The sequence below is a fragment of the Stenotrophomonas sp. 3(2025) genome (genome assembly GCF_052665395.1).
In genome coordinates, this window is record NZ_JBQOIF010000032.1 from 1 (window position 1) to 44,084 (window position 44,084).

At 65.4% G+C, this 44,084-nt stretch carries 33 protein-coding genes; 9 read left to right on the forward strand and 24 right to left on the reverse strand.

Annotated features, from left to right (window positions below; translation table 11 throughout):
• Window positions 1–339: 339 nt before the first annotated feature.
• The 3 genes from ACUXVE_RS18550 to gap all read right to left on the reverse strand — a co-directional run bounded on the left by ACUXVE_RS18550 (window position 340) and on the right by gap (window position 5,529).
• Window positions 340–1,716, reverse strand: a complete 1,377-nt coding sequence (locus tag ACUXVE_RS18550; RefSeq protein ID WP_445514923.1) for a DUF3999 domain-containing protein — start codon at window positions 1,714–1,716, stop codon at window positions 340–342.
• Complete coding sequence (locus ACUXVE_RS18555; RefSeq protein ID WP_445514924.1) at window positions 1,713–4,397, reverse strand: DUF2339 domain-containing protein; 2,685 nt, start codon at window positions 4,395–4,397, stop codon at window positions 1,713–1,715. The genes ACUXVE_RS18550 and ACUXVE_RS18555 overlap by 4 nt, the downstream gene beginning before the upstream one ends.
• Window positions 4,398–4,524: 127 nt before the next feature.
• Window positions 4,525–5,529: a type I glyceraldehyde-3-phosphate dehydrogenase gene (gene gap, locus ACUXVE_RS18560; protein ID WP_025874252.1), complete on the reverse strand. Its 1,005-nt coding sequence runs from the start codon at window positions 5,527–5,529 to the stop codon at window positions 4,525–4,527.
• Window positions 5,530–5,722: 193 nt separating this feature from the next.
• Here gap and ACUXVE_RS18565 point away from each other — a divergent pair, with 193 nt between their 5' ends.
• The 3 genes from ACUXVE_RS18565 (at window position 5,723) to ACUXVE_RS18575 (ending at window position 8,527) form a co-directional block, all read left to right on the forward strand.
• On the forward strand, window positions 5,723–6,352 hold the full coding sequence (locus tag ACUXVE_RS18565) for an OmpW/AlkL family protein (protein ID WP_093817890.1): 630 nt from the start codon (window positions 5,723–5,725) through the stop codon (window positions 6,350–6,352).
• 545 nt (window positions 6,353–6,897) lie between these two features.
• Complete coding sequence (locus ACUXVE_RS18570; protein WP_445514925.1) at window positions 6,898–7,716, forward strand: S1/P1 nuclease; 819 nt, start codon at window positions 6,898–6,900, stop codon at window positions 7,714–7,716.
• 10 nt (window positions 7,717–7,726) lie between these two features.
• On the forward strand, window positions 7,727–8,527 hold the full coding sequence (locus ACUXVE_RS18575) for an MBL fold metallo-hydrolase (RefSeq protein WP_312786498.1): 801 nt from the start codon (window positions 7,727–7,729) through the stop codon (window positions 8,525–8,527).
• A 61-nt stretch (window positions 8,528–8,588) separates the two neighbouring features.
• Here the strand turns inward: ACUXVE_RS18575 and ACUXVE_RS18580 are convergent, their stop codons facing one another.
• The 6 genes from ACUXVE_RS18580 to ACUXVE_RS18605 form a co-directional block, all read right to left on the reverse strand.
• Window positions 8,589–9,044: a hypothetical protein gene (locus ACUXVE_RS18580; RefSeq protein ID WP_222388456.1), complete on the reverse strand. Its 456-nt coding sequence runs from the start codon at window positions 9,042–9,044 to the stop codon at window positions 8,589–8,591.
• Complete coding sequence (locus tag ACUXVE_RS18585) at window positions 9,041–12,904, reverse strand: RHS repeat domain-containing protein (protein ID WP_445514926.1); 3,864 nt, start codon at window positions 12,902–12,904, stop codon at window positions 9,041–9,043. The genes ACUXVE_RS18580 and ACUXVE_RS18585 overlap by 4 nt, the downstream gene beginning before the upstream one ends.
• On the reverse strand, window positions 12,901–14,949 hold the full coding sequence (locus ACUXVE_RS18590) for a DUF6531 domain-containing protein (protein ID WP_222388454.1): 2,049 nt from the start codon (window positions 14,947–14,949) through the stop codon (window positions 12,901–12,903). The genes ACUXVE_RS18585 and ACUXVE_RS18590 overlap by 4 nt, the downstream gene beginning before the upstream one ends.
• 269 nt (window positions 14,950–15,218) lie before the next feature.
• Window positions 15,219–15,779 (reverse strand): hypothetical protein, encoded by a 561-nt coding sequence (locus ACUXVE_RS18595; RefSeq protein ID WP_222388453.1) that lies wholly within the window; start codon window positions 15,777–15,779, stop codon window positions 15,219–15,221.
• Window positions 15,779–16,993, reverse strand: coding sequence for a M56 family metallopeptidase (locus ACUXVE_RS18600; protein ID WP_222388452.1), 1,215 nt, complete (start codon window positions 16,991–16,993; stop codon window positions 15,779–15,781). Before ACUXVE_RS18600 ends, ACUXVE_RS18595 begins: the two co-directional genes overlap by 1 nt.
• Complete coding sequence (locus ACUXVE_RS18605; RefSeq protein WP_222388451.1) at window positions 16,986–17,351, reverse strand: BlaI/MecI/CopY family transcriptional regulator; 366 nt, start codon at window positions 17,349–17,351, stop codon at window positions 16,986–16,988. The genes ACUXVE_RS18600 and ACUXVE_RS18605 overlap by 8 nt, the downstream gene beginning before the upstream one ends.
• A 116-nt stretch (window positions 17,352–17,467) precedes the next feature.
• Between ACUXVE_RS18605 and ACUXVE_RS18610 the strand changes: the two genes are divergently transcribed.
• The 3 genes from ACUXVE_RS18610 (at window position 17,468) to ACUXVE_RS18620 (ending at window position 20,658) form a co-directional block, all read left to right on the forward strand.
• A complete protein-coding gene (locus ACUXVE_RS18610; RefSeq protein ID WP_093817895.1) occupies window positions 17,468–18,025 on the forward strand; it encodes a flavin reductase family protein in 558 nt (185 codons plus the stop codon).
• Between the two features lie 32 nt (window positions 18,026–18,057).
• Entirely contained in the window at window positions 18,058–20,010 is a 1,953-nt protein-coding gene (locus ACUXVE_RS18615; protein ID WP_222388450.1) for an acetyl-CoA hydrolase/transferase C-terminal domain-containing protein, read from the forward strand.
• Window positions 20,011–20,109: 99 nt separating this feature from the next.
• Window positions 20,110–20,658, forward strand: a complete 549-nt coding sequence (locus ACUXVE_RS18620) for an NADAR family protein (protein ID WP_445514927.1) — start codon at window positions 20,110–20,112, stop codon at window positions 20,656–20,658.
• Window positions 20,659–20,768: 110 nt separating this feature from the next.
• Here ACUXVE_RS18620 and tkt read toward each other — a convergent pair whose 3' ends face one another.
• The 13 genes from tkt to ACUXVE_RS18685 form a co-directional block, all read right to left on the reverse strand.
• Entirely contained in the window at window positions 20,769–22,766 is a 1,998-nt protein-coding gene (tkt, locus tag ACUXVE_RS18625; protein ID WP_445514928.1) for a transketolase, read from the reverse strand.
• A 202-nt stretch (window positions 22,767–22,968) separates the two neighbouring features.
• A complete protein-coding gene (locus ACUXVE_RS18630; protein WP_033831880.1) occupies window positions 22,969–24,303 on the reverse strand; it encodes a dicarboxylate/amino acid:cation symporter in 1,335 nt (444 codons plus the stop codon).
• A gap of 57 nt (window positions 24,304–24,360) precedes the next feature.
• On the reverse strand, window positions 24,361–26,061 hold the full coding sequence (locus tag ACUXVE_RS18635; protein ID WP_445514929.1) for a BatD family protein: 1,701 nt from the start codon (window positions 26,059–26,061) through the stop codon (window positions 24,361–24,363).
• The gene (locus ACUXVE_RS18640; RefSeq protein ID WP_445514930.1) at window positions 26,058–27,920 is read right to left on the reverse strand and encodes a tetratricopeptide repeat protein; all 1,863 of its coding nucleotides are present in this window, start codon (window positions 27,918–27,920) and stop codon (window positions 26,058–26,060) included. Before ACUXVE_RS18640 ends, ACUXVE_RS18635 begins: the two co-directional genes overlap by 4 nt.
• Window positions 27,917–28,921, reverse strand: coding sequence for a vWA domain-containing protein (locus ACUXVE_RS18645; RefSeq protein WP_445514931.1), 1,005 nt, complete (start codon window positions 28,919–28,921; stop codon window positions 27,917–27,919). Before ACUXVE_RS18645 ends, ACUXVE_RS18640 begins: the two co-directional genes overlap by 4 nt.
• Window positions 28,918–29,367: a DUF4381 family protein gene (locus ACUXVE_RS18650; RefSeq protein ID WP_445514932.1), complete on the reverse strand. Its 450-nt coding sequence runs from the start codon at window positions 29,365–29,367 to the stop codon at window positions 28,918–28,920. Before ACUXVE_RS18650 ends, ACUXVE_RS18645 begins: the two co-directional genes overlap by 4 nt.
• A complete protein-coding gene (locus ACUXVE_RS18655) occupies window positions 29,364–30,293 on the reverse strand; it encodes a DUF58 domain-containing protein (protein WP_445514933.1) in 930 nt (309 codons plus the stop codon). The genes ACUXVE_RS18650 and ACUXVE_RS18655 overlap by 4 nt, the downstream gene beginning before the upstream one ends.
• A gap of 8 nt (window positions 30,294–30,301) precedes the next feature.
• A complete protein-coding gene (locus tag ACUXVE_RS18660) occupies window positions 30,302–31,327 on the reverse strand; it encodes an AAA family ATPase (protein WP_445514934.1) in 1,026 nt (341 codons plus the stop codon).
• A gap of 276 nt (window positions 31,328–31,603) precedes the next feature.
• On the reverse strand, window positions 31,604–33,583 hold the full coding sequence (locus ACUXVE_RS18665) for a type IV pilus secretin PilQ (protein WP_140227851.1): 1,980 nt from the start codon (window positions 33,581–33,583) through the stop codon (window positions 31,604–31,606).
• Window positions 33,584–33,604: 21 nt separating this feature from the next.
• On the reverse strand, window positions 33,605–34,111 hold the full coding sequence (locus ACUXVE_RS18670) for a pilus assembly protein PilP (protein ID WP_093818210.1): 507 nt from the start codon (window positions 34,109–34,111) through the stop codon (window positions 33,605–33,607).
• 26 nt (window positions 34,112–34,137) lie between these two features.
• Window positions 34,138–34,794 (reverse strand): type IV pilus inner membrane component PilO, encoded by a 657-nt coding sequence (locus tag ACUXVE_RS18675; RefSeq protein WP_093817904.1) that lies wholly within the window; start codon window positions 34,792–34,794, stop codon window positions 34,138–34,140.
• Window positions 34,791–35,687, reverse strand: a complete 897-nt coding sequence (locus ACUXVE_RS18680; protein WP_093817905.1) for a PilN domain-containing protein — start codon at window positions 35,685–35,687, stop codon at window positions 34,791–34,793. Before ACUXVE_RS18680 ends, ACUXVE_RS18675 begins: the two co-directional genes overlap by 4 nt.
• Entirely contained in the window at window positions 35,687–36,745 is a 1,059-nt protein-coding gene (locus ACUXVE_RS18685) for a pilus assembly protein PilM (protein WP_032951624.1), read from the reverse strand. The genes ACUXVE_RS18680 and ACUXVE_RS18685 overlap by 1 nt, the downstream gene beginning before the upstream one ends.
• A gap of 217 nt (window positions 36,746–36,962) precedes the next feature.
• On the opposite strand from ACUXVE_RS18685, the gene ACUXVE_RS18690 reads away from it, so the two are divergent.
• Both ACUXVE_RS18690 and ACUXVE_RS18695 read left to right on the forward strand, forming a co-directional pair.
• Window positions 36,963–39,389 (forward strand): penicillin-binding protein 1A, encoded by a 2,427-nt coding sequence (locus ACUXVE_RS18690; RefSeq protein WP_445514935.1) that lies wholly within the window; start codon window positions 36,963–36,965, stop codon window positions 39,387–39,389.
• A gap of 206 nt (window positions 39,390–39,595) precedes the next feature.
• Entirely contained in the window at window positions 39,596–40,240 is a 645-nt protein-coding gene (locus ACUXVE_RS18695; RefSeq protein WP_033831892.1) for a hypothetical protein, read from the forward strand.
• 61 nt (window positions 40,241–40,301) lie between these two features.
• Here ACUXVE_RS18695 and ACUXVE_RS18700 read toward each other — a convergent pair whose 3' ends face one another.
• Window positions 40,302–41,039 carry a hypothetical protein gene (locus ACUXVE_RS18700; protein ID WP_445514936.1) on the reverse strand — a complete coding sequence of 246 codons (738 nt, stop codon included), beginning with the start codon at window positions 41,037–41,039 and terminating at the stop codon, window positions 40,302–40,304.
• A gap of 69 nt (window positions 41,040–41,108) precedes the next feature.
• Window positions 41,109–43,874 (reverse strand): YadA-like family protein, encoded by a 2,766-nt coding sequence (locus ACUXVE_RS18705; protein WP_445514937.1) that lies wholly within the window; start codon window positions 43,872–43,874, stop codon window positions 41,109–41,111.
• Between ACUXVE_RS18705 and ACUXVE_RS18710 the strand changes: the two genes are divergently transcribed.
• Window positions 43,873–44,084, forward strand: a 212-nt coding sequence (locus tag ACUXVE_RS18710) for a hypothetical protein (protein ID WP_445514938.1), incomplete at its 3' end; no start/stop codon positions are given. The two genes, ACUXVE_RS18705 and ACUXVE_RS18710, sit on opposite strands and share 2 nt — an antisense overlap.

Below are 44,084 nucleotides of genomic sequence, written 5' to 3' on the forward strand. Positions count from 1 at the left end.
CCCCCCCCCCGGGGTTTGGGGGGGGGGGCCCAAAAAAAACCACGCGGGGGCGCCCCCTTCTCCCCCCCCACACCCCCCCCCCCCCCCGACGGCCGTGGAGCGAAGCGACCCGCTTTGGCTCCTGCTCTTCTTTTTTTCTCTTCCGTGGGTGGACGCACACGGAAACTGTCAGAGGCCGGGCGGGTGGGCTGGGCAGGGGTGTCAGCCGCATGGATGCGGCTGCCAAGCCTACAAGGACGTACTTGCGGCGTCCCCTGCACAGTCCACCCGCCCGGCCAGACCACGGCTTCTGCTCTCAACGACTGCCCACCCACGAGGGGCTGCGCCGTTCGCCGCAAACTACGCCGAAGGCGACGGCTTCTGCTTCAGCAGGCTCAACGCCAGTCCACCCACAACCAGCACGCCCAGCCCCAGCAACGCCCACAGCAACCACGCCTTCCAGTCGTGCTGCGGCTTCAGCGCTGCGTCACCGGCGAGCGTCTCCGGACTGCCCTCCAAGCGTGCCAGCGTCGGCTGCCACGACGGATCATTGCGCTGCCGCAGTTCCTCGATCAGCACCGCGATCGGCGCCTCCGCGCGGCGCGCGGTGCTGCTGCCCACGGCCAGCGCGTAGGGTGCTGCGCCCTGGCTGAGGAACACCATCACTTCCGGTTGATAGCCCAAGCGCAGGGTCGGGGCGCTGGTGGTCTCCAACGGGCTCGCGACCAGCTTCCAGTAGCGGTCGCGGTACATGCCGCCCAACGGCTGTGCCGCCGATTGCTGGCGCTGGCCCGGCGCCCCCTGCTGCAGCTGATAGGCGATCCAGGGCGCGCTGCGGCGCTGCCATTCGGCGCTTTCGTCGTCGCGGCTGAACAGGGTCCACTGCACCAGGCTGTTGTCGGTGCTGGCCACGTCGGCCCGGGTCACCGGGAATCGACCATCCAGTTCAAAGGTGAATTCCCCCTTGCCCTGCGCGGTCGGTGTCAGCGACAGCCACTCCCAGGGCACCGTTGCCGGCGCCGGCGGCAGTTCGGCCAATACACTGCGCAGCTCCGGCAGTCGCGCCTCGCCCTGCGGCAGGATCCGCAGGTAGCGCACATTGCTGTCGACCTGCAGGCGTCGCTGCAGCAGGCGCTTGCCCGCACGCTGCAGGTCCACCAGGGGGACATCACGGGCGATCGACTGCCAGCGCTGCAGATCATCGCTGGCATCAAGCTGTACCTGCGCCTGCAGCGGCTGGCCACTTTCGGCCCAGTCCAGCACCAGCGCTGCCAGCGGCTGCTGGCCAAGCACGCTGGCATCGATCAACCAGCCGCCCTGCCCGTTCGCCACCGCACCACCACCAAGCCTGGCCTCGACCCGGCGCACACGGCCGTCGGTATCGCGCTCGGTCAGCAGCTGCAGGTCGTTGCGCTGGGCCTCGGCCAGTGGTGGCAGCGCGAACCACGGCAGTTCGCGCTGCACCGGCGGCTGCGCCAACGGCTGGTCCGGCGCCAGCAGCGCCGATGGCAATGCCTGGCCGGCAGCGTTGAACACCTGCAGATCGCCCAGATCAGCGGCGCCGGCGCGGCGGTAGATCGCCGGCTCCAGCACCACCCGATAGGCACCGGACTGCGCGCTGGACAGGCTCAGCGGCCACTGTTCGGCGTACTGCGCGCGGTAGTCGGTGGCCTGCGCGGCAACCGCACCGGCCACGCCGAACAGGACCGGCAGCAACGCTCGGCTCCACTTACTCATTGGTTTTCCTCCACGGTTGGCGGCGCGCTCGGCGGCGCGGGCGCCAGGTAGCCCACGACGGTGCACAGCAGGCCGTAGGCAATGAACGATGCGATTCCCAGCAGGTTGCCCAGATGCTGGCGGTCGATCAGCACCAGCTTGGCCAGCACCACGGCCATCAGCACGGCACCAACCATCCACAGCACACGCTGGCCGCGACGCGAGCCCCACACCCAGGCGATCACGCCCAGTACGCTCCACAACACGGTCAGGCTGGTCTGGGCCAGGCTGAAGCGGGCCATCGTCGGATTCCAGGCGACACCGCCCCAATGATGCACGCCATGCAGCACGGTGCTGGTCAACGCGATGAAACCGGCCACGGCCAGCACCGGCACACGCAACCGCTGCAGCTGCGCCGGTCCCTGCGGGTCATACAGCCAGCGCGCGATCAGCAGCAGGCTGACCCACTGTGCCAGTTCGGCAGGATTGAGCAGCGGCAACCACGGCAACGGCGTGGCATCGCCCGCCAGGGTCAGGCCGAACAACCAGGCCAGCGCCAGCACCGCAAAAATCACGCACTGCAGCGGCAGGCGCACCGGGTCAAACGCAGCACCCAGCGGCCAGCGCAGCACGTTCCAGCGCCACAGCGACAGCGCTGCCAGCAGCAACCACGGCAGGGTGACCAGCAACGCGGTCCAGCCCTGCGCCAGGCGCGCGTCGCCGCCGCCCCACAGGGCCAGCAGCGAAAGCAGCGACGGCCACAGCAGCCACCACAGGAACTGCGCGATACGGGCCACGCCACCACTGCCCTGCCGCAGGCACAGCAGGCTGCGCACGCCGAGCACGGCGAACACTGCCCATGCCAATGCGCCATAGCCGGCAAACGGCTGCTGGTGTGCATCGCTCTGCAGCAGCGCCAACGGGAAGCCCGCTGCCAGCATCACCAGCGCGGTCACGCCCAGCGCACGCGCCGGCATGCGGCGTTGCACCTCCGAGGTCAGCCAGGCGGTGACGGCGGCCAGCACCAACACCGCGTCGGCCTGCGCCGAATGCTGGAAGAAGCGGCCGATTTCATGCACCAGACCGCCCAACCACCACAGCAGGGCCCACAGGTAGTACGCCAGGGCGATGTCATGGCGCTGCCTGCGCTGATAGCTCCACGCCGCCGCGAAACCCGCCACGGCCAGCAGCAGTGCGCCGATCGCGGTCGGGTTGAGCAGGAAACGCTGGTCCTGGTGCCAATGGTCGGCGCCCACCACGAATGCGAACGCGGCGGCGAGCTGCAGCAGCGCACCGGTCACCTGCGGCAACCAGCGCTTCTGGCGCAACCCCAGCCACGCCAGGCCGGCGCCTTCCAGCGCGAACACCGCACCGGTGGCCCGCGCCGAGAATGCCAACGGCACCGCCAGCGTCGCAAAGCCCACCGCCAGTACCGCATGCGACTGCGCCAGCACCGTATACGATGCACGCGCGATCAGGGCCCGTGCCAGCAGCGCATAGATCGCTGCCAGGCCCAGCGCACACAGTGCCAGCGTCATCGGCTGTTCGTGCAGCATGCCGGCCTGCAACGAGAAGGCGATCAGCGGCGTGCCGAACACCAGGCTGCCGTCGACCAGATCGCGACGCCCGGCCGGCTGCCGGCGCGCATACAACAACGGAATCAGCAGATAGAAAACGAAGAACAGCAGCAGGAACGGCTCGGTACTGGCGAACTTGGCCGCGTCATACTGCAGCACGCCCCAGAAGGTGCCGATGCCGAAGGTGAACGCGAAACCCAGCAGGTTCAGCACACGCCACGGGCGATACCAGGCAATGGCGAAAATGCCCGCGTTGAGCACGGCGTAGTAGCTGAACAGCCCGACGTGGTTGCCACTGCCGGTGGACAGCCACAGCGGCGCCATGAAGCCGGCCAGGATGCCCAGCACCGCCAATGTGCGCGAGTTCTGCACGACCGCCAGCACGCACAGCCCCGCCACCAGCGCGATCGAGCTGGCAAAGGCGAAGCCGGGCGCGAGTAGATCGAAACGCTTGAAGGCAGCGAAGATGGTCAGCAGCAGTACGCCGATGGCGCCCCCCTGCAGGGCCAGCGCGAACATCCGCCGGCGCTCGCGCTGCTGCCAGCCGAAGGCCAGCAGGCCCAGCGCACCGACGGTGATGCCCGCCAGCCGCAGCTCGACCGGCACCACCAGCCAGCCCTGGTCGCTGACGTACTTGAGCAGCGCAGCAACGCCGGCCAACAGCACCAGCATGCCGATCTTGACCGGCACGTTGCCCTGGGTGAACCAGTGTTTGACCGCACCGATCGCGCGCTCGACCAGGTTCGGCAGGGCCGGTTCCGCTGGCAAGGGCGGCACTGCGGGCTCAGGTGGCAACGGCGGTGGCGGCGACGCACGCGCGGGCTGGGCCGGCGGCGCCAGCTCCTCGCGGGCGGCAACCGGCGGCGGGGCCGTGGCCGCCGTGGGCCGCAGGAACGGGGGCTCGCTGCCGGGCTCGCGCGATGTCGAAGGCACGCGCGGCGGCGCGGCCACGGCCGAGGGCGCACGGCCAAGTGTCTCTGCCGAAGTGGGCGCGACCTGCACGCTCTGTGCGGCCTCCAGCGCGGCGACCCGCCGGCGCAGGCCGGCAATCATCACCAGCGCCACCACCAGCAGCAGCGGTATCGCCAGCAGGACCAGTACTGCCAGGACCAAGAGTGCTTCCATTCCTCGCCTTCCAATGCGATCCCGCGCCACGATGGCGGCGGTCGACGGGCCCATGCTACGTCAGGCCGGGCCCCTTAAACGACGAACCCCGGCCAGGCCGGGGTTCGCGCGACGATCTTCGCAGGCCTTACTTGGCTGCGACGACCTTGGCCATTTCCAGGCACTTGTTGGAATAGCCCCACTCGTTGTCGTACCACGACACGAGCTTGACGAAGGTGCCGTCCAGCGCGATGCCGGCGTCTGCGTCGAACACCGAGGTGTGGGTTTCACCGCGGAAATCGGTGGCCACCACCTTGTCTTCGGTGTAGCCCAGGATGCCCTTCAGCGCGCCTTCGCTCTGTGCCTTCACTTCGGCGCAGATCTCGGCGTAGGTGGCTTCCTTTTCCAGCTCGACCGTCAGGTCGACCACCGACACGTCCGAGGTCGGGACGCGGAAGCTCATGCCGGTCAGCTTCTTGTTCAGCTCCGGGATGACCACGCCGACGGCCTTGGCGGCACCGGTGGAGGACGGAATGATGTTCTCCAGGATGCCGCGGCCGCCGCGCCAGTCCTTGTTGGACGGGCCATCGACGGTCTTCTGCGTGGCGGTGGCCGCATGCACGGTGGTCATCAGGCCGCGCTTGATGCCCCACTTGTCATTGATGACCTTGGCCAGCGGTGCCAGGCAGTTGGTGGTGCACGAGGCGTTGGAGATGATCGCCTGGCCAGCGTAGGTCTTGTCGTTCACGCCGAACACGAACATCGGCGTGTCGTCCTTCGACGGTGCCGACAGGATGACCTTCTTGGCGCCGGCATCGATGTGCTTCTGCGCACTGACCTTGTCCAGGAACAGGCCGGTGGCTTCGAGCACGACGTCAACGCCGACTTCGTCCCACTTCAGGTTGGACGGATCGCGTTCCTGGGTCAGGCGGATCTTCTTGCCGTTGACCAGCAGATCCTTGCCATCGACGGCTACGTCGGCCTTGAAACGGCCGTGCACGGAGTCGTACTTGAGCATGTAGGCCAGGTAATCCGGCTCCAGCAGATCGTTGATGGCCACGATTTCGATGTCGTCGCCGAAGTTCAGCACCGCCGAGCGCAGGACGTTACGCCCGATGCGACCGAAACCGTTGATACCAACCTTGATTGCCATGTTCTCAAGCTCCTGCAGCCGCGACAGGTGCGGCGGGGTGGATAGGGCCCACAAGTCTAGCAGGCCGGCCTTGACCACCGCCGGCCAAGCCCGCCGCCGGGACGGGGGCCGGACAGGATTTGATCCGGATCAAAGCGTTAGCGCGGCGTGAGGCCGAGACTGGCCACATCCACCCCGCAACGAGATCACCCCCATGCGCAAGACCTCCCCCCTGATCGTGGCCAGCCTGGCCGCCGCCCTGTCGCTGGCCGCCGCCCCGGCCATGGCCCAGTCCAAGGGCGACTGGACCGTTTCGGCTGGCGTGCACCAGGTCGCCCCGAAGTCGAACAACGGCTGGCTGGCCGGCGGCACGCTGAAGGTCGACGTCGACAACGACGTCAAGCCGACCATCACCGGTGAGTACTTCATCGCCGACAACCTGGGCATCGAAGTGCTCGCGGCGCTGCCGTTCAAGCACGACATCAACATCAACGGCCTGGGCCGAGTGGGCAGCACCAAGCAGCTGCCGCCGGTGGTCACCCTGCAGTACCACTTCAACAGCAAGGGCAAGGTGTCGCCGTTCGTGGGCGCCGGCCTGAACTACACGACCTTCTTCAGCGAAGACACCACCGGTGCGCTGGCGGGCAGCAAGCTGAAGCTGCAGGATTCGTGGGGCCTGGCCGCACATGCGGGCATCGACTTTGCGATTGGCGAGAAGGGCGCCCTGCGCGTGGACATGCGCTGGATCGACATCGACAGCAAGGTGAAGCTGGATGGCGAAAAGATCGGTACGGTCAACATCGATCCGCTGGTCTACGGCGCGTCCTACGTCTTCAAGTTCTAAGGGGTTGATTGGCGGGGGCTGCGCCCCCGCTCCCCCGCGACAGGCAAAACCCTCGCAGCATGTTGCCCCGGTATGTGTGTGCCGGGGCTTTTTTGTTGGTGCAGAGCGTGGATCTGCGTTTGGGCGGGGCAAGTGAATTGCTCAGGACACGCCGTAAATACGTCCATGTAGGCTCGATCGCCGCATCCATGCGGCGAACGGTCCTGAGCAATTCACTTGCCCCACCCCTTCCATTTTCCGCGCGCGCGCAGGCGCAAGCAGAAGCCGGCACCCGCATGACCCCAGTTGCCATCGGCCGGATGCGATCCTGCATTTGACTGTGATTCTGCTTTTGTCGTTTGCATCCGCCAACGCGGCCATGTTGGATGGTGGCTGCAGGGGCAGGCGCTGCGGGACCGTCCGCGGCATGAATGCCGCGGCCGAGCCTACAGGGACGTACTTGCGGCGTGTCCCGCAGCGCCTGCCCCTGCAGCCACCTGCCCAGCGAACAGGAACGCGCCGCTTTCCATCAACCACCCACCTTCCCCGCTGGCTAGAATGAGCGGATGAAAGCACTGCACTCCCTGTTCCTCGCCGCCGCCCTCGCGCCGGCCCTGCTGACCCTGTCCGCCCCCGCCCATGCCTGGGGCGCGCAAGGCCACCGCCTGGTCGCCGAAGTCGCCGACAGCCGCCTCAACCCGACCACGCGCGCTGAAGTCGACCGATTGCTGGCCACCGAACCCGGCGCCACCCTTGCCAGCATCGCGCCCTGGGCCGACCAGCTGCGCGCCAAGGACCCGGGCCTGGGCCGTCGCTCGGCCGGTTGGCACTACGTCAACATCGCCGAAGATGGCTGCCACTACGAGGCGCCGAAGCACTGCAAGAGCGGCAACTGCATCGTCGAAGCGCTGAAGGCGCAGAGCGCGATCCTCGGCGACCGCAGCCTGACCGATGGCGAGCGCCTGCAGGCACTGAAGTTCGTCGTGCATCTGGTCGGTGACATCCACCAGCCGATGCACGCCGGCTACGGCCACGACAAGGGCGGCAACGATTTCCAGCTGCAGTTCGGCAACCGCGGTACCAACTTGCACTCGCTGTGGGACAGCGGCATGCTCAATACCCGCAAGGTCGACGATGCCGGTTACCTGCCGGTGCTGCGCGCACTGCCGGCGCCGAAGCTGGCACGCCAGTCCAACCCGCAGCGCGATCCGGTCAGCTGGGCTGAAGCCAGCTGCCGCATTTCGGTGCAACCTGGCGTTTACCCTGCCTCGCGTAAGATCGGCGACGACTACACCGCGCGCTACCGGCCGGTGGCCGAAGCGCAGCTGCGACTGGCCGGTGAAAACCTGGCGCAGTTGCTGAACCGCGTGCTCGCCACACGCTGAGGAGTGCCCGATGTCGGTCCAGGTGCAATCGTTCTTCCACCGTGACAGCAACACCTTCAGCTACCTGGTCAGCGACCCGGCCAGCAGCGAGGCCGCGCTGATCGACCCGGTACTGGATTACGACCCGGATACCGACGCCAGCAGCGAATCGCCGGTGCGCGCGATGCTCGATGCCATCGCGCAACAGCAGCTGCACGTGCGCTGGCTGCTGGAAACCCACGCCCATGCCGACCACGTGTCGGCGGGGCGTCGACTGAAGCAACGGTTCCCGCAGGCGACGCTGGCCATCGGCGAAGGCATCCGTGCGGTGCAGGCCACGTTTGCACCGCGCTATGGCCTGCAGCTGCCCGAGGAACATGCCGTCTTCGATCACCTGTTCGCTGATGGCGAGACCTTCGCACTGGGTGAACTGCAGGGGCGCATCATCGCCGTACCCGGCCACACCAGCGACAGCATCGCCTATCTGATCGACGATGCGCTGTTCACCGGCGATTCGTTGTTCATGCCCGATGGCGGCACCGCACGCTGCGATTTCCCCGGCGGCGATGCTGCGCAGCTGTACCGCTCGATCCAGCGCCTGCTGGCCCTGCCCGATGCCACCCGCGTATTCGTCTGCCACGACTACGGCCCGGGCGGACGCGATTTCGCCAACGAAACCACCATTGGTGAACAGCGCGCGCACAACATCCACGTGCATGACGGCGTGGCCGAAGCCGAGTTCGTCAGCGTGCGCCAGGCCCGTGACGCGACGCTGGCCGAACCGGCGCTGATGCAGCCGGCGGTGAAGGCGAACATCCAGGGCGGGGCGTGAGGAATGCCAACAAGACGCTCAGGAGGCGAGCTCTGCTTGCCTCCTGAGCGATCACACGCGACTACCGACACACAGTTCCTGGTGTTGCTTTGGCGCCAGAGGCATTCACTCCGCTGACGATACGCTCGATGACAATCGCGCGCTTCGCCTTCGCAAGCTTCGCAAGCGACAGGCATATGCCTGCCTTCTGCACCGAATAGACCTCCGCTGCGATCTCGCTCACCTCCTCACTCGCCAGACCGTCGGCCACCCAGAAAAATTCAGCCAACGCATCCAATTGAGCACCGGAGAGCTTGCCCGCGCCCCGATCAACAACGCTGTGGACAGCAGGAATCACCACATCCTCAATGAACTCACCGCTCGATTCATCCGAACGATGGTCCTTCCTGTTGTATTCGGCAATCAATCTAGTCCCGATGACCACCAGGTCGGCACCCGCATCACGCGGCTGCGCTAGAGCAGGACACGCGAGAGTTGCAACAAGCCCAAACAGCAGCAATTTCTCACCCATTATCATGGCTTGTACTCCACTTCCAGTTCGATTTGCCCCCCATTCCTAAGGAGACCATTCATCAATGAGTCATGAACTTGATTATGGTATCCGCATACAACACCTACACAACCTTCGGTTCCCGGAACATTTCCGTCCGGATGAATTCGCAATAACTTCCTCCCGTCCTTGTCATCCAGATCCAAACTCCAACCATTGCCATCTGGACAGGTCATTGCTTTTGTACCGGAGCGGTTCCTCAAATTTCGACCACCGTACTTTCCTTCAGGCAGCTTTCCCTTGCCCCAAGGCCCGGAGACGGCAGGTACGCGTATCTCCTGCCTCCACTCCGGCAATCCAGAACCCTTCAGCGATGAATCGAGCGACGGAGGCGCATAGCGGTTGTAACCAACCAAACTCTCTCCGTCGAATACATAGCGATCAGCCAGACCCAATGGATCAACCAGATTGATGGGATCCCCGCGAACATAGGTATAGGGGTTGACACCGCCCCCCAACCCTATGGGATCACTCTGGAGATAGCGTCCTATGCCAGGGTCGTAGTCACGGAAGCCGTTGTACCAGAACCCCGTTTCGGCATCATAGTACTGTCCCGGGAATCCAAGGTTGAGTCCTCCCATCTGATCCAAGGTGACCGTTCTTCCATAGGCATAGTTGAAGGCGCGCCACACAACTTGACCAGACGCACCCGTTGCCAATGCGGGACGGCCAAGATGATCAGCATGGACCTGATAGGCTTGGTCTCCCTGCGTGACACCGACCACCACCTGGCCGAACCAGATATAGTTCTTCCACGCTCCAGTGCCGTCCTTCTCCGCAACAATCTGATTCTGCCCACCGTAAGCATAGGTGGCCATCCCCCCGGAACGCGACTTTCCGATACGCTGCCCTGTTCCGTTTATTGTGTAGCGCGTCTCCACGCCATTGACTTCAACGCGCTGCAGGCGATTGAATCCATCATAGTAGAAGACTCGCTGATCCCCGGCAGCGCTTTCTCCAACTCGGTTCCCCACTGAGTCGTAGATGTAGTGGCGATCGACATCCCCTAGACGGCTGGTTACATAGCCCACCAGTTGATTGCTTGTTTCTGCGAACTGGTAAGTTCGCAATGATCCCGCGTCGGAATGACTCAACCAATTTCCGTTTCCATCATAGGTCATGGAATGGGAAACGCCGTTGCGCTGAAGGGTGCCAATTCGCCCGGCTGCATCGTAGGCGATTGACTGGCTCATTGCGCCATCGATGTTGTCAATGATGGAACTTATCCTTCCCGCGCCGTCATAAGTATAGGAGATGTCATCAAGCACAGTCGTTTGGTTCGCGGAAAGCACCCTACGCCCATCCAACCTTCCTGCCGAATCATAATGTCGTCGATGTGCCACCCCGTTACCCATGATCCATCCAGTCAAACCACCGTTCGCCGCATAAGTCGCATCGGTGATGAACTCCTTGTTCCAGCCAGCACCACGCGCTGAGAGTGATCTGAGCCATGCGCCGTTGTATCCATACGTTACAACCATGCCGTCCGGGTAAACCATCTCAGACAACCTTCCCGCAGCATCGTAGGAGAAAGCCGTTCGCGCAACTGCCAAACCAGGAACCGCAGGCTGCTCTTCGCGATAGGCCATCTGTCCATCCTGAGCGTATCCAATTTTCAATGTAGAGTCGGCAACGGTGGCAGTGCATAGCCTGCCCACGCCATTCGGGCATGCATCGTAGTCCAGTATTCGTTCATCAGAACCAGACGAGATTGAACGAACACGGCCGAGCGCATCATAGATTGCACTGACGATCACTCCATCAGCCCGCGTGGTACTCATGACTCTCGACGGCGGAGTGTATGAAAGGGTGGTTACCCCAGTATCTGGACTCTCCTGCCGCCAGAGACGATCGAATCCATCGCGGACGTAATGCGTGATCAGGCCCTTGGCATCGGTGAGTGCGGTGATGCTGTCCAACGCATTGTACTGGTAGCGAATGATTGCTCCGGCACCGTTCCTCGAGCTCGCGCGCCGCCCGAGTGCATCGTAAGTGTAGACCTCGCTTTCACCCTTCCCGTTGATCCGCTCAACAACGTTACCGTTGCCATCAAATCGTTGACGGTAAATTGTTCCATCACCTTCAACACGCGCAATCATCCGGCCGAGCTCGTCGTAACTGTAGGTGATCCGCGAGAGCACCTCCCCTGGCTGGACACCGGCCACCGTCGACACGGCCGTCTCCGCGATATTCTCACCCCGACTCATCAGCCACAGGCGCATGCCGGCGGTAGTTACATTGGTCAGAGCGACACTGCCGCTCGGCCCAGACGCCAACTGAGTGCCCGCTCCATTGCCAACAGCCCCCCAAAGCTGCGCATCGCCTTCGGAGACGAGCCACTGGACCGTCGTGGAGCAGGTCGACTGTCCCCATGGAATCGTGCACGGACTCGGGCTCGCAGAGATGCTGCCTACCGGTGCCGGCTGGACGCGATACGTGCCAGACGAACCGATCAGGCTGTTCGCTCCTCCAACAGGCGAGATACCGTGGACATACAGCGGTTGCCCAACCTGCTCACGACGCTGGGCATAGTTCAGCGGAATGGTGAAGCGGTAATTTGTGCCGGACGCCTTGCATGCCGTGGCTACGGCGGGTTCACTGACCTGATCGGCGCGGGCACTGGCGAGAAATACTCCTCCCTGCCCTGCCGCACCACGGACATACAGATGAACGTCGATGGGATCATTGCGGCTTGTGCTGCAAGCCCAGCCACGCAATGACGTTCCATCACTTGAGAGTCCATCAATGTTGCCGGTGACGACCGAAGGAGGCGCGGTCACTGTGACAGCCACGTTGGTGGTGTAGACACCGAACCACTCCACCCCGTCTTGCACCATCTGCCACTGGAAGTTGTACACGCCTGGCGTGGTTGGGGCACGCAGCTGGGCATTGATTACCGCCGTGGCGCCTGGACCAATGTCACCAGGTAACGCAAGGCGATGACTGCCCCATACGGTGCTATTGTTCAGCGCGCCCAGCGCGTAGCCCGCGGCCGGACTCCACGTAGTGTTTCCGGCATTGTTCATGCGCAGGGAGACGTTGTATGTCTTCCCTGCTTCCATCTGCGAAGGCACGTTCTGATCAATAAAATGCGCCTTGTTGATCGGACCATTCACCCACAGTGTCGCCAGACCTGACGAAGCACCGAAGCGCCCGACGCCGTTCCGCATCATCTGCAACTGGAATCCATATTCGCCAGGTGGGGGAGTGGTCACATTGATATTGAAAGTGACCGTCTGCCCTGGAGCGACCGGCTGCGGCACAGGAACATTGGAGAATGACCACGTGCTGGCGTAGCTATCATGCGCTCCTCCCAGCTGATATTCATTGCCTGCCGGCCAAGTGGTATTTCCGCTGTTGCGCACCGTCGCGGTGAACGTATAGGGCGTGCGATGCTGCAGGGGACCAGGGATTGTCGAACCGACGAACTCGGCGCCGTCGAAAGGTGCCGGAGGTGCATTGACCGTAATTGGACCGACCGCCGATACCAACGACCGTCGAGTCTGATCGCCATCGGGAAGATTGCGCACCGCATCGGCACGCAGTTCGTAGTAATAGGTCCCCGGGCTGAGACCTGCCTCGCGATATACACCACCCGCCTGGATGGTCACCACAATGCCATTGCGCAACAGCCTCAGCCCATCGATGTACTCCGCCTTGGGACCTGTGGTGGTGACTCCCCAATTCACCTTCAACTCGAACACTGCGGGGGCCTGGTAGCTGTTGGTTGGAGGGCCGTCCAGCCTGATCCATCCCTCGGCGGAGGCACTTCCAACCGCTACAATCAACAGCAGGGCTCCGAGAACAATGCGGAAAAGCGCGGTCATGGCTGAGTCCCTCGGCCCGGATCGGCGAACACCCGCTGTATGGTTTCGCTGACAGGAAGTGACAGTGCGTTATACGTGTACCGGGTCTCCGCAAAACTCCCGCCTGGCTCCGGCATTGACGTAGAGAGCAGGCGCCCGGCCACGTCGTAGAGATTGGAAATGCGGACACCATCCGGGCCAGTTACTGAGGCAAGCTTGCCAAAGGCATCGTACTCGTACCGGGTAGTCCGCGTTCCAGCGGCCAGTTCAAGCCGCACCTCGGCAGGTCGTCCTCGTGAGTCATAGGTGAAATTCGTACGCACGCCATTCTCGTCAATCGAATAGCCGGGATATCCGTAGCCCGTGTAGTCGCCCATGACGACGGCGTGCCCAAGGCTGTTCTCGATCCGCACCAGATCGCCCATGCTCGAATAGGTCGATATCACCGCATCACCTGCCCCTGGGCCCGGCCCATCCTCGACCATCCTGCTTACCAGGCCATTGGGATGCAGCTGATAGCTGAAGGTAGTTGTCTGAACCTCCCCCTGTGCATTGCCGGGTACCAGGTTCTTCTCAGACCTGGAGGTCAATCGATTATTGCCGTCATAGGCGTAACTGGTCTCCAGCACGCCCTGCAGAGTCTCGGAGGAGATCCGATTGCTCTGCTCGTCCCACTCGTAGATCGCTACACGCGCCACGGGAGTTCCACTCGCCTCCTCGCGACGAAGAAGGTGCCCATGGGCGTCATATTGGTAGCGGGTCAGGTTCCCTTCGAAATCGGACGTGAGCGATTTATTCCCATTGTCGTCGTAATGTGTCTCGCCAACCCCTGCGGCACAATTGGCCGACGGAAGTCCTTCGATGGCGACCAGTCTCCTGTCCTTGAAACGATAGCGGGCGACCTTTCCCAGCGGGTTGGTCTCCACGGTAACGCTCTCTCCATTGGCTCCCGGTTCATACGCGAAACCAAACCGCTCGACGCCCCCCGTATGCGCCGTCGAAGTCGCTCGGTTCTTCTCGTCGTACGTGAACATTGAGTAGCGGCGACCATTGATCGACTTCCCCGTGAGCAGCGGTAGTCCGTAGGTCTGCCCCAACTCCTTGTACAGGTAGTGATACTTGACCGTGGTGGCAGGAGTGCCGTTGTAGGTAACCGACTCCAGGAACCCGTACACGTCCTGGGTGTAGCCGTAATCAATGGTGTTTCCCTGCGGGTCCCGCACCTTGATCACACGCGGATCAACGCCAGTCTGCGCATTTTTCTGGATCCACGTGAACTCCATATAGCGGCCATTGCTATGGGTGACACGCTGCAGCTGGGCACCTTCAGGACCACCGTAACTCAAGGTCCAGCGCACTCCATTGGCGTTTCGGATCTCCACCATTCTGGTGCCTTCGTAGGTCTCCGTAGTCAGGTCGGGGCTCAGGTAGATCCACTTTCCGCCCGCAACTGACTTCAATTGCCCACTCTGCTGAGCACCATCCTCCCGGTAAATACCGTCTCCCCCTCGCTTGAATACCAGATAGCGACCGTCGGGGCGGCGCATGCGCGCCTCGTTCGAGTCTGTGTAGACGACCAACTGCCGATCAAGGTTGCTGTACCACGTGTCGAAGATGTTGAAGCGATCCATCACAGCCGAGTTGAAGGTGCGCTCGAGCGTCAATGGCATCTCACCACCGCCGGTGAAATCCAGTTCGGTTTCCACCTTCGTACCGGTGCGAAGAACCACCGGGTTGCCACTCTTGGGGCACTCGTCGGCGGCATCCTTCCCCGACTGGTCCGGCTCTCCCTTACTGGGTTCGACGAAGTCATCCCATTGATTTGGCCTAGGGAAAAGATTTGAAGGAACGCCCCAGAGCGCCATGAACCCATCCAGTCGCCCAGGCACTACACCGTCGGGGACAGCATCCACACGGGGAAGGTTGGTGATGCCCTGTCCTGCGCCCGAGCCGGCACCACCCGCTCCCGGCTGATTCTGGATGATGCGCCCGTCAGCCTCAGCAGATGCCAAGCAGACAATGACGCTCAACAGTGCAGCGGAAAAAGGATAGAGTTCGCGACACATCCGCCACGTAGCGGCTCCCTGGGTGCGTCGAGTGGGCAGGAGGCAGGACATCAAGCGGAATGCCGAATCCATACGTATTCCCTCGCATGGATTCGCGCACGCGCCATCCATGACGTCGTCAACACGTTGATACTGCGATTGATCCGCCAAGCACTGGCGGCTCCCCTGGGTAGGGCGTTGCGCCCCCAAGCCCCAGCCGCCTACATACGCCCGAAACCGGCCATTGTCAACAACCGTTACATCACCGTATCCGACAGCATGGCCTGCCGCTACCGCCCCTCCCTCCGCACCACATGCTGGCCCTTTACGATCTCGAAGGTGAAGGCATACAGCAGGCTCACCGGCACCGGTTCGACGCGCTCGGCGCCATGGCAGTCGCCACGGTCGCTCGGCACCTTGCCGGGGGCGAAGTGGCATACCGCGGCGGGCGAATACTTCCACATCGCCACCGCCTCCTGCGCAGCCTGCAACAGCGGCGCATTCTCGCTCGCCGCGCCTGCCGCGCATTCGCTGCGGTCGACCAGCGCCAGGCTTCGCTCGACAGCGCCTTCGGCATCGATCACCACCTGCAGGCAGATCGTGGTCGGCGCCAGCTCGGTGCGCGGGTCACGATCACCGATCTGCGGATCCGGCGCCGCATACAGCTGCGGCATCCGATAGCCTTCGGTCGCGCCCAGCGTGTACGCCTGCACCTGGCCGCTGTCGCCTTTCCCTTCCGCATGCAGGCGCTGATGGCCGACACTCTCATTGCGGGTATCGACGGTGGTCAACCGTTCCTGGGTGGCGCAGCCTGCCAGCATCCCCACTGCCAACAGCAGCGCGATGCGCATCACCTGGCGGTCTCCGTCACGTCGTCGCTCTCATCCATGGCGAAGGTGATCGGAATGCGTACTGCGCCCGCCACCGGCTTGCCGTTCTTCAGCGCCGGGCGATAGGTCCAGCTTCGCGCTGCTGCAATCGATACCGCTTCGAACACGCCCGGATTGGTGGCACTCACTACACGCACATCGCTGACAGCACCCTGCGCATCAACGTCGACGCGGAGCACCACCACGCCTGTCTGACTCTGCTCGAACGCGCTCTTCGGGTAGCTCGGTGGTGGCATCTTGTCGACCCGGATCTCGCGATCCATGACGGCCACGGTTGGGCCGGCCGCCATTGCGCCACTCTGGCTGGCCCACGCCACCGCCCCCACCCCCAGGCACAACCCGACCACCAACACCTGCCCCGACACCCACGGCAATGCCTTCCGCTTGGACTGCTTCAACATGGCGATACGCTCCTTCAACACGGGTTGGCTGCGCCAGTGGCATACCGCCGGCGCAACCGGGTGGACCAGCTGCGCCTTCAGCAGCGTGCTGGCGTAGAGGCCGCGCAGCGCAGGCTGCGGGGCGATGGTGCGGGCATCGCAGGCCAGTTCCTGGTCACGCAGGAAACGGCGTGCGGCCCATGGCAGCAGCGGATGGAACCAGAACACCGCGCGCATCAGCAGCAGTACGCCGTTGGCCCAGTGATCGCCATTGCGACGATGGCTGTGCTCGTGCTGCAGGATCAGTGCCTGCTCCTGTGCAGTGAACTGCTGGTCGAAATCGGGGCCGACCACGATGCGCGGCCGCCACAGGCCCACCAGCGCCGGCAGCCCGGGATCGCCACTGGCCTGCCAGCTGCCATCGGCGCGTGCCTGCAGGGCGCCCATGCCGCGTTCGAAGCGGCGCTGTGCGCGCAGGTCGCGCAACAGGCAGACGCCCGCGCCCAGCGCCCACACCACCAAAAGCAGCAAGGGCCATTGCAGAGATGACGCAGGCAGGCCCTCCACTGCTCCCGGCACCACCTTCAGCGGCAAGGTCGGCACATGCTGCAACAGCGCGACCTGTGGTAGGGGAATCAACAGCGTGGCCGACAGCAGGGGCAGCAGCCACCAGCTACGGTAGGCCAGCCCGGCGCCGCCCAATCGCACCAGCAACGGCCGCGTCACCGCCAGCAGGACCACGCCCACCGCCAACCACAAGCTGGCCTGCCACAGTCCGTCGAGCAGCTCATTCATGGTCCAGCTCCTGGATCAGCTTCTTCAGTTCGGCGATGTCCTGCGCGCTGAGCTGGCCGCGTTCGCTGAAGTGCGCCACCAGCGGCGCCACCCGGCCCTCGAAGACACGGCCGAGGAAGTCCTGGCTCTGCGCCTCCACCCAGGCCTGGCGCTGCAGCAGCGGCCGGTACAGGTAGCGCCGGCCATCGCGCTCGGCGGCGATCGCGCCCTTGGTCAGCAGGCGGTTGAGCAGGGTCTTGATGGTCGGCTCGGCCCAGTCGCGGTGCGCCAGTGCGGCCACCACCTCGTCGGCGCTACGCGGTGCCTGCTGCCACAGCACCTCCATCACAACGGCTTCGGCTTCGCTGATCGGGGTCATGGTTTACATCCGTAATCGACAATTCGATTACGGGCGTAATCGGATCAATTGTCAAGCCTCGACTCCAGGTTCATCGCGCCTGCGCCAGCATCGATTCCTCCCGCTCCAGGCCCCGCATGAAGGCGCTGCCCAAGAAAGATTTCCCGGTCGAGCAGGCCCGGCGCTTCCTCGAACCCGGTCCGATCGTGCTGGTCAGCACCGCCTGGCAAGGCCAGCGCAACCTGATGACGATGGGCTGGCACATGGTGATGGGCTTCTCGCCCTCGCTGGTGGCCACCTACCTGTGGAACGAGAACCATAGCTTCAGCCTGGCCCGCAGCAGCGGCGAATGCGTGATCAACATCCCGGGCGTGGAGCTGCTGGACACGGTGGTCGATATCGGCAACTGCAGCGGCCGTGACGTGGACAAGTTCGAACGGTTCGGCCTGGATGCGATGCCAGCGCGGGAGGTGGGGGCGCCGCTGGTGGGGCAGTGCCATTCCAGCTTCGAGTGCCGCCTGCATGACGACAGCCAGGTCGAATCGAGCAACCTGTTCATCTGGGAAATCGTGCGCGCCCATGTTGCGCCTCGCCCCAAGCTGCCACGCACGGTGCATTACCGGGGCGATGGGCAGTTCATGGTGTCCGGTGCCGAAGTCTCGCGTCGACGGCGGTTCAAGCCCGACATGCTGTAATGCCAGCACTCCCCAAAGCAGGACCGCCCCGGATGACCGAACACCTCACCGACCTCGACGCCGCCGTTGACTGGCTGTTTGCGCGCGTGGATGGGCCGCTGCGGATCGGTGCGCCGCTGGCGCTGGGTAAACCACACCGCCTGCTCAACGCCCTGTATGCGCGCGTCGAACAGGACCCGTCGCGGCCGCTGCAGCTGTATACCGCGCTGTCACTGAACCCGCCGCAGGCAAAGGGCAACGGCCTGGAAGCGCGTTTCCTGGCGCCGTTCGCGGCCCGCCATTTCGGTGAAGACTTCCCGCGCCTGGCCTACGCCGATGCAATCGCCCGCGACGCGCTGCCGGCACACGTGCAGGTGGAAGAGTTCTACATGCAGTCCGGTGCCCTGCTCGCTTCGCGGCAGGCGCAATCCAGCTACACCAGCCTCAACTACACCCACGCTGCCGACGCCGTCGCCCAGCGTGCGCCGCAGGTGATCGTGCAGAAAGTGGCGATGCGCCCGGACGACCGGCGCCTTTCGCTGTCCTGCAACAACGACATCACCCAGGACACGCTGGACGCGATGACCGCACGCGGCCTACCGCGCCCGCTGCTGGTCGCCGAGATCGATCCGCAGCTGCCCTATCTGGGCGGCACCGCCACGGTCGACGTGTCCTTCTTCGATCTGGTCATCACCCCGCCAGCGCCGTATCCGGCGTTGTTCGGCCTGCCACGGCAACCGGTGGCCGACGCCGACTACGCCATCGGCCTGTATGCCAGCACCCTGGTGCGCGACGGGGGCACCCTGCAGATCGGCATCGGCACCCTGGCCGATGCACTCAGCCACGCATTGGTACTGCGCCACACCGACAACGCGCGCTACCGCCGCGTGTTGAACGCGCTGGATCCGCAACTGGCCAGCCATCCGCTGGTACAGGAGATCGGCGGACTGGACCCATTCGAGATCGGCCTGTACGGCTGCAGCGAAATGCTCAACGAGGGTTTCCGCCGGCTGGTGCAGACCGGTGTGATCAAGCGCAAAGTGCATGACGACCTGGCACTGATGCAGCGCATCGAGAATGGCAGCACGCTGTCCATCGACCATGCCACGTTGGAGGCTGAGGGCGAATACCTGCACGGCGCGTTCTACCTGGGCTCATCGGAATTCTATGAGTGGCTGCGCACCCTGCCCGAGGACGAATGCCGGGCGATCGGCATGCGCCGCATCAGCGAGATCAACCAGCTGTACGGTGGCAACGAAACGCTGGAGCGCCTGCAGCGGCGTCACGCCCGCTTCTTCAATTCCTGCATGATGGCCACCGCGCTTGGCGCGGCAGTATCCGATGCACTGGAAGATGGCCGTGTGGTTTCCGGCGTGGGTGGCCAGTACAACTTCGTGGCGATGGCGCACGCCCTGCCGGAAGCGCGCAGTGTGCTGATGTTCCGCGCTGCCCGTGATGACCGCGGCCAGCGCGAATCCAACGTGCGCTGGAACTACGGGCACACGACCATTCCGCGCCACCTGCGTGACATCTATCTCAACGAGTACGGCATCGCCGACGTGCGTGGCCTGACCGACGACGACTGCGTGCACGCGATGACGGCCATCACCGAAGCACCGTTCCAGGGCGCCCTGCTGCAGCAGGCCTTTTCGGCACGCAAGCTGGCCGCCACGGCGCAACCTGATGCGCAGCGGCTGCAGCGCAATACACCCCAGGCGCTGGCGGCGGCGCTGGCGCCGTTCCGCAACGATGGCACCCTGCCCGATTACCCGTTGGGCAGCGACTTCACCGAGATCGAACAGGTACTGGTGAAGGCACTGGGCTGGCTGAAGGCCAATACACAGACGCGCGGCAGCAAGCTGCGTACCGTGTGGGACGCGCTGTGGCAGCCTGCAGGTGATGGTGACGCGGTGTATCTGCAGCGGATGGAACTGCAGTCGCCCAAGGACTTCGGCGAACGGCTCAATGCACGGTTGTTGAGGCTGGCCCTGGCGCGCACCGCGTGATCGCGCGGAGGGTAGCGCCGGGCCATGCCCGGCGGACAACGATCAGCGCCAACCAAGGTTGGCACCTACCGCATTGGCGCGGCGCGCTATCCTGTACCGATGAACGACGATTCCCGTTTCCTGCATGACCTGCAACGCCGCCAAGCCGATGGCGAGCACCTGCGTTATCTGTGCTTCTGGGGCCACCAGCCGCCGCGCATGGGCGTGTCGGCGTCGTGTTTCAGCCAGTGGTATGACGCGGGTTTCAGCATCGATGGCGTGCACTACCGCACCGCAGAACACTACATGATGGCCGGCAAAGCGCGACTGTTCGGCGACACGAAGATTCTCGACCAGATACTGGCCAGTGCGACGCCGGAGAGCGCCAAGGCACTAGGCCGCAGGATCGAAGGCTTCGACGATGCCCAATGGACGCAGGCGCGCTATGCGTTGGTGGTCGAAGGCAATCGGGCCAAGTTCTCGCAGAATGCGGCGCTGGGTGATTTCCTGCGCGCCACGGCAGACCAGGTGCTGGTGGAAGCCAGCCCGGTGGATGTGGTCTGGGGAATCGGCCTGGCCAAGGATCACGCCGACGCACACAACCCGGCGCAGTGGCGCGGCTTGAATCTGCTGGGGTTTGCGCTGATGGACGTGCGGGACGCGATATAACGCGCGTCCACGCGTGGCGTGGAGCTGCTGGCACGGCGGGCGATCCGTTTCGCCCGGAAAAGAAAAGGCCGGCTTTCGCCGGCCTTTTCCCTATTCCATTGCAGCGGGACTTACAGCGCCTTGGCTGCTTCCACCACGTGCGCGGTGGTGATGCCGAAGTGCTGGTACAGCTTGTCGGCCGGGGCCGAGGCACCGAAGGTGTCGATACCGATCACTGCACCGTCCAGGCCGACGAACTGGCGCCAGAAGCCGGTAACGCCAGCTTCGATGGCCAAGCGCTTGCGCACGGCGTTCGGCAGCACCGATTCGCGGTAGGCCGCATCCTGGCGCAGGAACACATCGGTGGACGGCATCGAGACCACGCGGGTCTTCAGGCCGGCCGCATCCAGCTGCGCCTTCGCTTCGGTCGCCAGCGAGACTTCCGAACCGGTGGCGATCAGGATCACGTCCGGAGTGCCGGCAGCGTCGGCCAGCACGTAACCACCGCGCTCGATCTGTGCGATCTGCTCAGCGTCGCGCGGCTGGTGCGGCAGGTTCTGGCGGCTGAACACCAGGCAGCTCGGGCCGTCCTGGCGGGTGATCGCAGCCTTCCAGCTCACGGCCGACTCGACGGCATCGCACGGGCGCCACACGTCATTGTTCGGGATGTAGCGCAGCGAGGCCAGATGCTCCACCGGCTGGTGGGTCGGGCCGTCTTCGCCCAGGCCGATCGAGTCGTGGGTGTAGACGTGGATGGCGTGGGCCGGGATCAGCGCGCTCATGCGCACGGCATTGCGGGCGTAATCGCTGAACACCAGGAAGGTGGCGTCGAACGGAATGAAACCACCGTGCAGGGCGAGGCCATTGGCGATCGCGGTCATGCCGAACTCGCGCACACCGTAGTACACGTAGTTGGCATTGGCATCGTCGGTGGCGACGGACTTGCTGCCCTTCCACAGGGTCAGGTTCGAGTGCGCCAGGTCAGCCGAACCGCCCACGATTTCCGGCAGCAGCGGCGCGAACGCCTCGATGGCCAGCTGCGACGCCTTGCGCGAGGCAATGGTCTGGCCTTCGGCGGCAACCTGGGCGATGTAGGCGTCGGCCTTGGCGATGAAGTCGGCCGGCAGATCGCCATGCGAGCGGCGGGTCAGTTCAGCAGCTTCGGCCGGGTACTGCGCAGCGTACTTGTCGAACTGCTGCTCCCACTCGGCCTGGCGCAGGGTGCCGGTACCGCCGGCACGCCAGCCGGCGTAGATCTCTTCGGGAATCTCGAACGGGCCGTAGTTCCAGTCCAGCGCCTTGCGGGTGGCTTCCAGTTCGTCCTTGCCCAGCGGTGCGCCGTGGCTGGATTCCTTGCCGGACTTGTTCGGCGAGCCGAAACCAATGGTGGTGCGGCAGCAGATCAGGGTCGGCTTGCCGTGCTGCGACAGGGCCGCTTCGATACCGGCCTTGATGCTCTCCGGATCGTGGCCATCGACGCCACGGACCACGTTCCAGCCATAGGCCTCGAAACGCTCCGGGGTGTTTTCGGTGAACCAGCCTTCGGTGTTGCCGTCGATGGAGATGTGGTTGTCATCCCAGAAGCAGACCAGCTTGTGCAGGCCCCAGGTGCCGGCCAGCGAGGCGGCTTCGTGGGAAATGCCTTCCATCAGGCAGCCATCGCCCATGAACACCCAGGTGCGGTGGTCGACGATTTCCAGCTCCGGGCGGTTGAAGCGCTGTGCCAGCAGCTTCTCGGCCAAGGCAAAACCGACGGCGTTGGCGAAACCCTGGCCCAGCGGACCGGTGGTGGTCTCCACGCCCGGGGTCTCGTGACGCTCCGGATGGCCAGCGGTGTGGCTGCCCAGCTGGCGGAATGCCTTCAGCTGCTCGATCGGCAGGTCATACCCGCTCAGGTGCAGCAGCGCGTACTGCAGCATCGAGCCGTGGCCGTTGGACAGCACGAAGCGGTCGCGGTTGAACCACTGCGGGTTGTTCGGGTTGTGACGGTGATAGTCGTTCCAGAGGACTTCGGCGATGTCGGCCATGCCCATGGGCATGCCGGGATGGCCGGACTTTGCGGTTTCAACCGCATCGGCGGCGAGGAAGCGGATGGCGTTGGCCAACTGGCGACGGGTAGGCTGCGTCATGGTTCTGTCGGAATCGGGAGGCGGCCGCGGAACTGCGGGCGGCCTATTGTCCCACAGACGCCCGGCAGGGTCAGGTCGACCGGGGCGGTCGTGCCGGCCGTTGGCCGGCAACGTCGTGATCTGCGCTGGATTCCGCCTATGAAGCGGGGTCGGAGCCCCTTCCTGCGGAAAGGGATCCGACCCCGATCAGGTATTGCCTGGGTCAGTTGTCCAGACGGGCCGCGGCGGCAGCGGCCTCGGCCGGAGTGTCCGGCGCTTCGCCCTTGGCCACCAGCGTGGTCAGGGCCAGGTCGCCGGTCACGTTCAGCGCAGTGCGGCACATGTCCAGGAAGTGGTTCACGCCCAGGATCAGGCCGATGCCCAGCGGATTGACGCCGACCATCGCACAGATCATCGCCACCACCGGCAGCGAGCCGGACGGCACACCGGCCGTACCGATACCACCAAGGATGCAGACCGCCATCACCATGACCTGCTGGCCGATGCTCAGGTCGACACCGAAGAACTGGGCCAGGAAGATCACCGTCACGCCCTCGAACAGTGCGGTGCCGTTCTGGTTGGCGGTGGCGCCCACGGTCAGCACGAAGCGCGACACGCGCTGCGGCAGGCCCATCTGGTCGGCCACGCGCAGCGCGGTCGGCAGGGTGGCGTTGCTGGAGGCGGTGGAGAAGGCCATCACCGTGGCCTCCTGGGTCTGGCGGAAGAACGCCAGCGGTGAACGGCCCGACAGCCATACCGCGGTGCCGTAGGTCACCACCATGTGCAGGCCCAACGCCAGCACCACCACGCCCACGTAGGCACCCAGGCGGATGATCAGATCGAAACCGAACAGCGCGGCCAGGTTGAACATGAAGCAGGCCACTGCATACGGCGCCAGGCGGATGACCAGGTTGATCAGGGTCATCGAGATCTCAAACACGCCTTCGATGGCGCGACGCAGCGGGGCGACCTTGGCCTCGTCGGTCAGCACCATGCCGATGCCGAACATCAGCGCGAAGAACATCAGCGACAGGATCGCGCCATTGTCGGAGGCAGCCTGCAGCACGTTGCTCGGCACGATCGACAGCAGCATGTCCATGCCCTTCGGCGTGCCATGGATGCCAGCAACGATTTCCTTGCTGCGCTCGGCGTTCTCCGACAGCATCAGCGCGGCCACCTGCGGGTCGACGCCGGCACCGGGCTTGAGCAGGTTGACCAGCACCAGGCCGATACCCACCGCGATGCCGGACAGCAGCACGGTGTAGGCCAGCGTCTTCCAGCCGATGCGGCCAAGGGCGCGGATGTCGCCCATCTCCGACACGCCCATGATCAGCGCCGAGAAGATCAGCGGCACGATCAGCATGAAGATCAGGTTGAGGAACAGGCCCGACGCCGGGGTGGTGACGTAGTCCATTACCCACTTGGCACCGGTCTGCAGGCCGTCGACGCTGCCGCCCAGGGCATGCACGATCAGTCCCAGGACCAGGCCGATCGCAAAGCCGATGCCCATCTTCCAATGCAGGGGCAACTTCTTCTTGTCGGCAGCAGCTGCTGTCATGCGCGGGATTCCTCGAAAAATGAATCTACTCTAACAAAGCGCGCAAGCCGCGCCGGTTCAGGGTTGCCGCGGCGGATACAGCGGCGGCAGCCCAGTGTCGACGGCGCCGGTGGCACCCGACCAGTGCGGTCCGTCACGGAAGCTTTCGCGCAGGCGGGCCCGCAGCGCGCTGACATCCCCCATCCCGCCCCAGCGCGCCTGCTGCAACGCCTGCAGGGTCTGCCGCTGGGCCGGATCGGCCAGGCGCTCGATCACCTGTTCCAGGCGTTCAACGCCGGCCATCGAACACAGCAGCGCCTCTACCTGGTCAAAGCCCTCGCCATCGATCGCCCGGCGCAGCTCGGCCACGCTGGCACGCGAGGACGTTGCAGGGGCACTGGCTCCTGGCCGGGGAACCGGACGGGTGTGGGCGACGGCACGGCGGCCACGTCGCCATCCCCATGCCAGGGTCAACAGCCACAGCAGCGCCAGGCCTGCGGCGGCAGCCATCCACGGCCACGGCCGGGGACCTGCTGCGGTGGGTGCGAGAGAGGATGCAGCGGCGGGTGCGGCGTCTCCCGGCAACGCGGCATCGGTATCGATCGGTTGTGCCACCGGCGCGCCGGCCCCGCCTGCGGCCACGGCCAGTTCCAGATCCGGCAGGCTGGCCTGCAGGGCACTGCCACTGTCCACGTTCCACCAGGCCACGCGCGGCCCCGGCACACGCAGGGATCCAACCTGCCGCGGCACGATCGAGTAGCGACGGGTGATCTTCAGGCGTGGCGTGCTGCCGTTGAAGGTCTCCTCGTACTGGGCAGGTTCGGCGAACACCTGTGCGGCGTCGCCGAGGTCGGGCACGGGCAGATCGGTGAACTGGGCCCGGGTAGCGCCATTGGCGATCGCTTCGACCATCACGGTGGCCGCTTCGCCCGTGCGCGCACTGCTGGGTGCGGCGGTGTAGCGCAATTGCAGGCTGTGCAGGGGCAGCCACGGCTGCACGGCCTGAGCCGGTTGCGCCTGCACCTGCAGCGTGCGTTCGGCACCGACGGCATTCATGCGGCCATCGCCACCGCTCCCGAAGAAGTCATCGAAGAAGCCACCTGCACTGCGGCCGGTGAAGCGCGCGCCCGGCAGGCGCAACGCCCCGCTGCGCTCGGGGATCAGCAGGAAGCGACGTTCGACCACGTTGTAGCGCCGGCCGTTGACCTGGCGCACCTCGCTGCGATCCTCCCCCACCCGCTGCAGCGAAGCGCCACTGGGTGTGTCGAGCACCAGTTCGCCCGATGCCAGCTGCGAGGCGAAGTACAGCCTGACCACCACGCCCACGCTCTGCTGCACGTAGGGCGTCGGGTCATCCACCTCGGTTTCGATGAAGGCGGTGGCATTGCTCTGCGGGGTGGCCACCACGGCATCACTTACCTGCAGCACCAAGGGCACCGTGCGTGCTGCGCCTACCTGCAATGAAGGCACCTGCAGCGTACCGGTGCGGCGCGGCGTCAACGCAACCGTGTAGAGGTTGCGCTGCTGCACACCGCCATTGCTCCACTGCACCTGGCGGTTGCTGCTCTGCGCACTGAGCACGAAATCGGCATTCAACGGTGCATAGTCTGGCGCGCCCTGGTCGGTCTCGATGTGCAGGGTGACCGCATCACCGGCGGCGATGCTGTCCTGCTCCAGCCAGGCGCGCGTCTGCGCCATGGCCACCATCGGCAGCCACAGCAGCAGCATCGCCAGCACAGGCAAGGGCCACCGGATTTGCCTGCTCGCCATGCCTGTCATCGCCCTTCCCTCTTTCTACGTTCGCTTTCCAACTGGAACTTGGCCCGCAGCAGTGCCCCCGGATCATCCGGCACGCGCCGCATCCACGCCTCTACGGCCTGCTGTTCCTCACGCTGTTGCGGCGTGCCGCCATCGCCGCGCACTGCTGCCTTGCCGGCTTCGCCGGCACGCGCCTGCTGCAGGGCCTGCTGCATGCGCTGGCGCTGCTGGGCATCGGCCTGCGCCTGGGCCTGCGCATCGGCTGCCTGCGGCTCCTGCTTCGCCCCCTGCTGGCCGGAACCTGCAGATGCCGGGTTCTGCTGGCCCTTCTGGCCCTGCGGTTGCTGCTGGCCTTGCTGGCCCTGTTGCGGATTCTGCGTGCCTTGTTGCGGCTGACCCTGCTGGCCTTGCTGGCCTTGCTGGCCCTGCTGCTGATTCTGCTGACCTTGCTGGCCTTGCTGATTCTGCTGCTGTCCCTGCTGCGGCTTCTGCTGCCCCTTGCCCTGCCCCTGGCTGTTGTTCGACGACGACTTGCGCTTGCGCGCGGCGTCGACCACCGCACGGTTGGCGACGGCGTCCGCCATCTGCGGGTGGCGCGCCAAGGCCTTGTCGTAGGCGGCGATGGCACCGTCGTAGTCGCCCTGGCGGGCAAGCACATTGCCGAGGTTGTACCAGCCCGCATCGCTGTCGATGCCTTCGAACTGCTTGCGGGCCGTGGCGAAATCACCTTGACGGTACGCCTGCACACCCTCGGCCAGGCGTGCATGCTCACGCTGGTCGGCACGTTCCCACATCGTGCCCGCGGCCGGCGCAGCTGTGGGCGCGCGCGGCTGTGCCTGCAACTGCCCGCTCAAGGGCAGAAGACCCACGGCCAGCACCGCCGCCAGCACCGCGCGGCGACGGAACGCCAGCAGTGCCAGCAGCATCACCGGCGGCAACAACCAGTAGCCTTCGTCCTGCCACTGCCGGGCCTGCCCGGGCCGCTGCAGCGCACCGCCGTCGCTGGCATCCAGCACGTCCAATGCCTTCAGGTCGCGATCATCGCTGGCGATGCGCTGGTAACGCCCGCCGCCTGCGGTGGCGACGGCGCGCAGGCTGGTTTCATCCAGCGCAGCCTGTGCGATCTGGCCTTGACCATCGCGATAAGCGGCGCCGGATGGTGTGCCCAGGCCCAGCACCGACACCTGCAGGCCGAGGCCACGCGCCTGCGTTGCGGCAAGCGCCGCTTCGCTGTCAGCCTGGTCGCTGACCAGGAGGATCTGGCCACGCAGGGCACCGGTCTGCCGCAGCAACCTGACCGCCCAGTCGATGCCACGGTCGGCGCGCTGTCCATCACGCGGCATCACCTCCGGCGACAGCGCGTCCAGGTACAGCGCCACGTTGGCCGCGTCGTCGGTCAACGGCGCCACGGTATAGGCATCTTCGGCATACACCACCAGGCCCACCTGGCCGCCCTGACGGGCGCGCAGCAGCGCACCGATCTTTGCCCGCGCCTGCAGCAGGCGCGAGGGTGGCAGGTCGGTCGCGGTGATGCGGCTGGAGAGATCCAGCACCACCACCAACGGCGCACTGGCCTGATAGATCGGCTGCGCCTGCTGCCGCCAGCTGGGGCCAGCCATCGCCAATGCCGCCAGGGTCCAGCCCAGCAGCAATGCCCATGGCAGGCGCGTGCGTCGCTTGCCCTCGCCCGCCAGCAGGTGCGACAGCAGATGGGCGTCGACCGCCTGCCGCCACGCGTCACTGCGCCGTTGCCGGTAGATGGCCACCGCGACGATCAACGGCAGTGCCGCCAGCAACCACAAGCCGTCCGGCCGCAGGAAATGCAGTGCACTCCAATCGAACGCGCTCCAGTCGGGCATCTTCAGGAAAGTGGCGCTCATCGGCGACGCTCCGGCCAAGCCCACGCCAATGCGCCCAGCAGCAAGGCGACGGCCAGTGGCCATGCATAGCGCTCGTTGCGCGGACGCAGTGTCGGTCCCTTCGCCGCGATCGGCTCCAGCCTGTCCAGTTCGGCATAGATGCCGGCCAGCTGGTCGGTATCTCGCGCACGGAAGAAGCGGCCGCCGGTCATCTCGGCGATTCTGCGCAACGTTGCCTCATCCACCGGATCGCGATCGGCGGCCACGGGAATGCCGAAGAACCGTGCACTACCGTCGCTGCCAAAGGCTACGGTGTGCACGCGCACCCCTTCGGCACGCGCCAGCTCGGCCGCGCGCAGGGGTTCCAGTACACCTGCGTTGCTGACGCCGTCGGTCAGCAGGATCAGTACACGCTGCCCTTCGGGTTGGTTGCGCAGCCGTTTGACCGCCAGTGCGATGGCATCGCCAATGGCCGTCTCGCGCCCGGCAAGGCCGACCACGCTGTCGCGTAGTTGATCGCGCACGCTGGACAGATCCGCGGTCAACGGCGTAAGAGTGTAGGCACGATCGCCGAATACCAGCAGACCGACGCGGTCGCCGGCACGACGGTCGAGAAAATCAGCGAGCACCGCCTTGGCGGCGGTCAGGCGCTCCACCGCCTGGGCGCCGAGCACCATGTCCGGTTCGCTCATGCTGCCGGACACATCCATTGCCAGCATCATCTGCCGACCCTCCTGCGGCGGCGTGATCGCCTCACCCAGTTGCTGCGGGCGCGCCATGGCCAGGCACAGCGCCAGCCAGCCCAGCCACAGCAGTCCACTGCGCAGCCAGGAAACGCCGACACGATCGCCCCCAGCCAGTGCTTCCAGTTCGGCAGCGGCGTACGGCACACGCAGCGCAGCGCCCGGATCGGCCCGCCGCTTCCACGCCAGCATCAGGATCGGCAACGGCAGTGCCAGCAGTGCCAGCGGCCACGCCAGCTGCAGATCCGGCCAAGGCCAGTAGGCCGCAAGCGCGCTCATCGGCGGCGCTCCTGCAGCAAGGCCAGGTAGCGCGCCCGCGCCCACGCGCGCACGTCAGCCACGGCATCGGCATCCACGTGTGGACGATAAGCGCCCTCGGCCAGCAGGTTGCGCTGCGCGCGCGGCAGGGTGTCTTTGGGATCGACGTACCGCCACCACGCGTCATCGCGTAGTGCCTCGCTTCCCGGTCGCGCCTGACGCGCCGCACGCCGCAGCAGGCTGGCGATGGCCGCAAGTTCCGACGGCGCGCCGTTCACTGCCGCAATCTCCTGATCGAACACGCGCATCCACTGCTGGCGGCGGCGGCGACGACGCCATGCCACCGCAGCAACGATGGCCAGCAACAGCAGAACCAATGCGATCAGCATCAGCCAGCCCGGTGCAGGTGGCCACCACGCTGGCGAGGGCGGCAACTGCACGTCGCGCAGTGGCAGGGAGGCACTCATGCCGGCACCTCCGTCGCTGCCGGTGCCAGCCAGGCGTCGCTGGCCGCATCGGTGGACAGCACCTGCACATCGACGCGACGCGCGGCAAGCTGGCTGCGCAGCTGCTGCAGCGGTTCAACGAAATGCGCCTGCCAGTGCGCCTGCACGTCGCTGCGGCGCAGGTCCAGGCCGATGCGCTGCTGCGCGGCGAGAAACTGCAGGGGCGCCGATGGCGGCTGCAACTCAAGCGGATCGACCAGCAGCAGCAGACTCAGGTCATGGTGCTGGGCCAACGCGCTCCAGCGCGCCGGCGGAATCCGGATCGCCTGCTGCGGATCGGCCAGTACCAGCATCCGGGCGCCGGGGCGCAGCACCCGACCGGCATGGTCCAGCGCGCGTTCCAGGCCAAGGTCATCGGCAGGTGGCTGCGCGTACCAGCGCGTGAGTGCATCGAGTACGCGCAGTACGCCGCGGGCACCGCCGGCCGGCGCGATCGGCGCCTCGCGATCACTACCGCGCAATGCACCGATGCGGTCGCCGCGGCGCTGTGCGGACCATGCCGCAACCGCGCCAGCGCGTGCTGCCTGCACCGACTTGAAGCGCACGCGGGTACCGAAGTACAGCGCAGGTGAAGTATCGGCAACGATCAGGGTGACCCGTTCGCGTTCTGCCTGGAACAATTTGGTGTGCGTGCGCCCGGTGCGCGCGGTGACGCGCCAGTCGATGTGGCGCGCGTCGTCGCCCGCCACGTATTCGCGCGATTCTGCATATTCCATGCCGCGTCCGCGCAGCGGCGAAGGCGCTTGCCCGGCGCTGCCCGCGCGCCCACGACGAGGCGGCGACGGACGCTGTGCCCGGCGGCGCAAAGCCACCAGTTCAGCCAGCTGCGGTCGCAGGCCATCGCCTTCGCTGGCACCCGGAGCGGGTACGTTGGTCGTGCCGGTCATGCGCGCACTCAGGGTGCCGGTACCCGGGCCAGCAGTTCCTGCACCAGGCGCTCACCATCCCAGCCTTCGGCGGTAGCTTCATAACTGGGCAGAACCCGATGGCGCAGCACATCGGCGGCCACGGCACGCACGTCGTCGGGGGTGACGAAATCACGCCCGGCCAACCATGCACGTGCGCGCGCGCACCGCTCCAGCGCGATGGAGCCACGCGGGCTGGCGCCCCACGCGATGCGGCGTGCCAGCGACGCGTCGTAGCGCGAGGGGTCACGCGATGCCAGTACCAGCTCGATCAGGTAGCGTTCCAGCGCGGGGGCCATGTGCAGCTCCAGCACCTCGCGGCGCGCATCGAAGACATCCTGCATCGGCAGTTTTTCCGGCGCCGCTGCGGCCTCGCCAAGCGCACCACGGGCACGCTCGCGGGCCAACCGCAGGATTTCCGATTCGGCCGCCTGGTCCGGATAACCAATGCGTACGTGCATCAGGAAACGATCCAGCTGCGCTTCCGGCAGCGGGAAGGTGCCTTCCTGCTCGATCGGGTTCTGCGTGGCCATCACCAGGAACAGCGACGGCAGCGCATAGGTGTGGCGGCCGACGGTGACCTGGCGCTCGCCCATGGCTTCCAGCAGCGCGGACTGCACCTTGGCCGGCGCGCGGTTGATTTCATCGGCCAGCAGGATCGGATGGAAGATCGGTCCGGGCACGAACTCGAAGCGGCCTTCCTGCGGGCGCCAGATCTCGGTGCCGGTCAGGTCCGACGGCAGCAGGTCCGGCGTGAACTGCACACGTGCGAAGTCTGCTTCCAGCCGCGCCGCCAAGGCCCGGATGGCCGTGGTCTTGGCCAGGCCCGGGGCACCTTCCACCAGCAGGTGGCCATCGGCCAGCAAGGCAATGAGCAGGCGTTCGACCAGCGCCGCCTGGCCGACGATCTCGGCCGACAGTGCATCGCGCAGATTGCTGAAGGCCGCAAGCAGGCGCGAGGTGGTGGGGGCAGGCGGCGGAGAAATGGATTCGGGCATCGGCGGAGGCAGGTTCATGGGGGCCTTTGACCGGCGCAGGATGGCTCGGGTTCCCCACATCATCGCAGGCCGTCCGGCTACTGGCATCAAGAACGGCTGAACGGCCCCCGCGCATGGCCGATCCATTGGGCATGGAGTGGATCCCCCCATGCCCTATCCACGCATGGCGTGGATCTACTGGGGAGGCGAGGCGTGGATCCACTGGGTATGCGGTGGATCCATCGTCGATCTTTCCGCACAAACGACGCGGGGCCGCACGTGGCGGCCCCGGTCGGATGCAACAGATGCGATGCCTCAGTTCTGGCGGGCCACGCGCAGGACCTTCGGAGTCACGAACACCAGCAGTTCGGCCTTGTCCTTGTTGCGGCCACGCTTCTTGAACAGGTTGCCGAGGAATGGTACGTCGCCCAGGAACGGCACCTTGCTGACACTGTTGCGGTCGGTGAACTCATACACGCCACCGATCACCACGGTCTGGCCATCTTCCACCAGCACGGCGGTATTGACCTCGCGGCGGTTGATGTTCGGCACCTGGCCGTAGCCTTCCAGCACGATGTAGCTTTCGACCTCATCCTTCTTCACCGCCATGTTGAGGAACACGCGGTTGTCGTTGGTGATGGTCGGGGTGACCTTCAACTCGAGCACTACTTCCTTGAACTGCACGTTCGGGGTGGCCACGCCACCCGAACCACTGGCACTGATGGTGACGTAGCCGATTTCCTTACCCTGCTTGATCAACGCTTCGCGCTGATTGGTGGTGACCACGCGCGGGTTGGAGATCACTTCGCCACGCGACTCTTCCTGCATGGCCGACAGCTCGACATCCAGCAGGTAGCCAGCGTTGAGGATGGACAGTGCAAGCGAGCCCGGGTTGCTGGTGGCAGCCACCGGCAGGTTCCAGTTCAGGCCGCGGGTGATGGCCGACCCGACCGATACCGGCGGTGGGCCCACGCGACCACCGGCAATCCAATCGCGCTCGGCTTTGGCGTTGGTGTTGTCGGCGTCCACCTGCGACTGGCGGGTCTTGGCATTGGCGTCCAGGTTGCCGCTGAAGTACACGTTGTCGCGGCTGCCGCTGACACCGAACTTGGCGCCCAGTTCACGGGCAAACGTGTCGGTGGCAATGACGATGCGGCTTTCGATCAGCACCTGGTCGACCGGGCGATCGATCACGTTGATCAGCTCACGCATGCGCGCGATCTTCTTCGGGATATCGCTGATCATCAGCGTGTTGGTGCGTTCATCTGCCACGATTCGGCCACGCGAGGACAGGAACCCACTGTCTTCCTGCGACATCGAGCCACTGCCACCCTGGCCACCGCCACCGGCGTTGTTGCCGCCAATACCCTTGGCCTCGGTCAGCGCTTTGAAGATCTGCGTGGCACTGTGGTAGTTGATCTGGACGTAGTCGGTCACCAGGTCTTCGCGGTTCTCGATGGCGATGCGCGCGTCTTCCTTCTCCTGCTCGAACTTGGCCAGCTCGGACTGCGGCGCAACCCACACCACGCTGCCATCACGACGCTTGTCCAGGCCCTTGGCACGCAGCACGATATCCAGCGCCTGGTCCCACGGCACGTTGACCAGGCGCAGGGTCACATTGCCCTGCACCGAGTCGGAGGCCACCACGTTCAGATTCGACTCTTCGGCGATCAACTGCAGCACGGTGCGCACCGGCACGTCCTGGAAGTTGAAGGTCACCGGCTTGCCGGCGTAGCCGCGCTGCGGCACGCCCTTGGCAGCCTGGGTCACGCTGCCGGCAGTGACTGCACCAACGGCGGCCTGGGCCTGCCGCGGGCTGATCTCCACCACGTACTCGTTGCCACTCTGGTAGGCCAGCGACTCGACCGGACCGCCCGTGCTGAGCACCAGCTGGGTACCGGCCCCGGACGGCTTGGCATCGATGCGCTGCACCGGGGTAGCGAAGTCGGTGACGTTCATCGGCTTCTGCAGGTTGGCCGGCAGGCGTGCGTTGCCGACATCGACCACCACGCTGTTGCCCTGGCTGCGCAGGTCGGGCATGGCGCCCTGGCCGTCGAACTGCAGGATCAGGCGGCCCGCGCCGTCATCGCCACGCTTGAAATCGATGCGTGCGACCGACAGGCCTGCCGGTGCCGCGGCTGGCGTGGCCGCCAGCGCCGTGCCGGCCGGCTTTTCCGACGGTGCGGCGGCCAGCGCCGGAGCGCAGGCCAGCATCAACGCGACTCCCAGCGCGCTGATGCGGTTCAAGGTAGAGCGCCGGATGGGACGCAGCCCCTTGGCTTGGTGAAAGGTCATCGTGCTATCCCCAGTAAACGATCATTGATCTTCCAGCGCGAGCGTTGCTGGACGTTCCAGCCAGCCACCCGCGCCATCCGGCACCAGTTCGATCAGCTCCACGCGGTCTTCAAAGACCGCGGTGACCCGCCCGTCGCTCTGCCCCAGGTAACCGCCGGGACGCACCCGATAGGTCACCTTGTCCGGCCCCATCACCAGCGCCACGGTGCCGGCGCCTGTTCCGATGGTGCCGACCATGTCCAGCGCGTCCAGCGGGAAGCCTTCCATCGGCTCCTTGCGCCGGTTTGGATCTGGCCGCAGTCCCCCATTCCCCTGCTGCGGGTTGGTCCAGGCATCGGTAAACGGATCGCGCATGCCCTGCGCGGAGTATTCAAAGGTCTCGAACTGCTGCATCACCGGCAGCGGCTCCAGCGGCTGCGCCGGTCGCGCACGCTCGCTCTGAACCCACTTTTCCAGATTGGGTGCATCACCCGGCGTGCTGGTCACGCCACGACCGCAGGCGGCCAGCAGCAGCACCGTCAACACCATCCCACCACGTGCAAAGAAGGAACCGATCACTTCTTCTCCTCCTTGCCCGCTTCGGCCTTCTGCTGTTCGGCGACTTCGGCCTCATCCAGGTAACGGTAGGTCTTGACCGTGCCTGACAGTTCCAGCGCACCGGCGCGGATGTTGCCGCCGGTCTTGTCCTTCGGCTTGAGGTTGATGTCGTGCATGGTCAGGATCACCACCCGTGGCAACGAGGCCACGCCGCTGACGAAGGCGCCGAACTGGTGGTAACTGCCCACCATCCGCAGCTTGATCGGCTTCTCGGCGTAGAACTCCTTGATCTGCTCCTGTTCGGGCTCGAACAGCTCGTTGGCCAGGCCGCTGGACAGCGCGGTCTGCGAGATGTCGATGATCAGGTCCGGCATTTCGGTCTTGCTGGGCAGCTGCCGCAGCATCTGCTGCAGCACCTGCTCCATCTGTGCCAGCTGCTGCTTCAGCGGCTCCAGGTTGACCGCGCGCTCCTGTTCCTTGGTGAACTCGGCACGCAGCTGGGTTTCCCGCGACTCCAGGCCCGCCAGCTCCTCGCGCTTGCCGCTGATCAGCAGCATCCAGAGCACGAACATGATCACCACGGCAATCAGCGAGCAGAACACGATCTTCGCGTTCCTCGGCCAGTTGCCGATGTCATTGAAGTCCAGGTTCTTGATGTCGACTTTCTTGCTCATGCGCGATCCCCCTGCAGCGGGGCGTGGAAGGCCTGCGGCGGCTGCGCCAGGCGGCTGCCCTCAGGCTTGGTGGCCGGTGCGGCCTGCGCGGGCTTGGCCGGCGCAGGCGTTGCCGCCGGTGCCGGGGCCTGTGCAGGAGCGGTCGCAGGCGTCGCTGCCGGTGCCGGTGTCGATCCCGGCGGCGGTGCGGCGACAGCCGGCGCTGCGGCATCGGGCCCGGCGCTGAGCGGTGCGACCGTCGGCGCTGCCGGCGCGGTGCCGGCCACGCTGCCATCCGGGTTCAGGCCCGGCGTGGCGCCTGCTTCCTCGCTCTGCGCAGGCAGCTTGACCTTGACCTTGAACACGTACGGCAATGCCTTGATGTCGGCCACCGGGCCGGTCGCGCGCCCATCCTTGTCCTTCTCCGGCTCACGCGCCTCGATGATCGACAGCTCCGGATTGGTCATCCAGCCGGAAACCTCAAGGTTGCGCATGTACGCCGAGACACGGGCGTTGGACTGGGTGCGGCCCTCCAGGGTCAACACGTCGCCTTCCTGCTGCAGAGCGGTGAGCACCACACCATCGGGAATGGTGCGGACCAGCGCATCGAACAGGTGGACCATCTGCGAACGCTTGGCCTGCAGCTGCTCGATCACGGCCTTGCGGGCCAGCAGTCGATTCTTCTGCTCGTCGAGGCGGTCGATTTCCTTGTTCTGTTCCTTGACCTTGTCGATTTCGGTCTGCAGGTAGGAATTGCGGTCATTCTGCCCACTGACCTGCATGTCGTAGTAGAACCAGATCAACAGCGACAGCAGCAGGCCACCCAGGGCGGCCATGCCCAGCATGATGCCGAACTCGCGCTGGCGCTGCTTGCGCCGTTCGGCGCGCCAGGGCAATAGATTGATGCGTGCCATCAGTCAAAGCTCCTCAGCGCCAGACCGGTCGCGATCATCAGCGCGGGGGCGTCCTGTGCCAGCGCGTGCGCCTGCACCTTCGGCCCCAGGGTCATCTGTGCCAGCGGGTTGGCGACCACGGTCGGCACGCCCAGCTGTTCCTCGACCATCTCCGGCAGGCCTGCAAGGGCAGCACAGCCCCCAGCCAGCACGATGTGATCGACGCGGTTGAATTCGCTGCCGGCGTAGAAGAACTGCAGCAGGCGGCTGATCTGCTGGACCGTGGCTTCCTTGAACGGCTCCAGCACTTCCATCTCATAGCTTTCCGGCAGCCCGCCCTGGCGCTTGGCCAGACCGGCTTCCTCGTAGCTCAGGCCATAGCGGCGCATGATCTCGTCGGTCAGCTGCTTGCCGCCGAACACCTGTTCGCGGCTGTACAGGCTGCGACCACCACGCAGCACGTTGAGGGTGGTCATGGTGGCGCCGATATCGACCAGCGCGACCACGCCCTCGGCCGACACCGGCAGCTCGCTGGCCACCAGGGCGAAGGCGTTCTCGACCGCGAAGGCCTCCACGTCCATCACCTTGGCCTGCAGGCCGCCCAGTTCCAGCGCCGACTGGCGCAGTTCGACGTTTTCCGAACGCGAGGCCGCCAGCAGCACCTGGACCATTTCCGGGTTGTTCGGGATCGCCCCGATCACCTCGAAGTCCAGGTTCACTTCCTCGATCGGATACGGAATGTAGTTGACCGCTTCCAGCTCGATCTGGGCTTCCATGTCGTTCTCGTCCAGGTCGGCCGGCATCGGGATCACCTTGGTGATCACCGCCGAACCGGCCACGGCCGCAGCGGCCAGCTTGGCCTTGCTGCCGGAACGGTTCATCGCCCGGCGGATGGCCTCTCCCACGGCCTCCACTTCGACGATGTTCTTCTCCACCACCGCGTTCGGCGGCAGTGGTTCCACGGCATAGTGTTCCACACGGAAACGGTTGCCGCTGCGGGAAAGCTGCAAGAGCTTTACCGCAGTCGAACTGATGTCGACGCCAATGAGCGGCGACTGACTTTTTGGGATGAGCCCCACGGTTTCTCCCCTGCCGACGGGCACTTGGACGCAAGAGCTGCGTCCGCGCATTAATAACGTATTCTTAGCAAATGGCAACCGCCCTGCTGTGACATCCCTCACAGGATGAACACGCAGCCCCTGGCGTCCCCTTGCACTCCCCAGTGCCGGCCCCAGCCGCCACCTTGCGTAATCTATACTCTGCGACCACGAAATTCGCAATCGGAATCTGACACCGATGACCCGTCTCCGCCGCTGGCTGCGCTGGATCTTTCTTGTTGTCCTGGTCCTGGCGCTGGTCGGAGCGGCCGCCGTTGGCGGCCTGTACTACGCCGTTTCTTCCAAGCTTCCCGACGTGCAGACCCTGCGCGACGTGGAAATGCAGGAGCCGATGTACGTCTACGCTGCCGACGGCAAGCTCATGGCGGTGTTCGGCGAGACCCGGCGTACCCCCATCACCATGAAGGACGTGCCGGAGAAGCTGAAGCAGGCGTTCCTGGCCACCGAGGATGCCCGTTTCTACGAGCACGGTGGCGTGGACTACAAGGGCATCGGTCGCGCGGTGTGGCTGCTGGCCACCACCAACGACAAGCGCGTGCCCGGTGGCTCCACCATCACCCAGCAGGTGGCCCGCCAGTTCTTCCTCAGCTCCGAGTACAGCTATACCCGCAAGCTGGCCGAGATCCTGCTGGCGCGCAAGATCGAGTCCGAGCTGAGCAAGGACGAGATCTTCGAGCTGTACCTGAACAAGAGTTTCTTCGGCAACCGCGCCTACGGCGTGGCCGCCGCCGCCGAGTTCTACTACGGCAAGAAGCTGGGCGAACTGGACCTGGACGAGATGGCCTCGCTGGCCGGCATCCCCAAGTTCCCGTCCTCGGGCAACCCGATCTCCAACCCGGAGCGCGCACGCCAGCGCCGTGACAATTATGTGCTGCAGCGTATGGCCGACCTGAAGTTCGTCAGCCAGGCCGAGGCCGATGCGGCCAAGGCCGTACCGATGCACGCCACCGCCCACGAGCCGCCGGTGCAGGTCGATGCCCCGTACGTGGCCGAGCTGGTGCGCCAGGAAATGATCGCCCGCTTTGGCGGCGACGTGGTCAACAAGGGCTACCACGTCACCACCACGATCGATTCGACCCTGCAGACCGCCGCCAACCTGTCGGTGCGCGACGGCCTGCTGCTGTACGACCACCGCCACGGCTGGCACGGCGTGGAGAAGCAGGTGCAGTTGGGCGCGGGCGATGATGCCGCCGCTCTGGCCGTGCACCTGCGCGGCATGTTCGGCCAGGCCGGCCTGCTGCCGGCGATCGTCGCCAGCACCGGCGCCGACGGCAGCGCCACCGTGGTGCTGGCCAACCGCAGCGAGATCGTGCTGCCGGCCGGCGCCGCCAAGTGGACCAACAAGAGCCCGGCCAAGCTGGTGCAGCGTGGCGACATCGTGCGCGTGCGCGCTGGCGCCAAAGAGGGCGAATGGCTGCTCGACCAGCTCCCGCGCGGCCAGTCCGCGCTGGTCTCGCTGGACGCCCACAGCGGCGCCCTGAAGGCGCTGGTCGGCGGCTTCAGCTTCTCCGGCAACAAGTTCAACCGTGCCACCCAGGCCCGTCGCCAGCCCGGTTCGAGCTTCAAGCCGTTCGTCTACGCGGCCGCCTTCGACAAGGGCTACAACCCGGCCTCGATCGTGCTCGACGCCCCAGTCGTGTTCCGCGACCGTCGCGGCAAGACCTGGGCACCGCAGAACGACGGCGGCGGCTTCCGCGGCCCGATGCGCCTGCGCGAAGCGCTGGTGCAGTCGCGCAACCTGGTCTCGGTGCGCCTGCTTGATGGCATGGGCGTGGACTACGCGCGAAAGTACATCAGCCAGTTCGGCTTTGCCGAATCCGAGCTGCCGCCGAACCTGTCGATGTCGCTGGGTACCGCCTCGCTGACCCCACTGTCGGTGGCCCGTGGCTATGCCGTGTTCGCCAACGGCGGCTCGCGCGTGGACACCTGGCTGATCGACCAGGTCAACGACCGCGATGGCAACCTGGTGTTCAAGGAAAACCCGGCGATGGCCTGCCGCGACTGCGCTGGCAGCAGCGACCAGCCGGTGAACCAGGTCGTGGACGGCTTCAACTTCGGCGCCCCGGCACCCAAGGTCGATGCCACGGCCGCCGCCAAGCCGGAAGCCAAGACCGAAACGCCGGCCGCGCCGGCCAACCCGGACGCGCGTACCGCACCGCGTGCGATCGACGCCCGCACCGCCTACCAGCTGGTGTCGATGATGCGCGACGTGGTCCAGCGCGGCACCGGCGCGCAGGCCAAGGTACTCGGCCGCGAAGACGTGGGTGGCAAGACCGGCTCCACCAACGACCACCGTGACGCCTGGTTCTCCGGCTTCGGCGGCCCGTACGTGACCACCGTGTGGGTGGGCCGCGACGACTTCCGCTCGCTGGGCTACCGCGAATACGGTGGCAAGGCGGCCCTGCCGATCTGGATCGACTACATGCGCACTGCGCTGAAGGACACCCCGATCGCACAGAACGAACCGCCGAGCGGGATGGTCCAGGCCACCCTCAACGGTGCGGTGGAGTGGGTGAAGGTGGAAGACATGGACCGCCTGACCGACTACGACCTCAACCTGCAGAGCACCCCGCAGGCCGACGCGGCCGCGTTCGATATCTTCTGAAGCCAGGCTGGGTGGGTGCCAACCGTTGGTTGGCACCGATGCATCCGCCGGGCATGGCCCGGCGCTACCAAGCCGCATCCGTCGGGCACCCTCTTCCGGTAGCGCCGGGCCATGCCCGGCGAGCGTAGCGGCGCCGTTGCCTTCGCCCACGCAGATGTCACACGCCTGCGCTAGTCTGTAGCCAGGTCGCAACAGGGAGTCATCGCATGCACCGCGCTCACCAGCATGCTGCCAGCCAGACCCGCGAACGGCGTCATCGCCTCGCCCACGAAGCCGCCCGGCTGATGGCCGAAGGCGGAATCCGCGACTTCCACCAGGCCAAGCTCAAGGCTGCCAGCCGTCTTGGCATCCACGACGATGCTTCCCTGCCCCGCAACGTCGAGATCGAACAGGCCCTGCGCGAGTACCAGCGGCTGTTCTCCGGCCCACAACACGGCAGCGAGCTGCAGCGGCGGCGCGAATCCGCGTTGCGGGCGCTGGAATTCCTGCACGGGTTCTCGCCTCGCCTTGCTGGTCCGGTACTGGACGGCACCGCCGATGCCAACAGCCCCGTGCAGTTGCACCTGCACAGTGACGACCCGGAAGCCGTGCATCGCTTCCTGGACGAACACCGCATCCCCGCCGAATCACGTACCCGGCGCCTGCGGATGGACCGTGAGCGCAACCTGGATGTGCCGGTGTGGGTGTTCAGTGCCGAAGACCTGACCTTCGACCTGGCCGTGCTGCCCTACGATGCGTTGCGCCAGGCCCCGCTGTCGCCGGTGGATGAGAAACCCATGCGGCGGGCGTCGGCCACGCAGTTGCGGCAGCTGCTGGCCGAGATGGAAATCACCGCCTACATCGGCGGCTGAACCTGGCAGAGCCGGGCCTGTGCCCGGCTCTGCGCCAAGAGCAGCCGGGCATGGCCCGGCGCTACGGGAAGACCAGTTGTTCCTCGGCAGGGGTCGCCAGCCGTGCCAGCCACGGCACCGCCGCACGGTACGGGTACTCGGCCATCATGCGCGCATGCATCTTCTGCAGGTCATCCAGGTTCCAGGCGTGCGCATACACATCCTGGAAGTCATCGGCCCAGCCACTGCGCACGCGCGTGCGTTCGCCATCAAGGTTCGGCACCAGGTACCACGGCACCTGCAGGATCTCGGCCAGCGCCTTGTTGCGCACGGCACTCTCGTACCCCGACCGCTGCAGCTGTTCGATGCGGAAACTCACGCGGCGGCAGGGAAAGGGCATGCAGGCACCGGTCGCGTTGATGTAGTCGGCGATGTCGGCGTACATGTCCGCCTGCAGCTTCATCGCCACCGGGTCCTGCAGGGTCTGCCGGACCCGCAGCGTGCGCTGGGTGCTGCCGCGGATCTCCGCAGCACTGTAGAAGGGATGACCCGGCGTGGTGCCACCGTGGCGCACCAGCACGATGCGATGGATCGCTTCGTCGGTCAGCACTTCCACCCGCACGGCCGCGGCCTGCGGATGGATGCGCGGCTGCGGCACGTTCACCACGCGCCAGAACCCCCACACCATCAACCCCATGCAGACCATCAGCACCAGGCAGGCCAGCGTCCACGTATCCATGTCGTGGGTGAAATAGCGGATGCGGGCGCGCCACAGGTAGTAGCGCCGATAGGTCATGAAGCGGCTCATGAAGCGATACATTGCAACCTCCTCTGCAATGGCCCCGGCGCGGCGGGGCTCGTTACGCGCACCACACCGGGGCGCCATGGCTTACCAGCCGATGCCCACACCCACGCCCATGCTGCGTTCACCGCTGTTGGTGAAGGCACCATTGAGGCTGAAGGTGGCTGAGCCCTTGTCGTTGAGTACGCGCTGGTAGCCCACCGCCATGGCCGACTCGCCCTCGGCGTAGCCCACGCCCGCGCCAAGGCGGTTGTAGGTGGCCAGGCCGGCGGTGTTCATGGCCATGGCCGTCTGCGCACTGCTCATCGCCGCCATGCGGTTGAAGCGCTTGTCCATCTTGTCCAGGCGGCGCTCGACGTTGCTGATCGCACCATCGGTGTACTCGTTGGCGCGGGCCAGCATCTTTTCCAGCTCGGCGGTATCAACCTGCGGCGTGGGCGCGGGCGATTCGTTCTTCTTCGACGTTGGCTGCGGTGCAGGCGAAGCGCCCTCGCCCGCCGAAGCGACCTGCGGCGAACCGCTGGCTTCCGGGCTTGGCATGATCTCTTCGGTCGGCGCTGCTGACGCCGTGGCCATCGCACGCGCCTGCGGCTGGCCGTCCACGCGCTGCTCCAAGCCATCGATGCGACCATTGAGCTGCTGCTGCACGGCATGCAGCTGGCCGCCGTTGACCGCCTCGCGGCTGCCGGCGGCGATCAGACCATTGGCGACGTTGGAGATGACCATGCCGTTGGCGCCGGCCAGGGTGAGCTGGGCGGTACCGTCGCTGCGGATGGACGGAGATTCCTGGAACACCGAGCGGAGCTGGGTTTCCACGCGATCAACGCGGGAGCCGGTGGTGACTACGGCCGAGTCGAGCGTGGCGAGGGCTTCGTTGACGGTGTTCTGGTGCTGGCCCTGGACGTTGAAGCCGGGGGTGGTGACGTTGCCGTTGGCGTCGATGTTGCCGCCGAGGGTGGACAGTGCGCCACGGAGCTGGCCGATGGTGGCGGCGTCGCTGGTGTTGCGGCCGTTGGCTACGCCGGTGAGGCGGCGCTTCAGCCAGTCATTTCCGAAGGACACAGTGTCTGCATCATTGGCGATGGATTGGTAGCCAATGGCAACCGAATTACTGGCATTAGAACGGACCTCACTCCTTGCACCCAGAGCAATGCCCCCTTTAGCAGCGACCTGCGTCCGGACACCCAAAGCGAAGCCTTCTTCCGCTTGTTCATGGACGTAGGAGGCGCGTCCCAAGGCTACCGAGTTCTTCCCTCCAGCCGTTGCCCATGCGCCTACGGCGACGCCGCCTTCTGAACGCAATGACGCTTTTGCATTCTTGCCAACAGCCAACCCAGCCGGGCCCGCTTCAGCTGGATACTGTCCTTCCTCGGGCATCCAGCCAAATGCAATGTTGCCGCTTCTGTCTTCGATAGAGTTCAGTCTCAGGTTTGTTGCATACAACTGGCTCCCACGCACCACATCCGAACTATCAGCGGAGAGGTGCGCATCGTCGACACCGGTCAGTCGTGCGCCGCCGAAATCGATGAGGTTTCCATCTCTGGCCTCACTCAGCAGACTATTCTGATCCGAGCTCCAGTCGCGCTGCATTGCATCCAAGTCGCGTCTATTACGCTCAATCTTCTGCTCTGTGGCATGCAGCTGACTCCCAGTCACCGCATCACGACTACCCGCAGCAATACGCCCATCGGCAAGATTCGACAGAACCATGCCCTGCGCACCAGCCAGGTTCAGTCTGCCGATTCCATCTGCGCTGATTGATGGCGACTGTTGGAACGTCGCGCGCAACTGGCTTTCAACGCCATCCACGCGACTTCTGGCCTTGATCACTGCGCCATCGAGCACGGCCAATGCGTCCCCTACATTGCTCTGCGTACCCCCTTGGACGTTGTAGCTTGGGGCTACAACGAGGCCATCTCCATCCATCCCTGCCCCACCCCCAAAAGCAGTCAGTGAGTCCTTGAGCTGTGAGACGGTGGTTGCATCATGATCGGAAACACCACGATCAAGGTTCACCACCCGGCGCTTTATAGAACCGTTCCCCACTGAAACAGTATTTGCTTCCGTTGCAATTGAATATGAACCCAGCGCCACAGCACCGTCAGCGCCTGCCATGACACGGCTCGATGCACCAAACGCTACGCCTTGTCTTGCATATACGTTGGAACCGACACCCAACGCAAATGCGCCTTCTGCAGACTCTGCAACAACGGCCCCCCTTCCTAGCGCGACTGAGTTCACAGCATCTGCAAGCGCAAAACTTCCTATAGCTACCCCGCCCTCAGAACCCACCGAAGCTCTTGCGGAGTCCCCCAAGGCGATCCCAAGCAATCCCGCATTGGCATCAACGCTCTCATTGTCAAAGCCAACACTCAGGAATCGCCCCTCGCGCTCGAGCTCTCCGACACGAGCATTGGTCAAGAACAACTGCCCACCATTCACCGCATCGGTACTGGCCGCAGAGCTGACATCTCCCGCAGCCACTCCCGATATGCGCGCACCTTCCATGTCCACAAGCAGGCGATCGGGACTGAACTTCACCACCCCATCCAGATCCGGATCGAAGTTGTCCACGTCGGTACGAAGCTGATCGATGTCGGCACGGTTGGTCGCAACGCGCTGGTCCTGTGCCGCCAGGGCCTGGGTATGCGCTGCCAGTTGCTGGCCGTGCAGTGCCAGCGACTGGCCCTGCGAGGAAACAGTCTGGTTGGTGGCATGAAGCTGCTGTCCGGTCACGACGTCGGTGCTGGTGCTGCTCAGCACGCCATTGGCGACGTTGTTGATGCGCCGTTTCGCGCCATCCTTGTTGGCCACATCCACCACGGTACCGGCATTGTCTGCGCCCAGACGCATGTTGCCCGTCGCCGATAGCTGGCTGACAAGTCCACTCAATGCCGTGGCCCTGCCCAGCGCGTTGTCCGCAGTGGTCCTGGCCGCATTGGCCGTCGTCTGCGCGGCATTGGCGGTGTTCTGGGCCGAGGTCACGTTGCTGTTGGTCGCCGTAAGTTGCCGACCGGTGACAGCCTCGGTACTGCTGCTGCTCAGCGTCGCGTCGGCCACCCC

What these genes read in the sequence shown, in the direction of transcription:
- ACUXVE_RS18550 (WP_445514923.1), bottom strand. Translation starts at nt 1,716, where the DNA reads ATGAGTAAGTGGAGCCGAGCGTTGCTGCCGGTCCTGTTCGGCGTGGCC.
- ACUXVE_RS18555 (WP_445514924.1), bottom strand. Translation starts at nt 4,397, where the DNA reads ATGGAAGCACTCTTGGTCCTGGCAGTACTGGTCCTGCTGGCGATACCG.
- gap (WP_025874252.1), bottom strand. Translation starts at nt 5,529, where the DNA reads ATGGCAATCAAGGTTGGTATCAACGGTTTCGGTCGCATCGGGCGTAAC.
- ACUXVE_RS18565 (WP_093817890.1), top strand. Translation starts at nt 5,723, where the DNA reads ATGCGCAAGACCTCCCCCCTGATCGTGGCCAGCCTGGCCGCCGCCCTG.
- ACUXVE_RS18570 (WP_445514925.1), top strand. Translation starts at nt 6,898, where the DNA reads ATGAAAGCACTGCACTCCCTGTTCCTCGCCGCCGCCCTCGCGCCGGCC.
- ACUXVE_RS18575 (WP_312786498.1), top strand. Translation starts at nt 7,727, where the DNA reads ATGTCGGTCCAGGTGCAATCGTTCTTCCACCGTGACAGCAACACCTTC.
- ACUXVE_RS18580 (WP_222388456.1), bottom strand. Translation starts at nt 9,044, where the DNA reads ATGATAATGGGTGAGAAATTGCTGCTGTTTGGGCTTGTTGCAACTCTC.
- ACUXVE_RS18585 (WP_445514926.1), bottom strand. Translation starts at nt 12,904, where the DNA reads ATGACCGCGCTTTTCCGCATTGTTCTCGGAGCCCTGCTGTTGATTGTA.
- ACUXVE_RS18590 (WP_222388454.1), bottom strand. Translation starts at nt 14,949, where the DNA reads ATGTGTCGCGAACTCTATCCTTTTTCCGCTGCACTGTTGAGCGTCATT.
- ACUXVE_RS18595 (WP_222388453.1), bottom strand. Translation starts at nt 15,779, where the DNA reads ATGCGCATCGCGCTGCTGTTGGCAGTGGGGATGCTGGCAGGCTGCGCC.
- ACUXVE_RS18600 (WP_222388452.1), bottom strand. Translation starts at nt 16,993, where the DNA reads ATGAATGAGCTGCTCGACGGACTGTGGCAGGCCAGCTTGTGGTTGGCG.
- ACUXVE_RS18605 (WP_222388451.1), bottom strand. Translation starts at nt 17,351, where the DNA reads ATGACCCCGATCAGCGAAGCCGAAGCCGTTGTGATGGAGGTGCTGTGG.
- ACUXVE_RS18610 (WP_093817895.1), top strand. Translation starts at nt 17,468, where the DNA reads ATGAAGGCGCTGCCCAAGAAAGATTTCCCGGTCGAGCAGGCCCGGCGC.
- ACUXVE_RS18615 (WP_222388450.1), top strand. Translation starts at nt 18,058, where the DNA reads ATGACCGAACACCTCACCGACCTCGACGCCGCCGTTGACTGGCTGTTT.
- ACUXVE_RS18620 (WP_445514927.1), top strand. Translation starts at nt 20,110, where the DNA reads ATGAACGACGATTCCCGTTTCCTGCATGACCTGCAACGCCGCCAAGCC.
- tkt (WP_445514928.1), bottom strand. Translation starts at nt 22,766, where the DNA reads ATGACGCAGCCTACCCGTCGCCAGTTGGCCAACGCCATCCGCTTCCTC.
- ACUXVE_RS18630 (WP_033831880.1), bottom strand. Translation starts at nt 24,303, where the DNA reads ATGACAGCAGCTGCTGCCGACAAGAAGAAGTTGCCCCTGCATTGGAAG.
- ACUXVE_RS18635 (WP_445514929.1), bottom strand. Translation starts at nt 26,061, where the DNA reads ATGACAGGCATGGCGAGCAGGCAAATCCGGTGGCCCTTGCCTGTGCTG.
- ACUXVE_RS18640 (WP_445514930.1), bottom strand. Translation starts at nt 27,920, where the DNA reads ATGAGCGCCACTTTCCTGAAGATGCCCGACTGGAGCGCGTTCGATTGG.
- ACUXVE_RS18645 (WP_445514931.1), bottom strand. Translation starts at nt 28,921, where the DNA reads ATGAGCGCGCTTGCGGCCTACTGGCCTTGGCCGGATCTGCAGCTGGCG.
- ACUXVE_RS18650 (WP_445514932.1), bottom strand. Translation starts at nt 29,367, where the DNA reads ATGAGTGCCTCCCTGCCACTGCGCGACGTGCAGTTGCCGCCCTCGCCA.
- ACUXVE_RS18655 (WP_445514933.1), bottom strand. Translation starts at nt 30,293, where the DNA reads ATGACCGGCACGACCAACGTACCCGCTCCGGGTGCCAGCGAAGGCGAT.
- ACUXVE_RS18660 (WP_445514934.1), bottom strand. Translation starts at nt 31,327, where the DNA reads ATGAACCTGCCTCCGCCGATGCCCGAATCCATTTCTCCGCCGCCTGCC.
- ACUXVE_RS18665 (WP_140227851.1), bottom strand. Translation starts at nt 33,583, where the DNA reads ATGACCTTTCACCAAGCCAAGGGGCTGCGTCCCATCCGGCGCTCTACC.
- ACUXVE_RS18670 (WP_093818210.1), bottom strand. Translation starts at nt 34,111, where the DNA reads ATGGTGTTGACGGTGCTGCTGCTGGCCGCCTGCGGTCGTGGCGTGACC.
- ACUXVE_RS18675 (WP_093817904.1), bottom strand. Translation starts at nt 34,794, where the DNA reads ATGAGCAAGAAAGTCGACATCAAGAACCTGGACTTCAATGACATCGGC.
- ACUXVE_RS18680 (WP_093817905.1), bottom strand. Translation starts at nt 35,687, where the DNA reads ATGGCACGCATCAATCTATTGCCCTGGCGCGCCGAACGGCGCAAGCAG.
- ACUXVE_RS18690 (WP_445514935.1), top strand. Translation starts at nt 36,963, where the DNA reads ATGACCCGTCTCCGCCGCTGGCTGCGCTGGATCTTTCTTGTTGTCCTG.
- ACUXVE_RS18695 (WP_033831892.1), top strand. Translation starts at nt 39,596, where the DNA reads ATGCACCGCGCTCACCAGCATGCTGCCAGCCAGACCCGCGAACGGCGT.
- ACUXVE_RS18700 (WP_445514936.1), bottom strand. Translation starts at nt 41,039, where the DNA reads ATGTATCGCTTCATGAGCCGCTTCATGACCTATCGGCGCTACTACCTG.
- ACUXVE_RS18705 (WP_445514937.1), bottom strand. Translation starts at nt 43,874, where the DNA reads ATGCGTCTGGGCGCAGACAATGCCGGTACCGTGGTGGATGTGGCCAAC.